The 57,195-nt window shown below is 41.2% G+C and carries 58 protein-coding genes and 2 tRNA genes; 57 read left to right on the forward strand and 3 right to left on the reverse strand.

Translation table 11 applies throughout. From position 1 onward, the window contains the following. The first annotated feature begins 249 nt into the window (after positions 1-249). From ACFX4I_RS21500 to rsmI, 11 genes are all read left to right on the forward strand, one after another. Positions 250-468 (forward strand): sigma factor G inhibitor Gin, encoded by a 219-nt coding sequence (locus tag ACFX4I_RS21500; RefSeq protein WP_230301931.1) that lies wholly within the window; start codon positions 250-252, stop codon positions 466-468. Between the two features lie 239 nt (positions 469-707). Further along, on the forward strand, positions 708-2,162 hold the full coding sequence (locus ACFX4I_RS21505; RefSeq protein WP_377422911.1) for an aminotransferase class I/II-fold pyridoxal phosphate-dependent enzyme: 1,455 nt from the start codon (positions 708-710) through the stop codon (positions 2,160-2,162). Between the two features lie 39 nt (positions 2,163-2,201). Then, positions 2,202-2,843 carry a dTMP kinase gene (gene tmk / locus ACFX4I_RS21510; protein ID WP_377422913.1) on the forward strand — a complete coding sequence of 214 codons (642 nt, stop codon included), beginning with the start codon at positions 2,202-2,204 and terminating at the stop codon, positions 2,841-2,843. A 101-nt stretch (positions 2,844-2,944) separates the two neighbouring features. Next, positions 2,945-3,274, forward strand: a complete 330-nt coding sequence (locus tag ACFX4I_RS21515; protein ID WP_063235895.1) for a cyclic-di-AMP receptor — start codon at positions 2,945-2,947, stop codon at positions 3,272-3,274. A gap of 24 nt (positions 3,275-3,298) precedes the next feature. Continuing rightward, positions 3,299-3,697, forward strand: a complete 399-nt coding sequence (locus ACFX4I_RS21520; RefSeq protein ID WP_377422915.1) for a YaaR family protein — start codon at positions 3,299-3,301, stop codon at positions 3,695-3,697. A 49-nt stretch (positions 3,698-3,746) separates the two neighbouring features. Continuing rightward, complete coding sequence (holB, locus tag ACFX4I_RS21525) at positions 3,747-4,751, forward strand: DNA polymerase III subunit delta' (protein ID WP_377422916.1); 1,005 nt, start codon at positions 3,747-3,749, stop codon at positions 4,749-4,751. 1 nt (position 4,752) lies between these two features. Continuing rightward, positions 4,753-5,583 (forward strand): PSP1 domain-containing protein, encoded by an 831-nt coding sequence (locus ACFX4I_RS21530; protein ID WP_061440314.1) that lies wholly within the window; start codon positions 4,753-4,755, stop codon positions 5,581-5,583. 50 nt (positions 5,584-5,633) lie between these two features. After that, the gene (gene yabA / locus ACFX4I_RS21535) at positions 5,634-5,972 is read left to right on the forward strand and encodes a DNA replication initiation control protein YabA (RefSeq protein ID WP_370662572.1); all 339 of its coding nucleotides are present in this window, start codon (positions 5,634-5,636) and stop codon (positions 5,970-5,972) included. A 173-nt stretch (positions 5,973-6,145) separates the two neighbouring features. Next, the gene (locus ACFX4I_RS21540) at positions 6,146-6,889 is read left to right on the forward strand and encodes a tRNA1(Val) (adenine(37)-N6)-methyltransferase (protein ID WP_230301926.1); all 744 of its coding nucleotides are present in this window, start codon (positions 6,146-6,148) and stop codon (positions 6,887-6,889) included. Beyond that, positions 6,876-7,136, forward strand: coding sequence for a GIY-YIG nuclease family protein (locus ACFX4I_RS21545; RefSeq protein ID WP_076372928.1), 261 nt, complete (start codon positions 6,876-6,878; stop codon positions 7,134-7,136). Before ACFX4I_RS21540 ends, ACFX4I_RS21545 begins: the two co-directional genes overlap by 14 nt. 1 nt (position 7,137) lies before the next feature. Beyond that, complete coding sequence (rsmI, locus tag ACFX4I_RS21550; RefSeq protein ID WP_377422918.1) at positions 7,138-8,019, forward strand: 16S rRNA (cytidine(1402)-2'-O)-methyltransferase; 882 nt, start codon at positions 7,138-7,140, stop codon at positions 8,017-8,019. A 48-nt stretch (positions 8,020-8,067) separates the two neighbouring features. Here the strand turns inward: rsmI and ACFX4I_RS21555 are convergent, their stop codons facing one another. Beyond that, positions 8,068-8,352, reverse strand: coding sequence for a transition state genes transcriptional regulator AbrB (locus ACFX4I_RS21555; RefSeq protein ID WP_048689982.1), 285 nt, complete (start codon positions 8,350-8,352; stop codon positions 8,068-8,070). 631 nt (positions 8,353-8,983) lie between these two features. On the opposite strand from ACFX4I_RS21555, the gene metG reads away from it, so the two are divergent. The 30 genes from metG (at position 8,984) to ACFX4I_RS21705 (ending at position 38,860) form a co-directional block, all read left to right on the forward strand. Continuing rightward, a complete protein-coding gene (gene metG / locus ACFX4I_RS21560) occupies positions 8,984-10,945 on the forward strand; it encodes a methionine--tRNA ligase (RefSeq protein ID WP_230301924.1) in 1,962 nt (653 codons plus the stop codon). A gap of 209 nt (positions 10,946-11,154) precedes the next feature. Beyond that, positions 11,155-11,922 carry a TatD family hydrolase gene (locus ACFX4I_RS21565; RefSeq protein ID WP_230301923.1) on the forward strand — a complete coding sequence of 256 codons (768 nt, stop codon included), beginning with the start codon at positions 11,155-11,157 and terminating at the stop codon, positions 11,920-11,922. A 279-nt stretch (positions 11,923-12,201) separates the two neighbouring features. Next, a complete protein-coding gene (locus ACFX4I_RS21570; RefSeq protein ID WP_230301922.1) occupies positions 12,202-13,356 on the forward strand; it encodes a G5 and 3D domain-containing protein in 1,155 nt (384 codons plus the stop codon). A gap of 250 nt (positions 13,357-13,606) precedes the next feature. After that, complete coding sequence (gene rnmV / locus ACFX4I_RS21575; protein WP_096340998.1) at positions 13,607-14,170, forward strand: ribonuclease M5; 564 nt, start codon at positions 13,607-13,609, stop codon at positions 14,168-14,170. Next, entirely contained in the window at positions 14,163-15,041 is an 879-nt protein-coding gene (gene rsmA / locus ACFX4I_RS21580; RefSeq protein WP_230301920.1) for a 16S rRNA (adenine(1518)-N(6)/adenine(1519)-N(6))-dimethyltransferase RsmA, read from the forward strand. The genes rnmV and rsmA overlap by 8 nt, the downstream gene beginning before the upstream one ends. 201 nt (positions 15,042-15,242) lie before the next feature. Continuing rightward, complete coding sequence (gene yabG / locus ACFX4I_RS21585) at positions 15,243-16,121, forward strand: sporulation peptidase YabG (RefSeq protein ID WP_230301919.1); 879 nt, start codon at positions 15,243-15,245, stop codon at positions 16,119-16,121. A 313-nt stretch (positions 16,122-16,434) separates the two neighbouring features. Continuing rightward, positions 16,435-16,686: a biofilm formation stimulator Veg gene (gene veg, locus ACFX4I_RS21590; protein ID WP_034316343.1), complete on the forward strand. Its 252-nt coding sequence runs from the start codon at positions 16,435-16,437 to the stop codon at positions 16,684-16,686. 150 nt (positions 16,687-16,836) lie between these two features. Then, the gene (locus ACFX4I_RS21595; protein ID WP_034316340.1) at positions 16,837-17,013 is read left to right on the forward strand and encodes a small, acid-soluble spore protein, alpha/beta type; all 177 of its coding nucleotides are present in this window, start codon (positions 16,837-16,839) and stop codon (positions 17,011-17,013) included. 324 nt (positions 17,014-17,337) lie between these two features. After that, the gene (ispE, locus tag ACFX4I_RS21600) at positions 17,338-18,207 is read left to right on the forward strand and encodes a 4-(cytidine 5'-diphospho)-2-C-methyl-D-erythritol kinase (RefSeq protein WP_230301918.1); all 870 of its coding nucleotides are present in this window, start codon (positions 17,338-17,340) and stop codon (positions 18,205-18,207) included. A 61-nt stretch (positions 18,208-18,268) separates the two neighbouring features. Further along, entirely contained in the window at positions 18,269-19,084 is an 816-nt protein-coding gene (gene purR, locus ACFX4I_RS21605; RefSeq protein WP_230301917.1) for a pur operon repressor, read from the forward strand. Positions 19,085-19,103: 19 nt separating this feature from the next. Continuing rightward, entirely contained in the window at positions 19,104-19,478 is a 375-nt protein-coding gene (locus tag ACFX4I_RS21610; RefSeq protein ID WP_053537019.1) for a RidA family protein, read from the forward strand. Positions 19,479-19,671: 193 nt separating this feature from the next. Beyond that, positions 19,672-19,968 (forward strand): septation regulator SpoVG, encoded by a 297-nt coding sequence (spoVG, locus tag ACFX4I_RS21615; RefSeq protein ID WP_034316332.1) that lies wholly within the window; start codon positions 19,672-19,674, stop codon positions 19,966-19,968. Positions 19,969-20,604: 636 nt separating this feature from the next. Further along, entirely contained in the window at positions 20,605-21,978 is a 1,374-nt protein-coding gene (gene glmU / locus ACFX4I_RS21620) for a bifunctional UDP-N-acetylglucosamine diphosphorylase/glucosamine-1-phosphate N-acetyltransferase GlmU (RefSeq protein ID WP_377422921.1), read from the forward strand. Between the two features lie 15 nt (positions 21,979-21,993). Further along, a complete protein-coding gene (locus ACFX4I_RS21625) occupies positions 21,994-22,947 on the forward strand; it encodes a ribose-phosphate diphosphokinase (RefSeq protein WP_057276495.1) in 954 nt (317 codons plus the stop codon). 304 nt (positions 22,948-23,251) lie between these two features. Further along, on the forward strand, positions 23,252-24,232 hold the full coding sequence (locus ACFX4I_RS21630) for a sulfonate ABC transporter substrate-binding protein (RefSeq protein ID WP_377422923.1): 981 nt from the start codon (positions 23,252-23,254) through the stop codon (positions 24,230-24,232). Between the two features lie 13 nt (positions 24,233-24,245). Continuing rightward, positions 24,246-25,418 (forward strand): FMNH2-dependent alkanesulfonate monooxygenase, encoded by a 1,173-nt coding sequence (gene ssuD, locus ACFX4I_RS21635; protein WP_230301915.1) that lies wholly within the window; start codon positions 24,246-24,248, stop codon positions 25,416-25,418. Then, positions 25,381-26,166: an aliphatic sulfonate ABC transporter permease SsuC gene (gene ssuC, locus ACFX4I_RS21640; protein WP_377422924.1), complete on the forward strand. Its 786-nt coding sequence runs from the start codon at positions 25,381-25,383 to the stop codon at positions 26,164-26,166. The genes ssuD and ssuC overlap by 38 nt, the downstream gene beginning before the upstream one ends. A 13-nt stretch (positions 26,167-26,179) precedes the next feature. After that, a complete protein-coding gene (locus ACFX4I_RS21645; protein ID WP_377422926.1) occupies positions 26,180-26,932 on the forward strand; it encodes an ATP-binding cassette domain-containing protein in 753 nt (250 codons plus the stop codon). Between the two features lie 161 nt (positions 26,933-27,093). After that, positions 27,094-27,732 carry a 50S ribosomal protein L25/general stress protein Ctc gene (locus ACFX4I_RS21650; RefSeq protein WP_377422927.1) on the forward strand — a complete coding sequence of 213 codons (639 nt, stop codon included), beginning with the start codon at positions 27,094-27,096 and terminating at the stop codon, positions 27,730-27,732. A gap of 260 nt (positions 27,733-27,992) precedes the next feature. Beyond that, entirely contained in the window at positions 27,993-28,553 is a 561-nt protein-coding gene (gene pth, locus ACFX4I_RS21655; RefSeq protein WP_098372664.1) for an aminoacyl-tRNA hydrolase, read from the forward strand. Between the two features lie 103 nt (positions 28,554-28,656). Further along, entirely contained in the window at positions 28,657-28,887 is a 231-nt protein-coding gene (fin, locus tag ACFX4I_RS21660; RefSeq protein ID WP_034316319.1) for an anti-sigma-F factor Fin, read from the forward strand. 162 nt (positions 28,888-29,049) lie between these two features. Further along, positions 29,050-32,586, forward strand: coding sequence for a transcription-repair coupling factor (mfd, locus tag ACFX4I_RS21665; RefSeq protein ID WP_283932459.1), 3,537 nt, complete (start codon positions 29,050-29,052; stop codon positions 32,584-32,586). A gap of 188 nt (positions 32,587-32,774) precedes the next feature. Continuing rightward, a complete protein-coding gene (gene spoVT / locus ACFX4I_RS21670) occupies positions 32,775-33,311 on the forward strand; it encodes a stage V sporulation protein T (RefSeq protein WP_063235918.1) in 537 nt (178 codons plus the stop codon). Between the two features lie 223 nt (positions 33,312-33,534). Beyond that, positions 33,535-35,157 carry a putative polysaccharide biosynthesis protein gene (locus ACFX4I_RS21675; RefSeq protein WP_230301910.1) on the forward strand — a complete coding sequence of 541 codons (1,623 nt, stop codon included), beginning with the start codon at positions 33,535-33,537 and terminating at the stop codon, positions 35,155-35,157. Beyond that, a complete protein-coding gene (yabN, locus tag ACFX4I_RS21680; RefSeq protein ID WP_283932461.1) occupies positions 35,150-36,622 on the forward strand; it encodes a bifunctional methyltransferase/pyrophosphohydrolase YabN in 1,473 nt (490 codons plus the stop codon). Before ACFX4I_RS21675 ends, yabN begins: the two co-directional genes overlap by 8 nt. 23 nt (positions 36,623-36,645) lie before the next feature. Continuing rightward, on the forward strand, positions 36,646-36,909 hold the full coding sequence (locus ACFX4I_RS21685; RefSeq protein WP_034316386.1) for an RNA-binding S4 domain-containing protein: 264 nt from the start codon (positions 36,646-36,648) through the stop codon (positions 36,907-36,909). 76 nt (positions 36,910-36,985) lie between these two features. Further along, a complete protein-coding gene (yabP, locus tag ACFX4I_RS21690; protein ID WP_034316308.1) occupies positions 36,986-37,294 on the forward strand; it encodes a sporulation protein YabP in 309 nt (102 codons plus the stop codon). Continuing rightward, positions 37,291-37,923, forward strand: a complete 633-nt coding sequence (gene yabQ / locus ACFX4I_RS21695) for a spore cortex biosynthesis protein YabQ (RefSeq protein ID WP_377422931.1) — start codon at positions 37,291-37,293, stop codon at positions 37,921-37,923. The genes yabP and yabQ overlap by 4 nt, the downstream gene beginning before the upstream one ends. Positions 37,924-37,936: 13 nt before the next feature. Next, positions 37,937-38,323 carry an FtsB family cell division protein gene (locus ACFX4I_RS21700; RefSeq protein WP_230301907.1) on the forward strand — a complete coding sequence of 129 codons (387 nt, stop codon included), beginning with the start codon at positions 37,937-37,939 and terminating at the stop codon, positions 38,321-38,323. An 81-nt stretch (positions 38,324-38,404) separates the two neighbouring features. Then, on the forward strand, positions 38,405-38,860 hold the full coding sequence (locus tag ACFX4I_RS21705) for a S1 domain-containing RNA-binding protein (protein WP_133352999.1): 456 nt from the start codon (positions 38,405-38,407) through the stop codon (positions 38,858-38,860). A 166-nt stretch (positions 38,861-39,026) separates the two neighbouring features. Here ACFX4I_RS21705 and ACFX4I_RS21710 read toward each other — a convergent pair. Then, positions 39,027-39,098 (reverse strand) — tRNA-Glu (locus ACFX4I_RS21710). A 20-nt stretch (positions 39,099-39,118) separates the two neighbouring features. After that, positions 39,119-39,192, reverse strand: a tRNA-Met gene (locus ACFX4I_RS21715). 327 nt (positions 39,193-39,519) lie between these two features. On the opposite strand from ACFX4I_RS21715, the gene spoIIE reads away from it, so the two are divergent. From spoIIE to lysS, 16 genes are all read left to right on the forward strand, one after another. Further along, complete coding sequence (gene spoIIE / locus ACFX4I_RS21720) at positions 39,520-41,994, forward strand: stage II sporulation protein E (RefSeq protein WP_377422934.1); 2,475 nt, start codon at positions 39,520-39,522, stop codon at positions 41,992-41,994. A 191-nt stretch (positions 41,995-42,185) separates the two neighbouring features. Further along, on the forward strand, positions 42,186-42,923 hold the full coding sequence (locus tag ACFX4I_RS21725) for a VWA domain-containing protein (RefSeq protein WP_063235926.1): 738 nt from the start codon (positions 42,186-42,188) through the stop codon (positions 42,921-42,923). Next, positions 42,889-43,887, forward strand: coding sequence for a protein kinase domain-containing protein (locus ACFX4I_RS21730; protein WP_377422936.1), 999 nt, complete (start codon positions 42,889-42,891; stop codon positions 43,885-43,887). The genes ACFX4I_RS21725 and ACFX4I_RS21730 overlap by 35 nt, the downstream gene beginning before the upstream one ends. 93 nt (positions 43,888-43,980) lie before the next feature. Continuing rightward, positions 43,981-45,375 (forward strand): tRNA lysidine(34) synthetase TilS, encoded by a 1,395-nt coding sequence (tilS, locus tag ACFX4I_RS21735; protein ID WP_377422938.1) that lies wholly within the window; start codon positions 43,981-43,983, stop codon positions 45,373-45,375. Positions 45,376-45,407: 32 nt separating this feature from the next. Then, positions 45,408-45,947, forward strand: a complete 540-nt coding sequence (hpt, locus tag ACFX4I_RS21740; protein ID WP_076373001.1) for a hypoxanthine phosphoribosyltransferase — start codon at positions 45,408-45,410, stop codon at positions 45,945-45,947. A 117-nt stretch (positions 45,948-46,064) separates the two neighbouring features. Continuing rightward, on the forward strand, positions 46,065-48,125 hold the full coding sequence (ftsH, locus tag ACFX4I_RS21745; protein WP_230301904.1) for an ATP-dependent zinc metalloprotease FtsH: 2,061 nt from the start codon (positions 46,065-46,067) through the stop codon (positions 48,123-48,125). A gap of 164 nt (positions 48,126-48,289) precedes the next feature. Next, the gene (locus ACFX4I_RS21750; RefSeq protein ID WP_063235928.1) at positions 48,290-49,069 is read left to right on the forward strand and encodes a type III pantothenate kinase; all 780 of its coding nucleotides are present in this window, start codon (positions 48,290-48,292) and stop codon (positions 49,067-49,069) included. A 26-nt stretch (positions 49,070-49,095) separates the two neighbouring features. Continuing rightward, positions 49,096-49,977, forward strand: a complete 882-nt coding sequence (gene hslO, locus ACFX4I_RS21755; RefSeq protein ID WP_214794715.1) for an Hsp33 family molecular chaperone HslO — start codon at positions 49,096-49,098, stop codon at positions 49,975-49,977. Between the two features lie 18 nt (positions 49,978-49,995). Beyond that, positions 49,996-50,892, forward strand: coding sequence for a peptidyl-prolyl cis-trans isomerase (locus ACFX4I_RS21760; protein WP_377422941.1), 897 nt, complete (start codon positions 49,996-49,998; stop codon positions 50,890-50,892). A gap of 130 nt (positions 50,893-51,022) precedes the next feature. Further along, the gene (gene cysK, locus ACFX4I_RS21765; RefSeq protein ID WP_230301902.1) at positions 51,023-51,949 is read left to right on the forward strand and encodes a cysteine synthase A; all 927 of its coding nucleotides are present in this window, start codon (positions 51,023-51,025) and stop codon (positions 51,947-51,949) included. A gap of 163 nt (positions 51,950-52,112) precedes the next feature. After that, positions 52,113-52,949: a dihydropteroate synthase gene (gene folP / locus ACFX4I_RS21770; RefSeq protein ID WP_230301901.1), complete on the forward strand. Its 837-nt coding sequence runs from the start codon at positions 52,113-52,115 to the stop codon at positions 52,947-52,949. Position 52,950: 1 nt separating this feature from the next. After that, positions 52,951-53,310, forward strand: coding sequence for a dihydroneopterin aldolase (gene folB, locus ACFX4I_RS21775; RefSeq protein ID WP_230301900.1), 360 nt, complete (start codon positions 52,951-52,953; stop codon positions 53,308-53,310). Between the two features lie 2 nt (positions 53,311-53,312). Continuing rightward, positions 53,313-53,840, forward strand: a complete 528-nt coding sequence (gene folK / locus ACFX4I_RS21780; protein WP_230301899.1) for a 2-amino-4-hydroxy-6-hydroxymethyldihydropteridine diphosphokinase — start codon at positions 53,313-53,315, stop codon at positions 53,838-53,840. Continuing rightward, on the forward strand, positions 53,792-54,004 hold the full coding sequence (locus ACFX4I_RS21785) for a helix-turn-helix domain-containing protein (protein WP_063235935.1): 213 nt from the start codon (positions 53,792-53,794) through the stop codon (positions 54,002-54,004). The genes folK and ACFX4I_RS21785 overlap by 49 nt, the downstream gene beginning before the upstream one ends. A gap of 23 nt (positions 54,005-54,027) precedes the next feature. Then, positions 54,028-55,026, forward strand: a complete 999-nt coding sequence (dusB, locus tag ACFX4I_RS21790) for a tRNA dihydrouridine synthase DusB (RefSeq protein ID WP_377401819.1) — start codon at positions 54,028-54,030, stop codon at positions 55,024-55,026. Positions 55,027-55,214: 188 nt separating this feature from the next. Continuing rightward, a complete protein-coding gene (gene lysS, locus ACFX4I_RS21795; protein WP_377422946.1) occupies positions 55,215-56,714 on the forward strand; it encodes a lysine--tRNA ligase in 1,500 nt (499 codons plus the stop codon). The last annotated feature ends 481 nt before the right edge of the window (positions 56,715-57,195 follow it).

The following is a 57,195-nucleotide window of genomic DNA, read 5'->3' on the forward strand; positions in this document are numbered from 1 at the left end:
TTGGGGGTTTCCCCCTGTGAGAGTAGGACGCCGCCAAGCCATTTAAAAAGATCAGCCATCCGGCTGGTCTTTTTTTTGCATAATACAAAGAAAAATCATTGGATATAAAGCGATTATCAATTATGGAAACTTTTTTAAAGACATACACGTATTGAAATTCTTCATCATACATTGTTAAAAGCATCCCCGGTTCTCTTAAACTATTTAAATTAATGTATGCGAACAATGGTTTTTGGGGAGAATGCAGGTATGGAGGTGGAGATGTTGGGGACAACAAAAACCAAAACAACGGCAGGGGAAACGTGCGCGGTTTGTGAACAAATAAAAGGGATGGGTATACATCTATATACGACTTTTATTTGTGAGGAATGCGAAAGGGATATGATCAGGACGGATACGAACGATCCCAAGTACCAATATTACTTAAAGCAATTAAGAAAAATCACTAATCCTGAAATATTATCATGAAAAAATAGTATGTGGAAAGTTAAAGAGTCAGAGAAAAAGAAATGATGTGTTTCTTTAATCTCTGATTCTTTTTTTGGTACTTTAGAAGAATGCTTGGCAACATGCTCCCATGTTTCTGTATGTTCCCTCCAAACAGACTGTTCGGAGACGCATAATTGCCTTTCAGTCGACCCAATATGAGATAAAATTGAACTTATTTGATAAAATGAAAAAATACTATGATATGAGGGAAGAGAAAAATGAATCAATCACAGACACCGTTGTTCGATGCAATGAGTGCTTTTCATAAAAAAAGTCCAATATCTCTGCATGTCCCAGGGCATAAAAATGGGTGGGTGTTTAATAAAAAGGGCCAAGCCTTATACAACCCGCTACTTGGTATTGATGCCACGGAGATAAGCGGCTTAGATGACCTGCATGCTCCAGAGGGTGCCATTTTAAAGTCCGAACAACTACTCTCTGACCTATATGGGGTAAAGCGGAGTTATTTTTTGGTTAATGGGTCAACCGTAGGCAACATTGCCATGATTCTTTCTACCTGCCGGGAAGGTGATAAGGTCCTTGTCCAAAGAAACTGCCATAAATCAATCTTACATGGATTGATGTTAGCGAATGTACAACCGATTTTTTTACAACCAGTTTATTATGAGAAATGGGGCATAGCTGGCGGTGTAGAATCGAAATTAATTGATGAAGCCTTGAGTGTACATCCAGATGTAAAGGCCATCATTGTTACCTATCCTAATTATTATGGTCTTGGTGAAGACTTGACGGAAATGGTAAGACTCGCACATCAAAAGGGGATTCCTGTGCTGGTGGACGAGGCACATGGCGCTCATTTTCAGTTAGGAAGTCCGTTTCCTAAGCCGGCAATTTTGGCAGGGGCAGATGCCGTTGTCCATTCAGCGCATAAAACACTGCCGGCTATGACGATGGGGTCATTTCTTCATGTGAATTCATCCTTAGTTGATGTCGATCAAGTATCATTCTATTTACAAATGCTTCAGTCGAGCAGTCCATCTTACCCAATTATGGGATCGCTCGACTTGGCCAGGGCCTACTTAGCCGCTTTTACATCAGAAGATAAAATATCCCTTATTGAAAAGATATCAGACTTCAGAGGGGAATTAGGTGCCCTGCAAACAGTAAGGGTGCTGGAGGCGCCGCTAGGCACCTTGGCAGACCCGTTGAAAGTGGTCATTCAATCAACAAATGGTTTAAGCGGGTTTGAGTTACAGCAGCTATGTGAAGCCGAAGGCATTTTTACGGAATTGGCTGATCCTGATAATTTATTAATGATTTTACCCTTATTAAAAATGGGTATCGAATTTCCTTTTCATGCAATCGTTCAAACTATAAAAAGTGCCACTGAAGACAGAACTGGAAAAAAGGAATCAGATCTTGGGGTCCTATGGCCTGATGGAAGGTCAATGGCAGGACTTGAAATGCCATACTCCGCCATGAAGCATAGTAAATCAAAACCTGTCACATTAGGGAAAGCAGTGGGTGAGGTATCTGCAGAGATGGTCATTCCTTATCCGCCGGGCATCCCTTTAATTATGTCCGGGGAAATGATTACTCCTGAGCATATATTCAATCTGAGGAGACTGCTAGAACTGGGATCAAGGTTTCATGGCGGTTCCTCCCTTGCAAACGGAGAATTAATCGTTTATGAAAGCAGGCAGACTGGTTAAAATGATATACTACAAACAAAGAACCTTGGAGGTACATCGATGAAACGTGGTATTTTTATAACAATGGAAGGGCCTGAGGGTGCCGGGAAAACAACAATTACCCAAATGCTTGGCAAGGCTCTGCAACAAGAAGGCTATCAAGTCCTATTAACGCGTGAGCCAGGGGGGGTCCCCATTTCGGAGCAAATTAGGGAAGTGATCCTTAATAAAGATAATACAGCCATGGACTCGAGAACAGAGGCTCTATTATACGCAGCAGCAAGGCGTCAGCATTTAGTGGAAGTGGTCATGCCTGAGTTGGAACGAGGGGGAATTGTCCTCTGTGACCGATTCATAGATAGCTCGTTAGCCTATCAGGGTCATGCAAGGGGTTTGGATATAGAAGAAGTTTATAATATCAATAAATTCGCAATTGGAGATATGATGCCAGATGCCACATTCTTTTTTGATATAGACCCAGAAGAGGGATTGAGACGTATCCAGTCCAATGGGGAACGGGAAGTGAACCGGCTGGATCTTGAAGCCCTCGACTTTCATAAAAAAGTTTGGGGGGGGTATCAATTCATTATAAATAGATGGAAAGACCGTTTCATTATCGTGGATGCAGGCCGGACAATAGATGAGGTCCTTGAGGAAACGAAAGCCAGCTTGCTGAAATTTTTAGCGAAAGCAGGAAACTAAATATATAGGTTTCCATATTATTCAACCAATACTATTCCAGACAAGGACTAGTTGCTATAATGGAGTTAGTAAAAATTCAGAGTAACCGGAGGATGATGAGAATGAAAATGATCATTGCTGTCGTTCAAGACAAGGATAGTCATCGCCTGCTGAATGAATTAGTGGAAAATAATTTCGGAACGACCAAGCTAGCCAGCACTGGCGGTTTTTTAAAATCAGGCAATACGACTTTTATGATTGGCACAGAGGATGAACGTGTTGACAAAGCCATCCAGATCATCAAACAGAATTGTCAGTCACGATCCCAATTAGTATCACCGGTTTCACCGATGGGCGGGAATGCCGAGTCCTATGTACCTTACCCAGTGGAGATTCAAGTAGGCGGTGCGACCATTTTTGTGCTGCCGGTTGAAAACTTTTTACAATTTTAACGGTTAGTTTCAGGGAGGTTCATTATGAAAATCAACCATGATATCCCTATTAAGCTGGATAAATCGCGTCAGGATGCCAAACAGTTTCAAACCGGGAATGGAAGATTTCAACAAATGGTCCAGACACAGGATCAAAAGATGCAAATCCAAACATTAAACCGTTTGATAGGCGATATGGAAGGGGCGGGTCAGCGTTTAGTAAGGTCACGCACTTTTAGGGAATTGGAAAAATATAAAGCATTGGTGAAACGGTTTGTTAAAGAAGCCGTTGAATATGGACTGGAACTGAAGCAATCCACGAGCTGGAACGAATATGGACAAAGCAGGCCGTTGAAAACCGTGGAAACGATAGATGTAAGATTAGTTGAGTTAAGTGAGGTAATTCTTAATAAAGAGAAAAGCTCGCTTGAATTATGGAAATGATAGGCGAGATTAAAGGTCTTCTGATTAATTTATATACTTAAGTGAGTTGATGGTTTTGGATAAAACATGGCAGGATATGAGTCAAATTCAGCCGCAGGTAATGACGATGCTGCAAAATAGCATAACGAAGAACAGGGTGGCTCATGCGTATTTATTTGAGGGGGAAAAAGGGACAGGTAAGCAAGAGATAAGCAATGTCTTTGCCAAAAGCTTACTATGTGAAGCCCCGACAGCAGGTTATGAGCCATGCGAACTTTGTCGGAATTGCAAACGGATTTCAAGTGGGAATCATCCTGATGTCCATTTGATAGAAAGAGACGGTCTCTCAATAAAGAAAGAACAAATTAAGGGGCTTCAAGAAGAATTTTCAAAAAAGAGCGTAGAGGCAGATCGGAAGGTTTATATGATTGCCGATGCTGACAAAATGTCGGTGGGAGCAGCCAACAGTCTATTGAAATTTTTAGAAGAGCCTTCGGCTGATACTGTAGCAATATTGATGACCGAACAGCTTCAGAGGATTCTGCCGACTATATTATCAAGGTGCCAAGTGATTTCGTTCAAGCCATTATCTCCTGAGAATGTGAAACGGAAGCTGATGGAACAGGATGTAGAACCACAGCTGGCTTCGGTTATTGCACACATAACACAGAATGTGGAAGCTGGAATCGGGCTTAGTCATGATGAATGGTTTGTACAAGCTCAAAAAATAGTGGTAAAATTATATGAAGTGTTAAAACTTAATTCCTTGAAGGCATTGCTGTACCTTCAGACGGATTGGTTCACACACTTTAAAGAAAGAGAACAGGTTGACAGAGGTCTTGATTTGTTACTTCTTATATATAAGGATTTATTATACATTCAGTTGGACAAAAAGGACTTTGTTGTGTTCCAAAATAAACTGAAGGAATTTGAAACTCACGCTCTTCATCTTTCCCCAAGACGCCTTGCTGAACATATGGGTTGCATTTTGGAAGCAAAAAGGAAGCTGATGTCCAACACGAATCCACAGCTGTTGATGGAACAGCTTGTGCTGAATTTGCAGGAGGGATCATGATTTGTATGATGTTGTAGGTGTCCGTTTTAAAAAGGCGGGCAAAATATACTACTTCGATCCGGGTGAATTCGCTATTCCTAAGGACGATTTTGTAATAGTGGAGACTGTCCGCGGTGTTGAATTCGGTAAAGTCGTTACAGCCCGAAAACAAGTAGATGAAAACGATGTTGTCCTGCCATTGAAAAAAGTACTTCGGGTCGCTGATGCAAAAGATAAGCTGATTGTAGACGAGAACAAGGCGGCTGCAGAAGAGGCTTACTCTATATGTTGTCAAAAGGTTGTGGAGCATAAGCTGGATATGAAGCTGGTTGATGTGTCATATACTTTCGACAGAAATAAAGTCGTGTTTTATTTTACAGCGGATGGTCGCGTGGATTTCCGTGATTTAGTCAAAGATTTAGCTGCCATATTCAGAACTCGCATAGAACTGCGCCAAATTGGGGTAAGGGATGAGGCAAAGATGCTTGGTGGCATCGGACCTTGTGGCAGAATGCTTTGCTGCTCCACATTTCTTGGAGATTTTGAACCGGTTTCCATCAAAATGGCGAAGGATCAGAATTTATCATTAAACCCTACAAAAATCTCAGGTTTATGCGGTCGATTGATGTGCTGTCTGAAATATGAAAATGATGAGTATGAAAGTGCGAAGGAAATGCTTCCTGATTTAGGTGAAATGATTAATACGCCTGGTGGCAAAGGCAAGGTAGTGGGGCTTAATATTCTAGAACGCGTACTTCAGATTGAACTAATCGAGCAAGAAAGAGTATTAGAGTATACTCTAGATGAGATTCTAAAAGAGGGAGCCGTTTCTATTCAAGCCACAGATTATTAAGGTGGTGGGAGAGCGTGGATAAGAAAGATATTTTTGAGTCGGTGACCAATATGGAAACCCAGATAGGCCAATTATATAAGCAGCTTGGAGAATTGAAGCAGAATTTAGCTGAAATCCTTGAGGAAAATCAGTCGCTCAAGCTGGAGAAAGAGCATTTGCGCCATCGGTTGGGCCTTGTGGAAGTCGAAAGTGCGCCTGCTGCAGTAAAGGTCAAACAAAAAGTGAAAAACCGTACCGCAAGTACGGACAAGGTTATGGATATCGGGGAAGGCTATGATAATTTAGCCCGTATCTATCAAGAAGGCTTTCATATTTGCAATCTGCATTTTGGCAGTTTACGAAAAGAAGGGGATTGCCTGTTCTGTTTATCTTTTTTAAACAAGAAGTGATAAAGGAATAATATAAAAGATGTTTCTTTTACGTGATAGATAGACCGTTTACAATATATAGTGATTCGGGGTCTGACGCATACTATGAGTCAGACCCCTTTTTGTACGATAGTAATGTAGAAGCATGGTCCCTAAACATGCTTTTTCGATACATGATTAGGAGGGTAACAGCAATGGTAGAACTTAAAGGCGATGAGCGCCTGGATTATCTATTGGCTGAGAATTTAAGGATCATCCAGAGCCCAACGGTGTTCTCTTTTTCATTAGATGCCGTGTTATTATCAAGGTTCGTAAATGTACCGATCCAAAAAGGGAAAATCGTAGATCTTTGCTCAGGAAATGGGGTCATACCTTTGCTGCTGAGTACAAGAACGAAAGGGACAATTACCGGTGTTGAAATTCAAGAGCGGTTATATGACATGGCCCAGAGGAGCATGGACTATAATGGCGTATCCTCCCAAATCGAGATGATTCATGGGGATATAAAGGAAATACCAAAACAGATAGGGTATAGCCAATATGATGTCGTTACTTGCAATCCACCCTATTTCCCGACGCCATCTATCGAGGAAATTAACAAAAATGAGCACTTTGCAATTGCCCGACATGAAATAATGTGTAATCTTGAGGACGTCATGCGTGTTTCAAGCCAGTTGCTGCGTCAAGGCGGGAAAGCTGCATTCGTTCATAGACCGGGCCGTCTGATGGATATCCTGCATTTCATGAGGATGTACAGAATTGAACCGAAGCGGCTCCAATTCGTTTATCCTAAAAGTTCAAAAGAAGCGAATACGATTCTTATAGAAGGGATAAAGGACGGCAACCCTGATTTGAAGATTCTTCCTCCGCTTGTTGTATATAATGATCAAAATGAGTATAATCCGGAAATCAGAAGGATTCTATATGGAGAGGAATAAGCATTATTTTTATGTTTTGAAATGCAGGGACGGCAGCTATTATGCCGGGTATACAAATAATTTGCACCGTAGGATTGATGCTCATAATAATGGCAGGGGTGCAAAGTATACACGAGGCCGGACCCCGGTTGAACTGATTTATCATGAAATATTCGAAACACGGACATTGGCCATGCAGGCTGAATATAAATTTAAGCAATTAACAAGAAAACAAAAGCAAAAGTGGATGGCAAAGGAGGATACATGATATGTGGCAGCAAAAGAGTTTTGAAAAAGAAGGATTGGAGCCAGCTCTATATCTGGTTCCTACACCGATAGGAAACCTTGAGGATATGAGTTTCCGGGCTTTAAGAATCTTAAAGGAAGCGGATGTCATTGCTGCTGAGGACACGCGAAATACGAAGAAATTATGCAACTACTTTGAAATTTCGACACCTATCGTCAGTTACCATGAACATAATAAGGAATATAGCGGGAAGCAAATGCTAGAGAGGCTTCGATCTGGAGAGGTCATCGCATTGGTGAGTGATGCTGGCTTGCCGACGATATCCGACCCGGGATATGAACTGGTCAAAGATGCCATTGCCGAACAGTTTAAAGTCATCCCGTTGCCAGGGGCCAATGCTGCATTAACTGCATTGATCGCATCTGGACTGATTCCGCAGCCTTTTTACTTTTATGGCTTTCTACAACGGGGAGCAAAAGAAAAAAAGCAGGAGCTGGAAAAATTAAAAAAAATGGAATCGACTTGGATCGTTTATGAATCGCCACATCGATTGAAAGAAACATTGAAGCATATGCATGAAATTTTAGGTGACCGCCGTATAGTATTATGCCGCGAATTAACCAAGAAATTTGAAGAGTTCATTCGGGGGACTGTGAGTGAAGCATTGACGTGGGCGATGGAATCTGAAATTCGCGGTGAGTTCTGTTTAATAATTGAAGGCGGGCAATGGTCGGAAGATGAACCTGAAGAAGCTTGGTGGATGGCCCTTGACATCGTCGGTCATGTTAATCATTATATAGAAACCAAGCAGTGCACTTCAAAGGATGCAATCAAGCAGGTCGCAAAAGATCGCAATATGCAAAAACGCGATGTATATCAAGCCTATCACATTGATATACAATAATAATAAACATAAAAAAAAACTTCCGAAGACCGGAAGTTTTTTTATCATTTATTTAGAAGCAGTGAAGTTTTGTTGAATTTCTTGAATAAGTAATTCTGCACCTTCACGACTAAGGATCAATTTACCATTAGCAAGTGTAAGGTTGTTATCGGAAACTTCACCTGTAACTTGGCAAGTCATGTTTGGTTTGTATTTTTTCAAGATGATGCGCTCATCATCAACATAGATTTCAAGAGCATCTTTCTCAGCGATACCCAATGTACGACGAAGTTCGATTGGAATAACCACCCGGCCTAACTCATCAACTTTACGAACAATACCTGTAGATTTCATTTAAAAAATTCTCCTCTCAGTTACAATCTAGTACCCTATTTCTATTTTTTTCGCCATTATTCGACAAATTTTTTTATAAATTTATAATACCAGCCATTCCCAAATTCGTCAATGATTTATTTTCATTTTTTTGTAAGAAATAGCATGGATCTTTACGTGTAACAAAAAGGCTTTTAAAGAGAAAAAATCGGTTATATCTTTAAAGGTGAAGAAATAGCAGGATACAAAGAACTACTCACTTCACCACATTTCGACAAAGTATGCATATAAAAAACATACTTCACTATTATATGATTAAATATCATTTAGTTTCAAAACAAAAGTTCTGAATTAAGGATAATTTTCTGAAAAAGTTTACGAATATGTGAGTTGTTGCACAAAAAAAGAAATTTAGGTATATTTTGTTGAGGTAAGAGGTAATGCTGTCATAAGGGAAGTTCACTTCCAGTACCCTTATTGTTAAAATGATATTTACTTATATTTTTTTATTCTATTAACATGATGATTAGATTAGTGATTATTGTCGCGCGGAATTGTATATAGCGTTAAAATAGAGATAATAGCTTAAAATATATTCTTATGGCTTGGCCAGCACTATAGCCGGTTTTTCAAATGATGAGGAGGGAACGAAGTGCAAGATAAATTAAAAACATTCTATATCACGACACCCATATATTATCCGAGTGGTAATTTACATATAGGGCACGCGTATACGACAGTGGCAGGGGATGCCATGGCTCGTTATAAAAGGATGCGTGGCTTCGATGTCATGTATTTAACAGGAACTGATGAACATGGTCAAAAAATCCAGCGTAAAGCGGCTGAGGAAGGAATCACTCCACAGCAATATGTAGATAATATCGTATCAGGGATTAAAGAGCTCTGGGAAAAGCTTGATATTTCATATGATGATTTCATCAGGACGACGGAAGATCGCCATAAAGAGGTCGTAGCCAAGATATTCAAAAGGCTATTGGACCAGGGGGATATATACTTGGACCAATATGAAGGGTGGTATTGTACACCTTGTGAATCTTTCTTCACGGAACGTCAGGTGGAAGAAAGCAATGGAAACTGTCCTGATTGCGGCAGGCCTGTTGAAAAGGTGAAAGAGGAATCTTATTTCTTTAAGATGAGTAAATATGCGGATCGGTTACTGAAGTTTTATGAGGAGAATCCGGATTTCATTCAACCGGAATCGCGCAAAAACGAAATGATCAATAACTTCATCAAGCCTGGATTGGAAGATCTGGCCGTTTCACGTACTACTTTCGATTGGGGAATCAAGGTGCCGGGAGATCCAAAGCATGTTATTTATGTATGGATCGATGCATTGACCAATTATATAACGGCATTAGGGTATGGAACGGATAATGATTCTAAATACTTGAATTATTGGCCTGCCGATGTACATCTGGTCGGAAAGGAAATCGTTCGTTTCCATACAATCTATTGGCCGATCATGTTAATGGCTCTTGACGTGCCGCTTCCAAAGAAAGTCTTTGCCCACGGATGGCTTCTCATGAAAGATGGTAAAATGTCCAAATCAAAAGGTAATGTAGTGGATCCCGTTACATTGATTGATCGTTACGGTTTGGATTCTTTACGCTACTACTTATTGCGTGAAGTACCATTTGGTTCAGATGGAGTATTTACACCGGAAGGGTTTGTGGAACGGATCAATTTTGACCTGGCAAATGATTTAGGGAATTTATTAAATCGAACAGTTGCAATGGTCAATAAGTATTTTGATGGTGTGATTCCAAATTACGAAGGATCCAATGGCGAGTTCGAAAAGGCTTTGCTTGAAATGAACCAAGATACGGTAGGCAAGTATGAGGAAGCAATGGAAAACATGGAATTTTCAGTTGCACTAACATCCATTTGGCAACTCGTGAGCAGAACTAATAAATTCATTGATGAGACCCAGCCATGGACTCTTGCTAAAGATGAATCAAGGAAAGAAGACCTTGCTAGTGTCATGGTTCATTTGGCGGAATCATTACGCAGGACGGCAATCCTTTTGAAACCGTTCTTGACGCAAACACCGGAAAAAATCTTTGCTCAGCTTAGCATCAAAGATGATGTGTTAAAATCCTGGGACAGTTTAGCGGAGTTCGGTCAAATTCCTGCTGAAACAAAAGTCTTGAAGGGGGACCCGATCTTCCCTCGTCTGGATATGGAAGAGGAAGTTTTATATATTAAAGAACAAATGCAGGGTGGTGCCCCCAAGGCCGAGGAAAAAGTGGAAGAGACGATTCCCGAAGTTGATGAAATCACTATTGATGACTTTACAAAAGTGGAGCTTCGTGTTGCTCAGGTCATGGAAGTTGAGCCTGTAAAGAAGGCGGATAAGCTTCTTAAACTTCAGCTTGATTTGGGTTATGAGAAACGCCAAGTCGTATCAGGCATTGCACAGCATTATAAACCCGAGGATTTAGTAGGCAAAAAAGTGATATGTGTAACAAATTTAAAACCTGTTAAACTTCGTGGCGAGCTCTCTCAAGGAATGATTTTGGCGGGAAGCCAGGATGGTGTGCTCTCAGTCGCTACAATAGATTCATCGATTCCAAATGGTTCAAAGGTGAAATAAACAGATGAAAACATAAAGGTGTTTCATATGAAACATTTTTATGTTTTTTTCTTTATGCTTTTGGAAAAAGTAAGGGAATACAGGTTCAGGTTTTGGTTCTGCATTTATTTGTTGGGCATATAGGCTTCTTTGTAATCTTTTTGTTACCTAAATGTGAAACATAAAACTTTCATTTTTTAATAAAATAGTGCTAGAAAGGAAGAAAAATAATGTTATTTGACACACACGTACATGTTAATGCGGAACAATTCAACGAGGATCTCGAAGACGTAATAGATAGAGCTAAGGAAGCAGGAGTCAATAATATGGTAGTCGTTGGTTTTGACCGGCCTACTATTATAAGGGCAATGGAATTAATAGAAGCTTATGATTTCATGTATGCCGCGGTGGGGTGGCATCCTGTGGATGCTATAGATATGACAGAAGATGACTTACAATGGATCGAGGAATTATCCAATCATCCAAAGGTCGTTGCCATAGGTGAGATGGGCCTGGATTATCATTGGGATAAATCACCGAAGGATGTCCAAATGGAGGTGTTCAGGAAGCAAATCCGATTGGCAAAAAAGGTGGGGCTGCCCATTATCATCCATAACCGGGAAGCGACCGCGGATATCGTGAACATACTCAAGGAAGAAGAGGCATCAAGGGTTGGAGGCATCATGCATTGCTTTAGCGGAAGTGCAGAAACGGCTTTGGAATGCATCAATATGAACTTTTATATTTCATTGGGGGGCCCTGTGACCTTCAAAAATGCAAAAAAACCAAAGGAAGTGGCAGCAGCCGTACCTTTAGACCGTTTACTGATAGAGACCGACTGTCCATACTTGGCTCCCCATCCTTATAGAGGGAAGCGGAATGAACCTTCGTATGTGAAGCTTGTTGCTGAACAAATTGCAGAAATCAAACAACTCACATTAGAGGAAGTTTCCCAGGCAACAACAGAAAATGCCAAGAAATTATTCGGCATTAACTGACATATTATTTTACAATATCCCCCGGGGTTCACTAGCTAAAATTGAATTTTTTTAAGGTTTCTACAAATTTCACTCCAACTATAGGCTTATTATGTCGAGAAGTCACCCTTTCCTTTTCAATATGAAATATGCATAATAGGTAGTAATTTCCTGAATGAGAAGTGAATGGGTTGACAGCTTGATAACTAAGTCTATATAATCACCGGGAGGAAGGAGGAGTTTTTCATTCTATTAAAAACTATGAAAAACCTTATTCCCAAACCTTTTGGGAAGAAGAGAATGGCAATTGCCATTTGCAGTGCTATTCTTGTTTCTACAGCATTGGGAATACTTATATATCAAGGAACAAAGGATACAGTAACAATCATGCTAGACGGAAAAAAAGAGGTAGTGCGTACACACGCGGCTACTGTAAATGATATGTTGGAAGATTTAGAGATTACCGTTAAAGCTGCAGACTATGTCCACCCATCAAGAGCCACCAAGGTTGATGATGATTTAGAGGTGGTTTGGAAGCCTGCACAAAAAATCGTCATGGTACAGGATGGTAAGACGAAGGATGTTTGGTCCACCGCCGATACGGTAGACGAACTTTTAAAAGACCAAAATCTTAGTGTGAAGGAACAGGATAAGATCACCCCTTCGAAAAATACGAAGCTGAAAGCGAATATGGAAGTTGCCATAGACAAAGCCTTTTCACTGAAATTAGTGGTAGGTGGAGACGAAAAGCAGGTATGGTCAACTTCGACTACTGTCGCTGACTTTTTAAAGCAACAAGGAGTAAAACTCAATGATTTGGATCGAGTTGAGCCAGAATTAACCGAAAAAGTTGAAGCTGAGAATACGGTAAACGTAGTTCGAATTGAAAAAGTCACCGATGTAGTGGAAGAACCAGTTGACTTTGCTGTCATAACTAAAAAAGATGACTCTTTATCAAAAGGGAAAGAGAAAATTGTCAAAGAAGGAAAAGACGGACTCATTTCCAAGAAATATAAAGTTATTAAAGAAAATGGCAAAGAGGTTAAAAGAGAATTACTTTCAGAAAAAGTAGTTAATAAAAAGCAGGATAAAGTTGTAACGGTCGGAACTCGAACGACGGTTGCCCAGGCATCACGCGGAGTAACTAACGTTAGTTCTTCAAGTGGAAAAGAAATATACGTATCATCAACAGCTTATACTGCCAGTTGTAAGGGCTGTTCCGGTGTCACGTCCACAGGCGTGAATCTAAAGAGTAATCCGGGTGCGAAAATCATCGCTGTCGATCCAAACGTAATTCCTTTGGGCTCGAAAGTATATGTGGATGGTTATGGCTATGCAGTAGCTGCTGACAAAGGCGGAGCAATAAAGGGAAATAGGATTGACGTCTTCTTTTCCTCAAAAAATGATGCCTATCGCTGGGGTGTAAAGAGGGTAAAGATTCGTGTATTGGACTAATAAGGTTTCTCTCGCAGGAGATGAATTCGTCTCCTGTTTTTTGCGTTTTATTTTCTGTTTGTTGAAAAACCCTATGTAAAACTGTTTTAATAAGATAGACGTCTCACTATTCCATAAGATTTCAATATATGCGTGTGAACTTCATAAATGATCTTGACTGGATTCTCTATCCAGAAAATTTTACGGGGGACCGGTTACGTTTATCCAAGAGCTAATCAAAGCGCTTGCGCTTTTCTGTATGGAGGAAACCATGAAAAAGATTAAAGAAATTATTGTTGTAGAAGGAAAAGACGATACGGTAGCGATAAAAAGGGCTGTAAATGCTGATACAATAGAAACTAACGGTTCCGCGGTGAATGAGTCTTGTATTGAGCAGGTGAGGCTTGCACAAAAGACACGTGGAGCCATCATTTTCACAGACCCTGACTTTCCTGGTCAAAAAATCAGGAATATAATTTCTGAACAAGTAAAAGGCTGTAAACACGCCTTTTTAACGAAGAAGGAAGCCCTTCCTAAGTCAGGTAGAGGAATTGGCGTGGAACATGCTTCTCCTGAGGCAATTCGTAATGCTTTAAAGGACGCCCAATTAATGGATGAAGAGGCTTCAGAAGAAATTTCACAGCAGGATTTAATAGATGCGGGTTTAATCGGGGGATCCGGTGCCAAGGAACGAAGGGAAAAACTTGGATCTATTTTAAAAATCGGGTTTACCAATGGTAAACAGTTATATAAGAGACTAAAAATGTTCCAAATATCAACTGAGGCTTTTGAGAAAGCGATGGTACAGATAATTCAGGAGGAAAAAAATGAATAAGGATATTGCAACCCCTGTCAGAACGAAAGAAATATTAAAGAAATATGGATTCTCCTTTAAAAAGAGCTTAGGCCAGAACTTTTTAATCGATACGAATATCTTGAAACGTATTGTCGAACATGCCAATTTGACAGAGGAAAGCGGCGCCATCGAAATTGGGCCGGGAATCGGGGCATTGACGGAACAACTAGCGAAAAGCAGCAAAAAGGTTGCGGCCTTTGAGATTGATCAGCGTCTGCTGCCCATCTTATCGGATACACTGTCTCCCTATAACAATGTAAACATCATTCACGGGGATGTTCTCAAAGCTGATGTCAAGAAGGTCATCGAGGAGGAATTTGCTGGCTTTTCGGACCTGATGGTTGTTGCAAATCTGCCATACTATGTCACGACTCCCATCATTTTAAAGCTATTGTCCGAAGACCTGCCCATTAGAGGCATCGTGTGCATGCTGCAAAAGGAAGTGGCCGATCGAATTGCCGCAAAACCTGGGACAAAGGAATACGGTTCTTTATCCATTGCCATTCAATATTATACCGAAGCCGAAACAGTGATGATAGTACCCAAAACGGTATTCATGCCTCAGCCTAATGTTGATTCAGCTGTAATCCGTCTTACAAGGCGCGTGAAGCCGATCGTCGAGGTCCTGGATGAGGATTTCTTATTCACTGTGACCAGGGCGAGCTTTGCACAGCGTCGGAAAACGATTTTAAATAACTTAACCAGTCAGCTGCCAGATGGTAAATCGAAAAAAGAACTTATACTTGCCGCTCTCGAAGTCGCGGAAGTGGATCCTTCCAGACGGGGGGAAACGCTGAGCATCAAAGAATTCGGCCGCTTAAGTGATGCATTATTGCCGAATTTCAAATAAAGGAAATGTGAAATATTCAAGTCGGAATGGGGTCAATCCCAGCTTCCGGCTTTTTTTATTTTGAAATTGACCAACCATGAGGGAACGTATCCGAAAATGTAATCAATCTCCACCTTTCACCATTCAAGAATGGTTCGCATAACTTAAGAATGAAAATAAACTAGGGCGGGCTGAAAATAAGTCTTCTCATGGGGTGGGGCCATGAATATTCAAATAAACGATATTGTTGGTCGGGTTTCTTATAAATGCGACGTGTTGTTCCGGGTAATCGATATCCGTGATATTGACGGAAGGCGTCAAGCTGTTCTTTATGGGGAAGATATCCGACTTATTGCAGATGCACCATTTCAAGATTTAATGATCATTAATGATAATGAAAGAAATGATCGACAAAGGTCGAATGAGGTACTTCAAGAACAATCTTACCGCTTATTAACACAAGATCTAGAGCTGCAACAACAAAAAAATGGCTATCAATCCAGTAATGGTTATCGGTACAGCGGTGAATACTTTCAGATACCAGGGAGGGTCCTCCATGTTGATGGGGATGCATCTTACTTAAGGAAATGCATGGATCTGTATCAGAAATTCAGTATTCCGGTCAATGGCATCTATTGCAATGAAAAGGAAATGCCCCAAAGAATCGGGGGGCTGTTGGACCATTATCGACCGGACATTCTTGTTGTCACCGGTCATGATGCCTATTCAAAATCAAAAGGACCGATATCCGATATTAATGCCTACCGGCACTCAAAGGATTTTGTACAGACGGTTAGAGAAGCGCGAAGGAGGGTTTCTCATTTAGACCAACTGATTATATTTGCCGGGGCTTGTCAGTCGCATTTTGAATCGCTGATCCAAGCGGGGGCAAATTTTGCAAGTTCTCCTTCCCGTGTTAATATACATGCTCTTGATCCGGTATATATCGTCGGAAAGATAAGCTTTACGCCTTTTTCCGATCATATTCATGTATGGGATGTCCTTCGGAATACATTAACGGGAGAGAAGGGGTTGGGGGGAATTGAGACAAAAGGGGTGTTACGGACCGGGTTGCCTTTCAAGCCATTTCAGGAAGAATGAACGAGCTGCATTTTGAAAGAATGCAGCTTGCTTTTAGTGGGTAAGAATTCGGATATCGTCACAGAAAAACTGGTTTTTTGTTGAGTGATGTCAGTAGGTAATGTTTTAATTACGAAAATTCGGCTTAATAGATAATGAAATAGTTCGTTTACATAATTTTTCATTTCCCAGGATATAATAAAATTGTTCGCGATTTTGCCGAATTTCAGATAAAAATATATTGACTACATTTTTAAGTGCTGATATAATTTATTATTTTGTTTGCGTATATTTGTGAATTGTGATATACTTAACTTAGTGAGGTGGACCGAAAATGCCAAAAACTCTAGCTGATATTAAAACTGCACTTGATTCAAACCTAGGTAAAAGATTGCTCTTAAAAGCAAACGGTGGAAGAAGAAAGACTGTAGAACGATTCGGAACTTTGGCGGAAACTTATCCGGCTGTTTTTGTAATTGAGCTCGACCAAGATGAAAATGCGTTTGAAAGAGTATCTTACAGCTATGCGGATGTTTTAACGGAAACCGTAGAACTAACATTTTTAAACAAACAACAAGAGATGTAACTTAGACGAGGCAGCGAACAACTTTGTTTGCTGCTTTTTGTTTTGTATAGAATACCTGTGAGCTCCAATAAAGGCTTAAAAAGGATGTAATGAAATAGCGTATGATGCAAACACTAGGCATGTGACGGCATGTGAAAGGGGTTGCTTCGCTTGAGCAGGAAAAAAGGGATTATGTCAAATGATCTTAAAGAGGAATTGGCTAAAGAACTTGGATTTTACGATGTTGTCCAGAAAGAAGGTTGGGGAGGAATCCGGGCCAGGGACGCAGGGAACATGGTAAAACTTGCTATCGAAAAAGCACAACGTCAATTGGTGAACAAAGAGTAAGATCAAACACTTAATTGCATCATGCCGTCATGTTGAAAGAAGCCGGACTCTTTATACAATGTATAGCTCCATTCATTTTTGCTTACATTGTAGTTAAGGAGTCTGGTTTTTTTATGTATCGGTGAATGCCATATGGAATATGTAGCAAGTCTTTTGGGATGCAGGAAGCAGCTGCTCTCCAATGTGCCTACATGTGTCTATTCTCCTCTAAGGGCCGATCTTAGCTTCATTACATTGAAATTACGATGAAAAAACCTTTAGAATATAAACAAATATGATAGAATAGGACAAGAACTTTTAAGAACGTTAAAGTAGGTGGACATATTGAAGCTTATGGAAAAAGCCCCGGCCAAAATTAATTTGGCTTTGGATGTGCTTTTCAAACGGCCTGATGGGTATCATGAGGTGGAAATGATCATGACGACAGTCGACCTTGCCGATAGAATTGAACTAAAGGAAATAACGGGAAATCATATTCAAATTCTATCCCATAATCGATTTGTTCCGGATGATCATCGGAATTTAGCTTATCAAGCTGCATTTATTCTAAAGGAACGTTTTGGAATCAATAAAGGTGTTTCCATAACTATAGAGAAAAATATACCTGTAGCCGCAGGACTTGCTGGTGGAAGCAGTGATGCCGCAGCTACCTTGAGAGGCTTAAATAGACTGTGGAAGCTTGGTCTTTCCATGGATGAACTTGCGGAAATAGGAGCTGAAATTGGCTCTGATGTTTCATTTTGTGTATATGGAGGAACGGCATTGGCCAGGGGGCGCGGGGAAAAAATCACGCATCTTCCCGCACCGCCAAAATGCTGGGTCATCTTGGCCAAACCGACGATCGGCGTATCGACAGCAGATATATACAAAAGGCTCCAAACTTCAAAAATGGAGCATCCGGATGTACCTGGAATGATTTCGGCTATTATGGAAAACAATTATCACGATGTATGTGAAGGGTTGGGTAATGTTCTGGAACAAGTGACATTGCAGTTATACCCAGAGGTTGCGAACATTAAAGATCAAATGAAGACATTTGGAGCGGATTCGGTCTTAATGAGCGGAAGTGGCCCGACCGTTTTTGGTTTGGTGGAACATGATTCGCGCATGCAAAGAATTTATAATGGACTTCGCGGATTTTGTGATCAAGTCTATGCGGTCCGTTTACTGGGTGATCGAAACCATCTTGAATAGAAACGTACATTAGTGGTATAGTTGCTATATAATATTCGGAATTCACAAAGGGGGTGTCTCAATGAAATTTCGTCGCAGCGAGAGGCTAGTCGATATGACCAATTATTTATTAGAACATCCAGGGGAACTTGTTTCGCTGACTTATTTTGCTGAAAGATATAGTTCGGCAAAATCCTCGATCAGTGAAGATTTGACAATCATCAAAGATACCTTTGAACAACGCGGGATAGGATCTTTAACAACCGTTCCAGGTGCGGCAGGTGGAGTGAAATATATTGTTTCCATCAAGGAAGAAGAAACCAATGCCTTCATTGACGGATTATGCGCTACGATCGCTAGTCCCGAAAGGTTACTTCCTGGCGGTTATCTATATATGACAGACATATTAGGACATCCGCAAACCGTCAATAAGGTTGGAAGGATAATCGCTTCAATGTATGCCAAGAAAAATGTCTCAGTCATCATGACAATGGCAACCAAAGGGATATCATTAGCATACGCCGTGGCAAATTATTTGAATGTTCCAGTTGTCATTGTAAGCAGGAATAATAAAGTAACGGAAGGTTCTACAGTGAGCATCAATTATGTTTCAGGCTCTTCAAAGAGGATCCAGACTATGGTACTCTCTAAGAGAAGCTTGGTTGAGGGTTCGAATGTTTTAATTGTAGACGATTTCATGAAGGCTGGGGGTACCATTAACGGTATGATCAGTCTATTGGATGAATTTAAGGCAACAGTTGCCGGAATTGCGGTGCTGGTCGAATCCGAACATTCGGAGGAGTGCCTTGTCGAGGACTATGTTTCATTAATCAAGTTGACGCAGGTGGTCGAAAGAGACAAGAAAATCAATGTCAGCCGTGGGAATTATTTTAAATAGGAATAGGGGGAATCATTTAATGAAAACGATACATACTGATGAAGCACCGGCAGCGATCGGACCATATTCACAAGGCGTGATCGTGGATAAGTTATTTTTCAGTTCAGGACAGATCCCACTTACTGCGTCTGGTGAGATGGTGACTGGGGATGTAAAGGAACAAACACACCAGGTCTTTAAAAATCTCCAAGCTGTATTGAAAGAAGCTGGGGCTTCATTGGAAACTGTCATTAAGGCTACGGTATTCATTAAAAGTATGGATGATTTCGGTTCGATTAATGAAATATACGGAGAATATTTTTCTGCTCACAAACCTGCTCGCTCTTGTGTAGAGGTTGCTCGCCTTCCTAAAGATGCACTAGTGGAAATAGAAGTAGTAGCGCTCGTTAAATAAACGGGCGTTTTTTTTTATTTTTTAAGGGAATTCGTACTGGGTAATTTTCCTGTAATGTAAGGGTGATTTTTACTGTTTTTGAAAACTAGGCTGAATTTTCTAAAAAAATTACAGATAATAGAAGGAGTTCACGTTTTTTTGTTGAATATGTACTTTAAGTTTTAACAACAACAAAAAGGGATGGTGAGCTTAAATGGAAGTAACTGACGTAAGATTACGCCGTGTGAATACGGATGGTCGTATGAGAGCTATCGCATCAATTACACTGGATAATGAATTTGTGGTTCATGATATTCGTGTGATCGACGGAAACAATGGTTTATTTGTAGCAATGCCAAGTAAACGAACTCCAGATGGAGAATTCCGGGATATCGCTCATCCAATCAATTCCTCGACACGCGGGAAAATTCAAGAAGCTGTCTTGACAGAATATCATCGATTGGGAGAACTTGAAACTGAATTAGAGGAAGCTGGAGCAGGTGCTTCTTAAAATAACCTTACTTTTAAACTTTAAATTTATAATTCGTGCATCTAGAGCCTACTTCATAAGTAGTGCTCTTTTTTATTTATTCATAAACGGATAAGTTTAGAACCTATTCACATTCGGACATTTGCTTTAATTATCTAAATTGTAAAATTAAGGTGATATCTTCAGGGTTTAAGTACCCATCCTTTTTATTTTTTAAACCTTTTTGTTCATCCTGATATTGAAATTCCTGTAAGCGGGATTTGAGGATACCACTTACTCTAACCATCCAATGAGCGAAGATGAATTGAATCGGTAATCTGTTTTAGGAATGGAAGTTAACAAAGGGTGCAGTACTTCCAGATGGCTTGTACATAGGTCTAGCGCGATCATGGCAATGTTTTGGGATAATGGGGCTTGCTAGTGTTATAAAGGGGAGGAGACATGGTTTCTGTATTATGCCGTTAATGAAAATGACATCGACCATGATTTAAAATAATGCTAAAAGGTCCATTAATAACTTTAGTAAGGCTGTCGGAAATCGAACTTTTTTAAAATAATTGATTGACAATTATATGTACTTTTAATTGTTACCTTGAAAAGAATCACTATTTGAGATAATATTTTTAGTGGATAAAAAGGTGAAAATGGAGGCCTGTTATGAGTAATCGCTATGCAATAATATTGGCCGCTGGGCAAGGTACTAGGATGAAATCTAAGCTTTATAAGGTTTTGCACCCTGTTTGCGGGAAACCAATGGTACAACATGTTATCGATCAAGTCAATCAACTTCAAATAGAAGATATTGTTACAGTAATCGGCCATGGAGCTGAAAAAGTACAAGAACAACTTGGTGATTCATGCAAGTATGCCTTACAAGAACAGCAATTAGGTACGGCACATGCTGTAATGCAAGCGGAAAGCGTTTTATCCGTAAAAAGTGGAACGACTCTTGTTATTTGCGGTGATACGCCTCTGATTAAAGCGGAAACGATGAAAGAGCTTATAACCTTGCATGAGCAAAGTCAGGCGAAAGCAACAATCTTAACAGCATATGCAGATAACCCTGCTGGTTATGGAAGGGTCCTTCGCGGTGAAGGCGGTCTTGTAGAAAAAATCGTCGAGCATAAGGATGCCACTGATGAAGAAAGATATGTTAAGGAAATAAATACCGGTACATATTGCTTCGATAATCAAGCATTATTTAGCGCGCTGAAAAAAGTTTCAAATGAAAATGTCCAGGGAGAATATTACTTACCGGATGTCATTGAAATCTTAAAAGAGGAAGGCGAAGTGGTGACAGCCTTCCAATCCAGTGATTTCGAGGAGACATTGGGTGTAAATGACCGAGTGGCTTTATCGCAGGCGGAGCAAATTTTACGGAAACGCATCAATGAAACGCATATGAGGAATGGTGTAACGATCATCGATCCGCTTACTACGTTCATTGAAGCGGATGTGCAAATCGGACAGGATACAGTCATTAACCCTGGGTCATTCATTAAAGGAAAAAGTATTATCGGGCAGGATTGCTTGATTGGCCCGAATACGGAAATCAGTAATTGTGAAATTGGTGATGGAACGGAAGTCCTCCAATCGGTTGTACACGAAAGCAGTATTGGAAGTTTTGTCAAAATCGGTCCATTCGCACATGTTAGACCTCAATCAGATATTAAGGATTCAGTTAAGATCGGTAATTTTGTCGAAATTAAAAAGACCGTTTTTGGCGAAGGAAGCAAGGCCTCTCACTTGAGTTATATTGGAGATGCAGAGGTCGGGGAGAATGTTAATATAGGCTGCGGATCTATTACCGTGAATTACGACGGGAAAAATAAACATTTGACGAAGATTGAAGACAATGTCTTCATAGGCTGCAATTCTAATCTGGTTGCACCCGTGACAGTAGGAGAAGGGGCATATGTAGCTGCTGGGTCAACCATCACGCAAGATGTACCGCAGGAAGCCCTATCCGTTGCCCGGGCTCGCCAAGTTAACAAAGAAGATTATGTCAAGAATTTGAAATTTAATAAATAACCGACGGAGGTCATCATGTCAAATCAGTATTTAGATCCTAATTTAAAAGTATTCTCTTTAAATTCAAACTTCGATTTAGCTCAGGAAATTGCTGCTGCAATCGGTGTTGAACTTGGAAAATGTAGCGTAACAAGTTTCAGTGACGGTGAAGTTCAGATTAATATTGAAGAAAGTATTCGTGGCTGTGACGTTTACGTAATCCAATCAACAAGCCAACCAGTCAATGAAAATTTAATGGAACTTTTAATTATGATCGATGCTCTTAAACGTGCTTCAGCTAAAACGATCAATATTGTAATGCCATATTACGGTTATGCCCGACAAGATCGTAAAGCGCGTGCGCGTGAACCAATTACAGCTAAACTTGTCGCAAATCTTTTAGAAACGGCTGGTGCCCACCGTGTTATCACATTAGATCTTCACGCACCACAAATTCAAGGTTTCTTCGATATTCTGATCGATCACCTTGTTGCTGTTCCGATTTTAGCTGATTTCTTCAAGGAAAAAGATTTAAGTGATATCGTCATCGTTTCCCCAGATCATGGTGGTGTAACACGTGCCCGTAAAATGGCCGATCGCCTAAAAGCACCGATTGCCATTATCGATAAGCGCCGTCCAAGACCGAACGTGGCTGAAGTCATGAACATCATTGGTAATATTGAAGGGAAGACAGCAATACTGATTGATGACATCATCGATACTGCAGGCACTATTACACTAGCAGCCAATGCCCTTGTGGAGAATGGTGCTAAAGCAGTGTATGCTTGTTGTACACACCCAGTCCTTTCAGGTCCTGCCATCGAAAGGATTCAAAATTCAACGATCAAGGAATTGGTCGTGACTAACTCGATTGCCCTATCTGAAGATAAGAAAATCGATAAAATTACTGGACTTTCTGTAGCACCTTTGATTGCAGAGGCAATTATTCGTGTGCATGAGGAACAATCAGTCAGCACATTATTCGATTGATAACAAAATTAGCCAAAACACGGCGGGCCTTCAGGTTCGCCGTGTTTTGGTTTGGAATTTTCAAAAAACATTAAATTCTTAGTTGACAGATATGAATACTAATAATAAAATGGCTATACAATTTCAATTCATATCCATGGAATGAAAACTTGTACTAACGCAAGTTGGTTAACGCCGATCGGACTACCGAAGGCTCCTTTTCACTTACCATTGAACATTAGGCAACTATTTGCCCATTGTCCTTTTGGTGAAGAAAAGGAGCCTTTTATTTTTATATAAATAGTTTAAGAAGGGTGTGCAGAATATGAAGAAAAAACGAAAGATATGGCTGCTGTCCATCTTCAGCATCTTCATGCTGATAGTGAGTGCTTGCGGGCAGGAAAAGAACAGTTCCACAAGTGCTGATGCAAAAGAATCGGATAAGACCATCCGAATCGGTTATCAAAAATTCGGGACATTAAATATTTTAAAATCAAAGGGAGAGCTGGAAACACATTTAAAGGAAGTGGGTTATACAGTCGATTGGACTGAATTCCCTGCAGGACCTCAGCTGCTTGAAGCCTTGAATGTCGGCAGCATTGATTTTGGGCACACAGGGGAGGCACCGCCGATATTTGCACAAGCAGCCAATGCTCCGCTTGTCTATATTGCTAATCAGCCGGCAAACCCATCAGGAGAGGCCATAGTCGTACAAAAGGATTCACCCATTAAAAATGTGAAAGATTTAAAAGGTAAGAAGGTTGGCTTGAATAAAGGTTCCAATGTTCATTACCTATTGGTCAAAGCGTTAGAGGAAGCAGGTCTTACTCTTGATGACATTCAGCCCGTCTACTTGCCACCGGCTGATGCGAGGGCCGCTTTTGAAGGAAACCAAATCGATGCCTGGGTAATATGGGATCCATTTTTATCAGCGGCGGAATTGGAACTTGAAACGAAAACTCTCCGGGATGGAGAAGGACTGGTGGCGAATCGTGAATTCTTTTTGGCAACTGATTCATTTGCCGAGAACGAAGAGGCTTTGAAGATTATCAAAGAAGAACTGATAAAAGTTGATAAATGGATTGAAGAGAACCCAAGGGATGTTGCTGAGTTTCTATCACCGGAAATTGGAATGAGTGTTGAGGCATTGGAAAAAACATTAAATAGAAAAGAATATGGACTTGAGGAGATTTCCAATGGCGTTTTGGATGATCAACAAAAGATTGCCGATACGTTTTACAATCTTAAATTAATCCCAAGCAAGATTAATATTCTGGATGCTTCTGCAAATCTAAAAAAACATTAAGGGGGAAATGAAAATGAAAGTTTTTTGGTTTTTACCATCACACGGGGAAAGTCGCTATTTAGGATCGACAAAGGGAGGGAGGGCAATCACGCTTCCTTATTTAAAACAAATAGCACAGGCGGTCGATCATTTGGGATTTGAAGGAGCGTTGCTTCCGACGGGACGGTCTTGTGAGGATGCGTGGGTAGTGGGTTCTTCATTGATTTCCGCAACGGAAAGAATGAAATTTCTAGTTGCGGTCCGACCAGGTTTGATGTCGCCAACCTTGGCTGCCAGGATGGCTTCGAGCTTCGACCGGCTGTCGAATGGACGTCTCTTGATCAATGTAGTAACTGGAGGGGACCCGGTCGAACTGGCAGGTGATGGCGTATTTCTGAATCATAAGGAACGATATGGGCAAACAGATGAATTTCTTGATATCTGGAGAAAGCAGATGTCCGGGGACAAGGTGGACTTTGAAGGGGAGCACCTAAAGATTGAAGGCGGGGATATCTTGTTGCCACCTGTACAAAAACCGTACCCACCACTCTATTTCGGAGGTTCATCCGACCCGGCCATCGATATATCAGGAAAGCATATTGATGTGTACTTGACTTGGGGTGAACCTCCGGTGCAAGTGGCTGAAAAAATTGAAAAGGTACGTAAAAAGGCAGCGGAATATGGACGTGAGGTCAGGTTTGGCATACGGATGCATGTCATTGTAAGGGAAACGGAAGAAGAAGCTTGGCAGGCAGCGGATGAGCTCATTAAATATGTGGATGACGAAATGATTGAAAATTCACAAAAGATTTTCGGAAGGTTTGATTCAGTGGGCCAAAAGCGGATGTCGCAACTCCATAACGGAAACAGGGATTCACTTGAAATCAGCCCTAACCTTTGGGCAGGTGTAGGTCTAGTGCGCGGGGGCGCCGGTACGGCACTGGTAGGGAGTGCAGAAAATGTTGCTGCCAGAATGAAGGAATATGAAGAAATCGGAATAGAATCCTTTGTTTTATCTGGATACCCTCATCTTGAAGAAGCGTACAGAGTTGCGGAATTATTATTCCCTTTACTCGCTGTTGAACAGCTGGAAAGTCCCGTTTCAAAAGCTACTAGCCCATTTGGGGAAATACTGGCCAATGACCACTACCCTACAAAAGGAAGTGAAAATGAAGATGCAGAAAAAATTAAGCAAAAAGTTCAATAGGCTTCACCTCATATCTTGGCTTGTACCCATTCTCCTTTTGGTAACTTGGCAGCTGCTGTCTTTATGGGGGATTTTGTCGGATCGGATATTGCCTGCCCCGACTGAAGTGTTTCAAGCAGGTGTCGCTTTATTGGGGACAGGTGAACTTATAGATTATATCGGCATCAGTGCTCAGCGTGCCTTCATCGGCTTTTTAATAGGAGGGATCATTGGTTTTGTACTAGGTTTATTAAATGGATTATCATCCATAGCTGAAACCTTATTCGATACCTCGCTTCAGATGTTGCGTAACATTCCGCATTTAGCTTTAATACCGCTGGTGATTTTATGGTTTGGTATAGAAGAAGAAGCGAAAATCTTCCTTGTCGCTTTAGGGGTTCTTTTTCCTATCTATCTAAATACATTTCATGGAGTGAAATCGGTGGATAAGGGATTGATCGAAGCAGCGAGGGTTTATGGGTTAAGTGGTTTTTCTTTATTCTGGAATGTTATTCTCCCTGCCGCCTTTCCATCCATTTTAGTGGGTATCCGCTTCTCTCTTGGAATCATGTGGGTCACATTAATTGTCGCAGAAACAATATCCGCTAATTCCGGAATTGGATATATGGCTATGAATGCCCGGGAATTCATGAGGATGGATATTGTTGTTCTTAGTATTCTCTTATATGCCTTATTGGGAAAAATATCGGACGTTGCGGCCAAAATAATTGAAAAAAGATGCTTAAAGTGGCATCCATCATACCAATGAGGAGGTCATTAATATGAAAAATGGAAATTTGTTGGAGTTGCAGGGTGTAAGAAAGGATTTCGGGGAGTTTGAAGTATTAAAGGGGATGGACCTCACATTTGAAAAAGGGGAATTCGTAGCCATTGTCGGTAAGAGTGGATGTGGAAAGAGCACCTTGCTTCGTCTTGTGGCAGGACTGGAAAAGCCGACGGGCGGGCAGATACTGGTGAATGGAAAGCCATTGAAAGGATTAAATAAATCTTCACGTACGATGTTTCAGGATGGAAGGCTTTTTCCTTGGAAAAAAAACCTTGAAAATATTGGTATAGGCTTGAAAGGGAATTGGAAACCAAATGCCATGGAATTACTGGAGCAAGTGGGCCTTGCAGATCGAGCAAGTGATTGGCCGTCCGTTTTATCCGGTGGGCAAAAGCAAAGGGTTGCATTAGCGAGGGCATTGGTGAACCAACCTGACATTCTCCTCTTGGATGAGCCGTTAGGGGCATTGGATGCTTTGACGAGAATTGGCATGCAAAGGCTGATTGAAGAACTATGGAGGAAAAGGGAATTTACTGCCTTGCTTGTTACACATGATGTTGAAGAAGCCGTAATGCTAGCCGACCGTGTCATATTGATCGAGGAAGGCAAAGTCGTCATGAATAAGGAAATCAATCTGCCGAGGCCACGGAAAAAGGATAGCATTCAATACTCATCACTAGCAGCACAAATCCTTAACCGAGTGATGCAAGTTGAGGGGGAAATGGAAAAAAAAGCGATTCACGCTTGAATTAGAGAAAAAAGATTTTGCGGCGAATACCTATGTTTACCATATGTTTATCCCCTTCTTGGTCCCTTCTGATTTTACCTTTCATGTTTAATGATTCGCCATTTAGGGAAATGTTAAATATAGAGAAACTTGTAATTCATATTCAGGAAGGCGGAGGATGTATGAGTAATATATTAGCTGCAAAAGAACGTACGGATTCAAAACACTCTAATTTAAGGAATTTGAGGGAAAACGGCGAAATCCCTGCGATAGTATATGGCAATAAAAATGACAGTACGGCCATTTCAGTCAATAATATCGAGCTTCAAAAGACAATCAAGGAAATAGGCCGTAATGGAATCATTTCTTTGGAATTGGAAGGTGCGAGTTATAAAGTCATGCTCTCTGAATATCAAAAGGATCCAATAAAGAACTCCATTTATCATGCAGACTTTTTAATTGTAGATATGTCCGCTCAATTACAAGCGCAAGTTCGCATTAACCTTGTCGGTGTTTGTAAAGGCGTGAAAGACGGCGGGGTCCTACAGCAGTCACTTCATGAAGTCACGGTTACGGCTAAACCTAATGACATTCCTGACTCCATCGATGTTGACGTTACCGAACTTCAGGTAGGGGATACAATCTACATATCCGATATCCAAACGAATAAGCAAGTTACAATCGACAATGATGGTGAAGAAGTTGTTGCATCCGTTTTGGCTCCTCGTCAGGAAGAGGAAATAAGTACAGGTGAACAGCAGGATGGCGGTATCCCTGAAAATGAAGAAGGCAGGGAAACCAAAGCATCACCAGAGTCATGATGCCGGGATTAAACAAGTGAATCGTGATATAATAGGCGTAGCTCTTAACGAGTTACGTCTTTTCAATCTCTGGATGCCATCAATTTAAACCGGACCTTTTTTTGTAATGGATTCCTTTAATTGGGATTTTTCCTAATTAGTTCTCCTGTCGCTTGCAGGCCAGCTTGAAATTAGGGTACTATTTTTCTAAGGTCAATGATCTTGGGGAAACTTCGTCCCAGCGTAACTCCCTAAATAACCGTAATGACGGAGTGTGAATCATGAAAATTATTGTAGGGTTAGGGAACCCAGGTAAACAGTATGAAAAAACCCGGCATAACGTCGGATTTGAAGTAATAGATGAGTTATCCAAAAGATGGTCGATTCCACTTGATCAAGCAAAACATAAGGGAATATATGGTGCAGGAATGGTAAAGGGAGAAAAAGTTTTATTGCTTAAACCATTAACCTACATGAATTTGTCAGGAGAATCCATTTCGGCTGTCATGCATTTCTTTAAGGTGGATATCGCGGATGTGGTCATTATATATGATGACCTGGATTTGCCTCCAGGGAAGCTTCGCCTTCGTCAAAAAGGTAGTGCAGGCGGTCATAATGGGATAAAATCTTCAATTGCCCATTTGGGTACGCAAGAATTCAATCGAATCAGAATAGGCATTGGACGCCCGATTGGCCGAATTCCGGTATCTGATTATGTATTGGGGCGCTTTTCGCCTGAAGAATGGGATCATGTCGGGGCAACGATCGAAAAAAGCGCAGCTTCTTGTGAAGCCTGGATGGAAAAGCCATTTATACAGGTCATGAACGAATATAACCAATAAGCAGAGAGTAGATATAAGTAAAGAATAATATCTTCCTGTTTCGCTGAATAAAACCCCTCTATTTGTACATACTAACACTATTACTAAAATAGGGGGTTACCAAATGGCTCTCCATTATCGATGCCGACATTGCGGAACTAAGCTGGGCTCAATCGAGGCACACTCACTGAGTACGGAGCAGTTAGGTTTTAATCAACTTACCGATGAAGAGCGACAAGAGATGATCGTTTATGATTCTGAAGGGGATATGCATGTAAGGGCGATATGTGAAGATTGCCATGAATCGCTGCAAAGAAACCCTGATTTATATGAAAACGATTATATTATTCATTAGCGGGAGAGGGCTTTGGACAAAATCCAAAGCATTTTTCCGTTTGTCTGGAATACCAGGGCACATAAAATTGCCGTTAATAAAGAGGACGCTTGGTGAAATGGCCAAGTTCAAATAAAAGGATTACAAATGGTTTTTCGCACGTTAAAGAGAGGGGGGAAGAAAATGAATGGATTGCAGAACTTGTTCTCCAAACAAGATGATGTTCATTCGTTAATAGCCGGCATCGATGAAGGGCTTAAGGAGCAGATCGTCTCTGGTCTGACAGGTTCCTCGAGATCACTATTGCTGGCTTCCGTATATGAAAAGACGAATAGGCCGATTTTATTAGTTACCCATAATTTATTGCAAGCACAAAAATTCCATGAGGACTTATCCAGTTTCATTCCCGAGGAAGAATTATATATATATCCAGCCAATGAATTGATTGCGGCTGATTTGAGTGTTGCCAGCCCGGAATTAAGGGCCCAACGTGTAGAGGCATTGAACTTTTGGGCGGAGGGAAAGAAAGGGATTGTCATTGCGCCAATTCCCGGGGTGCGTCGTGTGCTTCCTCCGAAGGATATTTGGAAGAGGCATCAGCTTATCTTTAATTTAGGGGAAGATATCGAGCTTGAACCAACGCTTAATAAGTTCATTGCCATGGGTTATAACCGATCTGAAATGGTTGCTTCTCCAGGTGAATTCAGTATCAGGGGCGGTATAATCGATATTTATCCGATCACTGAACCTAATCCAATACGAATTGAATTATTCGATACCGAAATAGATTCAATAAGAACCTTTTCAAGCGAAGATCAGCGATCCATTGAGAAACTCAAGAAAGTGACGATTGGTCCCGTCAGTGAGGCTTTGCTAGAGACGGAGCATATCGAAAGAATCATAACAAGGCTCGAGAGCGGATTAAGTAAAAGCTTGAAGAAACTTAAAGACGAGAAAACCAAGGAACAGCTGGTACAAACGATCAGTTATGAACTTGAACAGCTGAAAATGGGGAATATACCCGACAAAATCTTTAAATACTTAAGTTTAGCGTATGAAGATCCAGCTAGTTTAATAGATTATTTACCGGTAAATGGTTTGGTTTTCTTGGATGAAATCAGTAGAATCCAGGAAATCAATGATTCTTTGGAAAAGGAAGAGGCTGGGTGGTACACGGATCTTTTAAGTCAGGGACAAATTATCCATGACATCAAATTGGCTCATCCCATGCAGGAATTAATAATGAAATCAAGCAGGCCGTTTGTATACCTTTCATTGTTTTTACGGCATGTACCGCATACGAATCCTCAGAATATCCTGAATTTTGCCAGTAAACAAATGCAAAATTTCCATGGACAGATGAATGTGTTCAAAGCTGAATTGGAACGTTGGAAAAAAGGGAAATATACAGTCGTCATACTTGGACAGGATGAAGAACGGGTAAAAAAGCTGCATTCAGTTTTAGCCGATTATGATATAGAGGCCGCAGAACTGTTTAATGCGGACAGCATTCTTCCAGGTAAAGTACAGATTTTACGCGGCAGTCTAAATAGCGGCTTTGAATTACCTATGCAAAAGTTCAGTATCATTACGGAAACGGAATTGTTTAATAAGAAGTCAAAGAAATCATTACGGAGACAGAAACTATCGAATGCGGAGCGAATCAAGAGTTATTCCGAACTGAAGATTGGTGACTATGTCGTTCATGTTAACCACGGTATCGGTAAATACTTGGGCATTGAAACCCTTACGATAAATGGGGTCCATAAAGATTACCTGAATATTCGTTATCAAGCGGATGACAAATTGTATGTTCCTGTCGACCAAATTGATCTTGTCCAAAAATATGTCGGTTCTGAAGGAAAAGAACCGAAGCTTTATAAGCTAGGCGGAACGGAATGGAAACGTGTCAAAAGTAAGGTTCAATCCTCCGTTGAGAACATTGCCGATGATTTAATCAAGTTATACGCAGAAAGGGAAGCGGCAAAGGGCTATGCCTTTTCACCTGATGGTGATATGCAGAGAGAATTCGAAACATCATTCGCTTATAACGAAACGGAAGATCAATTACGTTCCATAGTCGAAATCAAAAAGGATATGGAACGTGAACGGCCGATGGATCGTTTATTATGCGGCGATGTTGGATATGGGAAGACAGAGGTGGCGATCCGGGCCGCTTTTAAAGCCATAATGGATGGCAAGCAGGTTGCATTTCTTGTTCCGACAACAATCCTCGCCCAGCAGCATTATGAGACATTAAGGGAGCGTTTTCAGGATTATCCCATTTCGATTGGTCTTATGAGCCGTTTCCGGACTAAAAAACAGCAAACGGAGACGATTAAAGGATTGAAGGCCGGCACGGTGGATATTGTCGTTGGCACGCATAGGATTTTATCCAAAGATATCGTGTACCGCGATTTGGGATTGCTTATCATTGATGAAGAACAGCGCTTTGGCGTTACACATAAGGAAAAGATCAAACGGTTAAAAACTAATGTGGATGTACTGACTTTGACTGCGACGCCGATTCCGAGGACCCTTCATATGTCCATGTTGGGCGTGAGGGACCTGTCCGTAATCGAAACACCGCCTGAGAACCGGTTCCCGATCCAAACTTATGTCATGGAGTATAATGGCTCGTTGGTAACGGAAGCCATAGAACGGGAATTGGCCAGGGGTGGTCAGGTTTATTTCCTTTACAATCGGGTAGAGGATATAGCAAGAAAAGCAGAAGAAATTTCCATGCTGGTGCCCGATGCCCGTGTCACCTTTGCTCATGGGCAAATGACAGAGCAAGAACTTGAAGCCGTCATGTTCGGCTTTTTAGAAGGCGAATATGATGTTTTGGTAAGTACAACCATTATAGAGACGGGTGTTGATATCCCGAATGTCAATACGCTCATAGTGAATGAAGCGGATAGAATGGGACTTTCACAGCTCTATCAGCTGCGTGGCCGTGTAGGGCGATCCAACCGGGTGGCATATGCATTCTTCACTTATAGGAAAGATAAAGTGTTGACGGAAGTGGCAGAAAAACGTCTTCAATCCATTAAGGAATTTACAGAATTGGGTTCAGGGTTCAAAATCGCGATGCGTGATTTATCCATCAGGGGAGCTGGAAACATACTAGGGGCTCAACAACATGGCTTCATCGATTCAGTTGGTTTTGATCTGTATTCACAAATGTTGAAAGAAGCTGTAGATGCGAAACGTAATGACCAACCAGCTGAAGAAAAGAACACCCTGGAAATTGACGTTGAAGTGGATGCTTATATTCCTGATGCCTACATAATGGATGGACATCAGAAAATAGAAATGTATAAAAGGTTCAGAGGGATTGCTTCGCTTGAAGAAGTGGAAGAATTACAGGATGAAATGATCGATCGTTTCGGAGAATATCCAGAAGAAGTTTCCTATTTATTCATGATTGCCGAAATGAAGGTATATGCTGAAAAGGCCGGAATTGAAAGCATTAAACAATTAAAGCAGGAAATCAGCATTCTCCTTAGGGAAAAGGTCAGCAGCGATGTGGATGGACAAAAGGTGTTCGAGCTGGGATCGAAGTATGGCCGTATGGTTGGCTTCGGCATGGACGGCAATCGAATGAAGCTGGTCCTGCACATAAAAGGTGTAGAACAAAGCAAATGGCTTAATATCTTATTTGAGATGGCCAAGGGTTTACAGTATGTAAAAAAAGAGACGCAAGCCACTAAAAACTAAAATTGGATGATTGTCCTCTTGAAGAAATTTTTTTAGGTACCATGGTAAAAAATTGCAACAAGAAGAAAAATTTTTTCAAAGTGCATAGAACTTACCATTAGAAAAATACTAAGTACAATAGCTGGTGATGATTTTGCTACAAAATGAGGATTTATCAAATCAATTAGATGAAAGTGAGGCAACATTAGATGAAAGCAACTGGTATCGTTCGCCGAATTGATGATTTAGGAAGAGTCGTCATCCCGAAAGAAATCCGCAGGACCCTCCGTATTCGTGAGGGAGATCCACTGGAAATATTTGTGGATAGAGATGGAGAAGTCATCCTAAAGAAATACTCACCTATCAGTGAATTAGGCGATTTTGCAAGGGAATATGCAGAAGCACTTTATGATAGCCTTGGAAACCCAGTTATGATTTGTGACAGGGATACTTACATTGCAGTGGCAGGCGGCTCCAAAAAAGAATACTTAAATAAAAGCGTTAGTGAACTAGTGGAAAAAATCATGGAAGAAAGAAATCCTGTCCTGGAGTCTCCAAACGGACAAATTTCATTCGTTGATTCCAATGATGAAGAGGTCCAATCTTATACTGCAGCTCCGATCATTGCGAGTGGCGACCCGATTGGTGCCGTCTTGATTTTCTCTAAAGATAGTACCATTGGCGAAGTGGAACAGAAATCGGTTGAAACAGCAGCAAGTTTCCTAGCTAGACAAATGGAACAGTAACCTTGGACATGCCATTATAATTTTTAAGGTGGAAAGGGCAGCAATCGCGCTGTCCTTTTTGCTCTTTCTAAAAGGCTAACCGGATGGGGACACACATAAAGAGGCGGAGAATATTCTTCGAGGTGAATATGGAAACTAATTAACAGTATGGCCTGGAATTGAAAAATAACCATTGGAATTATGCTATAATAACTACCACATATGAGTGAAAAGGGGAAAAAGAATGGCTGAAAAGCCTTATCAAACATCAAATGAACTTTTTCGTGGTGCGCTGATTTTGAGCGCAGCAGCGATTATCGTAAAAGTATTGAGCGCGGCCTATCGCATACCATATCAGAACATTGCGGGTGACATCGGGTTTTATATCTATCAACAGGTTTATCCCTTTTACGGTGTTGCTTTTACATTATCTACACTCGGCTTTCCGGTAGTCATATCCAAACTTATTGCAGAACGGGAGTCTTCCAAAAATAACTTTGCGGTCAAGGACATTTTAATGACTTCATTCGTCGTCTTAAGTTCGATAGGAGTCATGATGTTTGCTGCACTATTCCTTGGAGCTGATTGGATTGCAGGATGGATGAAGGATCCGCATTTAGCCGGTCTGCTGAGAATCGTTGCCTATTCCTATTTATTAATGCCGATTTCATCTGTTTTAAGAGGCTATTTTCAAGGAATAAATGACATGCTGCCGACGGCAAGTTCGCAGGTCGCTGAACAATGCATCCGTGTGTTGACGATTCTCGTTCTTTCCACAATATTCGTGTATCAGGGCTATTCTCATTATGTGGTCGGCAAGGGGGCGGTCCTCGGTTCGATAACCGGCGGCATTACTGGCCTGGTACTGCTTATTGCTTTCGTTATTTTAAGAGAAGAATGGAAGCTTTTTTTACGAATGAGAATAAAACCGGTAAATTTCATCAAAATTTCCAAAGTCCTGATTTTCCAAGGGTTGGCCTTTTGCATAACTGGCTTGATCCTTATCTTGTTTCAGTTTGTCGATTCACTGCACCTGTATTCCCTACTGAGGGAAACGGGAATGGGGGAAAGGGAAGCCAAAGAATGGAAAGGGGTATATGACCGAGGACAGCCGTTGCTTCAGCTAGGTACGGTCGTGGCTAATTCTTTTGCATTGGTGCTTGTACCTGTAATATCCGGATTCGTTCAGAGGAAAAGTGAACATGAATTATTGAATAAGATCAAATTGGCGCTTCGTGTAAGTGCGACGATAGGACTCGCTGCCGCGATTGGGCTGGTGGTGACGATGAAGCCTGTCAATCATATGCTGTTCACGGATGCCAAAGGGACGATTACTTTAGCAATTTTCTCTTTATCGATTTTATTCACATCCCTCATAATGGCAGAAGCGGCAGTGATTCAAAGTTTAGGCCATTCGTTCGTGCCGATGATCATCACGATTGTGGGGGTGGGCAGCAAGTGGGCTTTGGACCTTGTTCTAGTGCCCCATTACAAGATCGCGGGAGCAGCCTCAGCAACAGTGCTTGCGTTTATGATCATGGCTGTATTATTTTATGTGGTATTGAGAGTACATATTAAAAAGACATTAATTGAAAAGAAGCACGTGTTAATAATCTTGAAGAGTACAGTTTACATGGGTACGGCGGTTGTTTTATTCAATAGTTTATTCGAATTGATGTTTTCATGCGAGAGCCGGTTGTTAGCTACGATCCAAGCTTTGATCGGTGTAGGGATCGGTGCAGCCGTTTTTGTGATGACGGCCATTCGTGCAGGCTTATTTGGTGAAGAAGAACTTTCACTTATACCTGCAGGTTCGAAGCTTAAACGATTTATAATAACGAATAGGAGTATGCGAAATCATGAATGAGATTACGATAATAGGCCTTGGTGCAGGGGATTTAGATCAGCTTCCTCTAGGGATTTATAAAAAATTGATACAAACAGAACAATGTTTCGTCAGAACGATCGATCATCCGGTAATCGGGGATTTGAAAAGGGAAGGAATAAATTTCACGGCATTTGACGGGATATATGAAAAGCACGACCGATTTGAAGCTGTATATGAAGAAATTGCCGGAACATTATTACAAGAGGCTTCAAACCGTTCCATTCTATACGCAGTTCCGGGGCATCCCATGGTTGCGGAAAAAACGGTGCAGCTTTTGCTCGAAAAGGGTCCGGCTCTTGGAATAGCCATTAAGCTGGAAGGCGGGCAAAGTTTCCTTGATCCCTTGTTTCAGGCTGTTAGAATCGATCCGATTGAAGGGTTTCAGCTATTGGATGGAACAGATCTTTCACCAGATGATTTGCACATTGCCCAGCATATGATAATCGGGCAGGTGTATGACGCATTCAGTGCATCCAATGTGAAGCTGACCTTAATGGAAAAGCTACCGGATGACTACGAGGTATATATCGTTACAGCGGCAGGAAGCAGTCAGGAAAAAGTGACAAAATGCGCTCTCTTCGAACTCGACCGTCAGATGGAGTTAAGTAACTTGACGAGTGTTTATGTCCCGCCTGTTAGCGAAGAAGCTTTACGATATAGGGAGTTTTCTAAGCTGCGGCAGGTCATTGCAGAACTTAGAGGTCCTGACGGATGTCCTTGGGATAAGAAACAAACTCATGAAAGCTTGAAGAAATATCTAATAGAAGAAGCATATGAGCTGATTGATTCCATCGATGAAGAGGACGATGAGGGCATGATTGGTGAACTTGGGGATGTGCTGCTTCAGGTGATGCTTCATTCACAAATCGGTGAAGATGAGGGGATGTTCACGATAGATGATGTGATTGAGGGCATTACGGCAAAAATGATTCGACGCCACCCTCATGTATTCGGAGATGTTGAAGTGAACGGCGAGGAAGATGTATTAGTGAACTGGCAGAAAATCAAAGAAGATGAAAAAGGGAGCGAAACAAAAGCTCCGCAATCCATACTGGATGGTATTGAGAAATCGCTGCCAAACTTACTTCGGGCAGAAGAGTATCAAAAAAGGGCTGCGAAGGTTGGATTTGATTGGGATAAGGTTTCCGAAGCCTGGAAAAAGGTCAGGGAAGAAGTGCAGGAATTGGAAGAGGAAGTATTAAGCCCGAACAGGGATGTCGAAAGAATAAAATCAGAGCTCGGCGACCTCTTTTTTGCGCTTGTCAACATTTCACGTTATTATGACATACAAGCGGAAGAAGCCGTCTACAAAGCAAACCAGAAATTCCACCAGCGTTTTACATATATAGAAGAGTGCATTCAAAGGGCAGACAAAAAATTTGAGGATTATACATTGGAAGAACTGGATTCATACTGGGATGAAGCAAAAGCTAAAGGACTTTAATTAAGGGAGAGATTTGAATGTCGATGAGATTGGATAAATTCCTAAAAGTTTCAAGGTTGATCAAGCGCCGCACACTTGCGAAGGAGGTTGCGGATAAAGGGAGAATCACGATTAACGGACAGCAGGCCAAAGCAAGTTCGAATGTGAAAGATGGCGATGAGTTGACTGTAAGGTTCGGTCAAAAGCTTGTTACGGTACGTGTCGATAAAATTCAAGAAACGACGAAAAAAGAAGCGGCTGCAGATATGTATACCATCGTAAAGGAAGAAAAGCTAGCGGAGGAGTAAGGACAGGCTTGGTTCTAATTCCACTCTTACGGACATACACTTGTACAAAATCAGTGGTACTGTGAGGGATGAAAAAATGAGCCAATATATTGATCCGAATGCTGGTTACACAAAGGGAACTACCCAAGAGCATGATGTAACGATGAAAGGCCGCCGTTTACTTGATATTACCGGTGTCAAACAAGTTGAAAGTTTTGATAATGAAGAATTTCTGCTCGAAACGTCAATGGGTTTCTTATCTATCCGGGGCCAAAACTTGCAAATGAAGAATTTAGACGTTGATAAAGGCATCGTTTCCATTAAGGGAAAGATTTTCGACCTTGTTTATTTAGATGAGCAATCAGGGGAGAAAGCTAAAGGCTTCTTTGGCAAATTGTTCAAATGACCTTAACGATCCAATTTTATACGTTGCTTGCGATGATAGGCATGGGCAGTGGCTTTGGAGCTGCCCTGGATACGTATAGCCGGTTCCTGAATCGTTCAGAAAGGAAAAGGTGGATTGTATTCATCCATGACTTCCTTTTCTGGATCATTCAGGGTCTCCTTATTTTTTATGTTTTGTTTCTAGTGAATGAGGGGGAGTTTCGCCTCTATTTATTTTTGGCCTTATTATGCGGTTTTTCAGCTTATCAAGCACTTTTCAAAGGTTTCTATCAACGTTTATTAGAGTTTTTGATAATACTTGTGATAAAGTTGGCGAGATTTATAGCGGATTCGGTTCACATGCTGATATTTCTACCGATAAAATGGGTATTAGTATCTGTATTGGCCATCATCATCGGGATAGGTAAGTTCGTTTTGGCATTATTAAAATGGGCGGGAAAAATACTTCTCTTTATTTTGGCTATATTCTGGAGACCATTAAAATGGATTCTGGCTTATATATGGAATTTATTGCCGGTTTTTGTTACGAAAAACGTCGGGAAGTTTTATAATAAAGGAAAAGGGATTTTATTGAAAATAAAGAATTCTATATTTAGAACGCTAAATGGATGGAGAAATAAAAAGAAATGAGGAGCGATAAAAAATGAGTAGCCTGCGTAAAAGGAAAGTGGCAAAAATGGAAAATCCCTACGTCGCTCAACAAGAGAAAAAAGTACAAACCGTAGTAAAAAAGAAGCGTGGTCTAATGCGTAGATTAACCCTTTACTCAGTTTTCGCCGCTGTCTTTTTGATTTTTGCCGTTTCCACCCTCATAACGCAAAATGTTGCACTGGATGAGAAAGTTAAACAAAAGGAAGAATTGAAGGGAAAGTTAGCTGAATTGAAAAAAGACGAGACCCTTCTTAATGAAGAAATCGTAAAGCTTAATGACGACGATTATATAGCGAAAATAGCCAGACGGGATTATTTTTTATCTGAAAAAGGTGAAATCATTTTTACCCTTCCAAAAGGAAAGGAAGATAGTGACTAATATTGACACTGTTTTTTTACTTTCGTTATAATATAGTGTGAAGAGATTTTTTTAACATTTCTAAGGAGGAACATTTTTTTTATGTCAATCGAAGTAGGCAGCAAGTTACAAGGTAAAGTAACAGGCATAACTAATTTTGGTGCATTTGTAGAGCTACCTCAAGGTTCAACCGGTCTTGTTCATATCAGTGAAGTGGCTGATAACTATGTCAAGGATATCAATGAACATTTAAAAGTGGGCGATACAGTTGAGGTGAAAGTCATCAACGTTAAAGATGGCAAGATTGGCTTGTCCATAAAAAAAGCGATAGACCGTCCTGAAGGTGAGCAAAAACCTGCATACACACCACGTCCGCGCCAAGGAAGAGGGAATGACAGCCGTTCCAAAGACTTCCGCTCGAAAGGTAATGGTTTCCAGCCTAAAGAAAACTTTGAGCAAAAAATGGCTAAATTCTTAAAAGATAGCGAAGACCGCTTAACGACCCTTAAACGTAGCACCGAAACGAAACGGGGAGGTCGAGGAGGACGACGCGGATAAAACTGCTGCTGAAAATAATAGTTTAGCAACTTTTCCTGTGAAATTATTCATAGTGTAGATAAAGGCAAGCTTGCTGGCTTGTCTTCTTTTAATTATCAACGACATAAAAAAGAGCCTCTGTACACTTATATCGATATAAGTGTACAGAGGCTCTTTTGATATATGATGACCCGTACGGGATTCGAACCCGTGTTACCGCCGTGAAAGGGCGGTGTCTTAACCGCTTGACCAACGGGCCGTGATTTTCATGAAAAAAGATAGCGGCAGAGGGGATCGAACCCCCGACCTCACGGGTATGAACCGTACGCTCTAGCCAGCTGAGCTACGCCGCCATAATGGTAAGTGCTACTGAAGCACAAGTTATATCTTACAGTCGTGAAGAAAAAATGTCAACAAAAAAATTAAAGTTTGTCGGTTTCCATTTCCTGAATATTTATTCGTGTTATTTTCCGCAAAAATAACCTAAAAACTTTGCTTTTCTTCAAAAAAAAAAGAACACCCGTTTCCGTATTGAAAAAAAAGGAACAAAAACCTGTATACAAATGATTGTTCAAGAAGAATTTCGTCGAACGTTTTTCTTATCCGCTTATAAAATTCTGACAAAAAAATAGACAAGCCCTCTATATAATAAAAACCACTAATACGAATGGGGTGTTGAAATGGAAAAAGTAGAAAGACCTATGATGGAACCTCTTGGAGATGTTCAATTAAAAGAAGCGAAGGCAGGGGCCATCAATTGGATCCACCAACTGCAAATGAAGTCGGAAGACATATTCATAAAAAAAGGTATCTCTTTAGCGATTATCGGTTTTTTATTAGGACGGGCGTTGATTCTTTCGCAGCTTGCACCATTTGGACTTCCGTTTTTCGCAGCCGTTTTTCTCATGAGGCGTGATAGGGCTCCACTGGCTTTATTCGGATTGATTGCAGGCGGGCTGACCGTTCACTATTCGAATAGTTTAGTCATCTTTGCATCGGCGTTCCTGCTCCTGTTATTTCATAAGATCAAGAAGCCCGCCGTGGAAGGACAATTCAAGACAATGTCGATGTACGTCTTTGCTTCACTATTCCTGGTCAACCTGGCCGAGCAATATCTGGTATTTCGAACGATTCAGCTGTACGACTTGATGATGATAGGGGTAGAGGCGGGACTCGCAATGATTTTAACCTTAATCTTCATACAATCCATCCCGATGCTGACCATTCGGACAAAGTCCCAATCATTAAAGACGGAGGAAATCGTCAGCATCATCATCCTGCTGGCTTCGGTGATGACCGGAACCATCGGCTGGATGATATACGATTTATCACTCGACCATATATTCTCGCGATACTTGGTCCTCCTCTTCGGGCTGGCGGGAGGGGCCGCCATAGGCTCCACTGTAGGTGTAGTTACTGGATTGATATTCAGCTTGGCAAGTATTGCAAGTCTTTATCAAATGAGCCTTCTCGCATTTTCAGGGCTCCTGGGAGGTTTGTTGAAGGAGGGAAGGAAGATAGGGGTTGCTAGCGGCCTCTTGATTGCTACATTACTGATAGGTTTATATGGTGAGGGCACCAATAATATTATGGTGACCCTTTATGAATCACTTATAGCTGTGGCCCTATTTATATTGACACCGTCATCCATAATTAACAAAATAGCGAAACATATACCGGGAACAGTCGAGAATTCTGATGAACAGCAGCAGTATGCCCGAAAAGTGAGGGATGTCACCGCTCAAAGGGTGGAGCAATTCTCACATGTATTTGAGGCGCTCTCAAATAGCTTTTCCCAAGTGGATGAAAGGGGGAGATTGGAGGAAGATGAGAAAGAATTCGACTACTTCTTAAGTAATGTAACGGAAAAGACGTGTCAGCTTTGTTTTAAGAAGGAACAATGCTGGTCCAAGAACTTTAATACAACCTATGACGGCATGCAGGAAATTATGCTTCAATTAAGTGAAAATAATGGTCAGCTCCCCCAAAAAACTTCGAAAGAATGGGGGAAATATTGTAGCCGCGGGCCTCAGGTCATTGGGGCGATAGCACAGGAACTTACTTATTTTGAAGCTAACCAAAAATTAAAAAGGCAGGTGAAGGAAAGTCGGAAACTAGTGGCGGATCAACTGAGGGGCGTTTCGGCAGTAATGGATGATTTTGCGAAAGAAATTCAAAGGGAAAGGAAGAATCATCATGTACATGAAGAATCCATTTTGGAAGCCATCCAGGATTTTGGCCTGCACATAGGTCATGTTGAAATATACAGTCTAGAACAAGGAAATGTTGATATAGAGATGAGTGTCCCATACTGCCAGGGCAGAGGGGAATGTGAAAAGTTGATTGCACCCATGCTTTCTGACATTTTAGGGGAAACGATAGTCGTTCATTCAGAAGAGTGTGCAACATATCCAAACGGGCAATGTGAGGTGATATTTAGGTCAGCAAAAAAATTCACGGTCGAAACGGGTGTGGCTCATGCTGCCAAGGGGGGAGGGCTTGTATCAGGAGATAGTTATACGACCATGGAAATCGGCTGCGGCAAATTCGCGATAGCCATCAGTGATGGGATGGGAAATGGGGAAAGGGCCCATTTTGAAAGTACAGAGACATTGAAGCTGCTACAAAAATTTTTACAATCGGGAATAGAAGAAAAAATAGCCATTAAATCCGTAAACTCCGTATTATCTCTACGCACTACCGATGAAATATTTTCGACTCTTGATTTGGCAATGATTGATCTTCAGGACGCAAGGGCTAAGTTTTTAAAAATCTGTTCGATACCGAGTTTCATTAAAAGGGGGGATAGGATAATAAAAATTGAATCAAGTAACCTTCCTATGGGAATCATCCAGGATTTCGATGTTGATGTTGTATCAGAAGAGCTGAAGGCAGGGGACATATTAATCATGATGAGTGATGGAGTGTTCGATGGCCCCTCGCATGTCGAAAATATCGAGTTCTGGCTTAAACGAAAAATCAAGGAAATGGAAACGGACGATCCGCAGGAAATCTCTGATTTAATATTGGAAGAGGTCATCCGAACTAAAGGGATCATAGATGATGACATGACAGTGGTTACATCGAAAATTAAGCATAACACACCGAAATGGGCATCCATTCCCGTTTCTCCAAAACGAAAAAAGGCACAGTAGGGGCCGTTTATATAAATAAAATAAATAAAACCAAAATGAGGTGGAGAAATGGAAGACGGATAAATGGTAAAGGGTTGAACTCTTTTCAATCACTATACTCCATGATGTGACTTGATGCGATGTCTTCGGCGTATAATTTCCCTTTTTTTAGTCAATTATGGTAACAAATTGATAGGAAGGGAGAGCAAAACATGAAAGCAGGAACATTAAGACAGATTTTGCTTATAACCGACGGATGTTCAAATCATGGTGAGGAACCGTCTGCCATGGCTGAATTAGCAAGGGAGCAAGGCATAACCATCAATGTCATAGGTGTCATGGAAAATGATGTGATAGATGAAAAGGGGCTTAAGGAAATTGAGAAGATTGCTGGTTCTGGAGGTGGCGTAAGTCAAATAGTCTATGCTCAGCAGTTGTCCCAAACCGTCCAAATGGTGACCCAAAAGGCAATGACTCAAACTATACAGGGAGTTATCAATCGTGAACTTCAACAAATACTTGGAGATTCAAAAACGATGGAGGATCTTCCGCCTGATAAACGAGGAGAAGTGATGGAGGTGGTCGATGAGCTTGGGGAAACAAGCAAGCTCGAAGTACTGATTCTTGTTGATACAAGTGCAAGCATGAAACATAAACTGCCTACAGTAAAAGATTCCTTATTAGATCTTTCCCTTAGTATGAATGCAAGAATGGGTGACAGCCGTTTTTCCGTATTCGTATTTCCTGGGAAAAGAAATGATGTTGAAAAGTTGCTGGATTGGACCCCGAACCTTGAAGCCTTGACGGCAACTTTTCCTAAGCTTAGCACAGGGGGACTCACTCCGACAGGTCCAGCCATTCGTGAAGCTTTGACATATTTCAATAAAAAACGTTCATTGAGGGGATTGTTATCACATGATGATGAACAATACTTTGAGGAATCAATGTAAGCTCCTGCCTGGCAGTTTGGTCATTGGAAAATGGAATAAAAATCAGTACAAAATAATTAAGGAATTGGGGTGTGGTGCGAACGGGATTGTCTATTTGGTTGAAAGCGGAAATCGTCATTATGCTTTAAAGCTCAGTGATAATGGGACGTCCATTATTTCGGAGATGAATATCCTAAAATCCTTTTCAAAGGTCCAGGGGTCTACCCTTGGACCTTCCTTTTTGGAAGCGGATGATTTCATGAAAACAGGAAAGCAGCTCCCTTTTTATGTCATGGAATATATCCACGGACACGATTTTTTGCGTTTCATCGATAAAAAAGGGTCATCATGGATTGGAGTCTTAATGCTTCAGCTTTTAACCAGCTTGTCTGCCTTGCATACCAATGGATGGGTGTTCGGGGATTTAAAACCTGAAAATTTGATCGTGACTTCACCAGCCTATAAGGTACGGTGCGTGGATGTTGGCGGAACCACCTTAATCGGGCGATCTGTTAAAGAATTTACTGAGTTCTTTGACAGGGGATACTGGGGACTTGGATCAAGAAAGGCCGATCCGCAATATGACCTGTTCGCTTTGGCGATGATTATAATCAATTCTGCCTATCCTGGACGTTTCCACAAGAAAGGGGAGGGGTATAGGCAGCTTAACGACCTGATTAAGCAGAAAAAGGAATTGAATCCGTATAGGAAGATGCTGGATAAAGCTCTCCACGGGCAGTATGATTCAGCCCTCCAAATGCGGGAGGATTTGGTCATGGTTCTAAGTAAGCAAAATCATTCAAAGAAAAAGGGCCCAACTCAGGCAGCGGCGGGTCAGCCGCAAACAATACAACCTGCAACGAGACAAGCAAGAAGGTCCCAAAACCATTCAAAAAAGAAAAGTGGCGGATTTTTTGAAACTTTTTTGCTGGTTGCCATCATATCGATGCTCTATGTTCTATACATATATGAACAGTTGTTATGATATAGTTATTAGGTGAATGCCATGGAATAGTTGAAACCATTTCATGATTGAATCGTATAAAACTAATGCCTGTTCATAAAGAAGGAAGATTGTATGTTAAAGGAAAAAGTTCTAAGCACCATTTATAGAAACGAATTGATTAAGGAACACTCGAAGTTGCTAATAGGCGTCTCCGGAGGACCGGACTCATTGGTTCTTCTCCATATCCTTAAGGAAATTCAACCTCTTTTTCATTACGAGATAATCGTTGCAAGTGTTGACCATATGTTTCGAGGTGAAGAATCCTATGAGGATTACAAATATGTCGAGCATATATGTGAACGGTGGGGCATTACATTCGAGGGGAAAAGGATCGATGTTCCTGCCCGGATGGAGCAGACGGGGGAAAGTTCACAAATAACGTCAAGAAAGTTGCGTTTTGCTTTCTATGAAGAAATGATGGATAAGCATCAAGCCTCCACGCTTGTCCTGGGGCATCATGGAGATGATCAAATAGAAACGATGCTCATGCGTTTAACAAGAGGGGCGACAGGCAAGGCAAGAGCAGGTATTCCTATAAGGAGACGGTTCCATACCGGGAATCTGATCAGGCCTTTTCTTGAGATCACGAAAAGCGAAATAATCGAATATGCGGGCCGTCATAATATTGAACCAAGGTTTGATCCGAGCAATGAAACGGATGTCTATGCAAGAAATCGTTTTAGACATGAAGTCCTTCCATTTTTAAAGAAAGAAAATAGAAAGGTTCATGAGCATTTTCAACGATTCAGTGAAGAGCTTTATGAAGATGAAGAGTTTTTTTTGAACATGGTTTCAAGCAAAATGTCCGAGGTTTGGATCCAACAGGATAAAGATCAAGCGGTTATTCAGATTGATAAGGTTCTCGCGATGCCTAAACCTTTACAAAGAAGGGCGATTCAACTAATATTAAACTATCTTTATTTGGAGAGACCTTCATCGCTTTCGGCATTACATATTGACCAACTTTTAGTTTTGTTTTTGAATCCTCAACCATCTGCAGAATTGCATCTTCCGGAGGGCCTTATTGCGGAAAAATCATATCAAACTTGCACTTTTAGATTTTTTCGGCAAAAAAGCCTTGAATATTCCCTTAAATTACAAATTCCCGGTGAGACTATTCTTCCGAATGGATATAAGATTAAAGCGCACTATATAAAAGAAGAAATTCCGGTACTTAGAGGAAATCATTCTTTTATTCTTCCCGAATCAGCTGTTCAGTTTCCTCTTACAGTCCGAACCAGGAATGAAGGCGAACGGATGGCCGTCAAGGGATTGGGTGGAACTAAAAAGTTAAAGGATATTTTTATCAATGAAAAGATCCCGATGCTAGAAAGAAATGTGTGGCCGGTCATCATCGATCAAACGGGAACGGCCATTTGGCTACCTGGTTTAAAGAAATCGAATATTGAGCCGGATATAATTTCTGATGAAAAATCTTTAATCTACTTAGAATATAAAAAAGCTTAATTCTTCTTGGGGGGCAATTAATTACAATGACCATGCAAAACGACATTGAAAAGGTTTTAATATCGGAGGAAGAACTTCAAAAAAAAATCAGGGAATTGGGTGCGCAGCTTGAAGCTGATTACCAAGGTAAGTTCCCGTTGGCCATCGGAGTGCTGAAAGGCGCCATGCCATTTATGTCAGATCTACTGAAACGTGTGGATACACATCTTGAAATGGACTTTATGGATGTTTCAAGCTATGGTAACTCCACTGTATCTTCCGGTGAAGTGAAAATAATCAAAGATCTTGATACATCGGTTGAAGGCCGGGATATTTTAATCATCGAAGATATCATCGACAGCGGTTTGACTCTTAGCTATCTTGCGGAACTTTTCCGTTATCGAAAAGCAAAATCAATTAAAATCGTTACCTTATTGGATAAACCAACAGGCAGGAAAGCGGATATCACTCCGGATTATGCCGGGTTCATCGTTCCGGATGCATTTGTTGTCGGATATGGTCTTGATTTTGCGGAAAAGTATCGTAATCTCCCGTATATTGGCATATTGAAGCCTGAAATTTACTCGAATTAATCGTAACTGTTTGAAAGAGAAGACCAGATAAAAACAGCGGTGTTAAATTATTGTAATTCATTAATTTTGTATGATAGTATTTACTATAGTTTGTTTACCCGTGGGAGGAGGTAAGGGATGAATCGGATCTTCCGTAATACCATATTTTATTTACTGATCTTTTTGGTCATCATTGGGATTGTAAGCATTTTTAATAATAACAATGAACCAACGGAGAAAATGACCCAAGATGAATTCTATAAGCATTTGGAGAATGGGGATGTTACTGCACTGACGATGCAGCCCGAAAGCAGTGTATTTGAAATCACAGGAAAGCTCAAAGGTTATGAGGAAAACAAATTCTTTGTGACGTACGTGCCTTTCAGTGAATATTCTCAAAGTAGAATCAATGATGCCGTAACCAAGTTGGGTAAGGACATCATCACTGTTGAACCTCCAGAAAAAACAAGTGGCTGGGTGACATTTTTCACTTCCATCATTCCATTTGTAATCATTTTTATCCTCTTCTTCTTTTTACTTAACCAAGCTCAGGGCGGCGGTGGTGGCCGCGTCATGAACTTCGGGAAAAGTAAGGCGAAATTGTATAATGATGATAAGAAAAAAGTACGCTTCAATGATGTTGCCGGAGCGGACGAAGAAAAGCAGGAACTTGTCGAGGTTGTTGAATTCTTGAAAGATCCTCGCAAATATGCCGAGCTTGGAGCCCGTATTCCTAAAGGGGTACTTTTAGTTGGGCCTCCTGGTACAGGTAAAACTTTACTTGCACGAGCAGTAGCTGGTGAAGCCGGAACTCCTTTCTTCTCAATCAGTGGTTCTGATTTTGTTGAAATGTTTGTGGGAGTCGGTGCATCCCGTGTTCGTGATTTGTTTGAGAATGCTAAGAAGAATGCACCATGTATCATCTTTATCGATGAAATTGATGCAGTCGGACGTCAACGTGGCGCAGGTCTTGGTGGCGGTCACGATGAACGTGAACAGACATTGAACCAACTACTGGTGGAAATGGATGGTTTCGGTGGTAATGAAGGAATCATAATCATCGCTGCGACTAACCGTGCTGATGTATTGGATCCAGCTTTATTGCGTCCAGGACGTTTTGACCGTCAAATAACGGTAGGCCGCCCTGATGTTAAGGGCCGTGAAGAAGTTCTGAAAGTGCATGCACGTAATAAACCATTAGCAGAAACAGTCGATTTGAAAGCGATCGCTCAGCGTACTCCAGGATTTTCTGGTGCAGATCTTGAAAACTTACTGAATGAAGCAGCGCTTGTAGCTGCCCGTCAAGATAAGAAGAAGATCGACATGTCCGATTTGGATGAAGCTTCGGATCGCGTTATCGCTGGACCTGCCAAGAAAAACCGTGTCATTTCCAAAAAGGAAAGAAATATCGTAGCGTGGCATGAAGCAGGCCATACCATTATTGGATTGGTTCTGGATGATGCCGAAGTCGTTCATAAAGTTACGATCGTCCCTCGTGGTCAAGCTGGCGGTTATGCAGTTATGCTGCCGAAAGAAGATCGTTTCTTCATGACTGAACCTGAGCTTAAAGATAAAATCGTAGGGCTATTGGGTGGCCGCGTAGCCGAAGAAGTTACATTCGGAGAAGTGAGTACCGGTGCGCATAACGACTTCCAACGTGCAACGGGCATAGCTCGGAGCATGGTTATGGAATATGGCATGAGTAAACTCGGACCACTTCAATTCGGTAATTCACAAGGTCAAGTCTTCCTAGGCCGAGATTTTAACAATGATCAAAACTATTCGGATGCAATAGCATATGAAATTGATCTTGAAATTCAACGTATCATCAGGGAAGCTTACGAAAGATGTAAGACGATTCTTACTGAAAATCGTGAAAAACTTGATTTGGTTGCAAAAACCTTGCTTGAAGTGGAAACGCTTGATGCTGAACAAATCAAAAGTTTATTCCAAAATGGTAAATTGCCAGAACGGGATTATACAGCCCTTAATGGGAATTTAACCACTGATGAGAATGTCAAGGTGAACATCAATACGAAGAAGGAAGAAAAAGAGGCCCTATTAGATCCATTGGATAAGAGAGGACCTGAGGACCTTGAAATAACGGAGGAAGGATTGAATACTCCTCCAATCAAAGAAGGTGCGCCTCAAGATCAGCCGCTTTCCTTCCCGAACGAAGATGACAATAAAAAGTCTTAAGTTGACTGAATTCAAAAGGGTATTTCCGCCTCGGAAATACCCTTTTCTTAACTCTTGAATTAATTATGATGTTTCTGGGATACCTTTCGAAAAGTGCGACTAATAGCGTGGTAAATAACAGTGTGGTATGATGTTGGAGAATAATTTACCGGAGTGATGAAACGATGATTTTTGTATTGGATGTTGGGAATACGAATACTGTATTAGGCGTATACGATGAAGATATTTTAAAATATCATTGGCGAATTGAGACTAACCGTCACAAGACAGAAGATGAGTATGGAATGGTCATAAAGTCTTTGCTGCAACATGAAGGTCTTTCGTTTGATCAATTTGATGGAATCATCATTTCTTCGGTAGTTCCGCCAATTATGTTTGCGCTTGAACGAATGTGCAAAAAATACTTTGGTATTAAACCGCTAATAGTTGGACCTGGAATAAAAACTGGATTGAATATTAAATACGAGAATCCGCGTGAGGTGGGTGCCGACCGAATTGTTAATGCGGTTGCGGGCATTCAGGAATATGGAAGCCCTCTCATTATCGTGGACTTTGGCACGGCAACTACATATTGCTATATAAATGAGGATAAACAATACATGGGCGGAGCCATTGCTCCGGGTATAAATATTTCTACTGAAGCACTTTATTCAAAGGCAGCCAAACTTCCAAGAATAGAAATCAGCCGGCCAGAAGGGATTATTGGGAAAAATACGGTGTCCGCCATGCAGGCTGGTATTTTGTATGGGTATGTTGGACAGGTAGAAGGAATCGTTAATCGAATTAAGGCGCAAAGTAATCTAGAACCAACGGTAATAGCGACGGGTGGATTGGCTACCTTAATTGCCAATGAGTCTACTGTGATTGACGTAGTGGAGCCATTTTTGACCTTGAAGGGGTTGCAGTTGATTTATAAACGTAATCGTGAGCAAGTGAAGAAGTAACACAAAGCATGAAAGGAGCAAAATAAATGAAGGATTATCTAATAAAGGCGTTAGGTTATGAGGGACAGGTTCGGGCATATGCTGTTTCAACAACAGACACGGTAGGAGAAGCTCAGCGGCGCCATTATACATGGCCTACTGCATCAGCTGCCCTTGGACGGGCGATGACGGCAGGCGTTATGATGGGCGGAATGTTAAAAGGTGAAGAAAAGCTGACGATTAAAATCGAGGGCGGTGGACCGATTGGTTCCATCCTGGTCGACAGCAATGCAAAGGGAGAAGTCCGCGGATATGTCACTCACCCGCAAACCCACTTTGATTTGAATGAGCAAGGAAAGCTTGATGTAAGGAAAGCGGTGGGTACCGATGGATTGTTGACTGTTGTCAAAGATATCGGTCTTCGTGATTACTTTTCAGGTCAGGTACCGCTTGTATCGGGAGAATTAGGTGAAGATTTCACATATTACTTTGTTACTTCCGAACAGGTGCCTTCATCTGTGGGGGTTGGGGTCCTGGTTAATCCGGATAATTCAATCCTTGCAGCGGGTGGATTCATCATCCAGTTGATGCCGGGTACATCCGAAGATACGATTTCAAAAATCGAAAATCGACTAAGCACGATAACTCCTGTTTCTAAGATGATTCAAAGCGGCATGACTCCTGAAGAAATCCTAACCGAAATTTTAGGTGAGGGCAATGTGAATATACTAGAAAAAATGGATGTCCAATTCTCCTGTCAATGTTCTAAGGAAAGAATTGCAAATGCATTGATTAGCCTAGGGCAAGCTGAGATTCGGGATATCATTGATACAGATGGACAAGCGGAAGCACATTGTCATTTTTGTAATCAGACCTACCAATTCTCGAAGGAAGAACTCGAGGAACTAGAAGCGGAAACCAAAAAATAATATACGGGGGATAAGGGTTTGCCAAAACAAAAGCTTCGGGCGATTATTGCTGCCCTTGCCTTGTTGAACCTATTGACTATCATTATCTTTGTCATAAAACCACTAATCATTTCAAAATCCGTCATCGGGGAAGAAACGGCCGCAAAGGTTGGATCCAAGGATATTTCCCGGGACGCATGGATTAATGAGCTCGAAAAAAGATATGGGGAAGATGTACTTGAGGAAATGGTCGATAAAGAGGTCGTGAAACAGGCAGCTGAAAAATACAAAGTGAAAATTTCGGATGAAGAGCTTGATCGGGAACTTAAAATGATGAAAACGATGTATGGGACTGCCGGTCAGAACCTTAATAAAAGTAACGATCAACTGAGGCAGGAAATTCAGTCGAGTCTCCTCCTCGAGAAGCTCCTCACCAAGGACGTTTCGGTCTCCGAAACGGCAATGCGGAATCATTATGATAATAATAAGGATATCTACAGAATCCCTACTGCTTTCCATATTTCCCATATTACCTCGTCTACAAAAAAGCAAGCGGACCAAATCGTACGTGAACTGGAGAAAGGCGTATCCTTTGATGTCTTAGCGATGGAAAAGTCCCTTGATGAATTCACTGCCAATCAAGGAGGCGACATGGGTTATATATCACAGGATAGCGAGCAAGTCTCCAAGGAATACATTACCGCTGCCGAGAATTTGAAGGTAAAAAAGTGGAGTGATCCGATTCAAACGAATGAAGGCTGGGCCATTATCTATCTGCATGAAAGAATAGAGGGCAAGCAGTATGAATATGATGAAGTTAAAGACAAGATTCACCGCCAAATAGCTCTTGAACAGATTCAGGCACCGGTCTCAGGGAAAGTTTTCTGGGATGAATTTGATGTAGAATGGTTTTATGGATTGAAAGAAAAAAAGTAGGTCAATGGTTGTGTGAGAAAATTTAGAATATAGTATATAATCATTGACAATGAACTATAAAAACTGGTAACTTTAAATAAATAAAACCAATAAACATACTCGGTATTTGAAATGATAGGGAGTGGAGAAAATGGCACGTATAGCTAATTCTGTAATCGATTTAATTGGACAAACACCTATTGTGAAGTTAAACAAGCTTCAAAATGAAAACAGTGCAGATATCTATCTGAAACTTGAGTATTTTAACCCAGGCAGTAGTGTAAAAGACCGTATCGCCCTTGCGATGATCGAAGCGGCAGAAAAAACTGGTACCCTTAAGCCAGGTGATACGATCATTGAACCTACAAGCGGAAATACTGGAATAGGACTTGCGATGGTAGCTGCGGCAAAGGGCTATAAATCAATTCTCGTTATGCCGGAGACGATGAGTTTGGAACGCCGTAACTTGCTTCGTGCTTATGGCGCGGAATTAGTTCTTACTCCTGGACCTGAAGGAATGAAGGGTGCAATCGCAAAGGCGACTGAGCTGTCTAAAGAAAAAGGTTACTTCATTCCACAGCAATTCGAGAATGTAGCCAACCCTGAAGTTCATCGGAATACTACAGGACCTGAAATCGTTGAAGCCTTTGGTGATGAAGGTCTGGACGCATTCGTTGCCGGAATCGGTACTGGCGGAACCATAACAGGTGCTGGTGAAGTGCTGCGTGAAAAATACCCTGACATTAAGATTTACGCTGTTGAGCCTGCGGACTCTCCGGTATTATCGGGTGGGACTCCAGGACCTCATAAAATCCAAGGAATCGGTGCAGGCTTCGTCCCGAGTATTTTGAATACAGATCTCTATGACGAAATCATTCAAGTCAATACAGAGGAATCGTTTGATTATGCCCGCCGTGCAGCAAAAGAGGAAGGAATCCTTGGTGGAATTTCTTCTGGTGGCGCAATTGCAGCTGCCATTAAAGTGGCTGACAAACTGGGAAAAGGCAAAAAGGTACTTGCTATCATACCAAGTAATGGTGAACGCTACTTAAGTACGCCATTATATAACTTTGAGTAAGACAAGACACTAAAAATTAGAAGCGAAGTTCCTTAGGGGCTTTGCTTTTCTTTTTGTAGTAAAGTCTGCAGAAGCATTCCATATCTTCATGGAACTTGCGCTATGCCTATGTAAATGGGTAAACTCGTATATATAGATTTCTTTAGGCGAAGGAGAACGTTGGATGTCATTAGCTGGAGCGTCAAAAATAAAATGCGGTTCATTTGATTTGGATTACAGCAATAAAACCTTAATTATGGGGATTTTGAATGTTACGCCAGACTCCTTTTCGGATGGCGGGAAATATAATCGGATAGATGCCGCTTTGAAGCATGCCGAACGGATGGTAAACGACGGAGCGGATATATTGGATGTAGGCGGAGAGTCCACCCGTCCTAACTATGAGAGGATAACGGATGAAGAGGAAATAGAGAGAGTCGCCCCGATTATTGAAGCCATATCCCGTAATATTGAAGTACCAATATCGGTCGATACGTATAAATCAAGAGTAGCCGAAGCGGCTGTAAAAGCGGGAGCACATATATTAAATGACATTTGGGGAGGTAAGGCCGATTCCTTGATGTCAAAGGTTGCTGCGGAATATAAGGTGCCGATTATCTTGATGCATAACAGGGATAATATGAGTTATGGACATTTTGTTCGTGATGTACTTCAGGATTTATTCGAAAGCATCATGTTGGTAAAGGATTCGGGAGTCAAGGATGAAAACATCATTCTCGATCCGGGAATTGGCTTTGCGAAAGATTTAAAGTTAAATTTGGAAATGATGAGGAATCTTGATAAGCTTGTATCATTAGGATATCCCGTACTGCTAGCCACATCAAGAAAGTCCATGATTGGACATGTTCTGGACCTGCCGCCTGATGAGCGGATGGAAGGAACAGCCGCCACGATCTGCCATGGCATTCAACAAGGCTGTCAAATGGTTCGTGTACATGATGTGAAGGAAATGGCACGGACTGCAAAGATGATGGATGCTCTATTAGGAAAAGGTGAATGAAATGGATAAGATATATGTGAATAAAATGGAGTTTTACGGTTATCATGGAGTTTTTCCGGAAGAAACGAAGCTTGGTCAGCGGTTTAAAGTGGATTTGATCGTCCAGACTGATTTAGCCAAGGCTGGGAAGAGTGACAACCTTGAAGACTCAATCAACTATGGTGAGTTATATGAAGTGTGTAAAAGTGTTGTTGAGGGAGAACCTTTTAAGTTAGTGGAAGCTGTTGCTGAAAAAATTGCTTCTGAATTACTTAATGAATATTCTTCCATCGAGACGTGCACCGTGAAGGTTTATAAACCAGATCCTCCAATAGCAGGTCACTATGATTCAGTTGCTATAGAGATTGTAAGGGGACGCTGATTGTGGTAAATATTGCTTACCTTTCAATAGGGTCGAACTTAGGCGATCGCCTTGAAACATTCCAAAGGGCTTTCCGATTATTGTCTGAAAATCCGCATATCAAGTTGGTGGCCTGCTCTTCTTTATATGAAACAGACCCGATAGGATATGAAGATCAGGACTGTTTTTTAAATGCTGTCCTTAAAGTGAAAACCGATTTAGAACCCGAAAAATTACTTCATGCTTGTATGAAAATCGAACAAGAATTAGGGAGAAAAAGGGAAATCAGGTGGGGCCCTCGTACTTTAGACCTTGACATTTTGTTATATAATCATGAAAATATTGAGACAGAGATTCTTTCAGTCCCGCACCCTCGTATGCACGAGAGGGCTTTTGTTATCGTGCCATTAATGGAAGTGGATCCTGATATATCACTTCCGCAAATGCATGCACCTTTGAGCGACCTGCTTGAACAGATTTCGGATAAAGAAGGAGTTCGATTATGGAAGGTGAAAAATGGGGAAGGCGTATTCGCGCTTTTCGAAAGTTAAAGGGTTATACCCAGGAAGGGTTTGCGAAAGAAATAGGCGTTTCCGTTTCCTTGTTGGGAGAAGTCGAACGAGGGAACCGCAACCCTTCAGAAGCATTTTTACTGGAAGTGGCAGAAATTCTTCATGTTTCCATTGAGGAGCTTCAGCCACCTGAGGATAAATGAAAGAATGTTATAGGAGGCACACCGTGTTAAAAATAGGCAATATAGAAATGAAGAATCCGGTAGTGCTAGCACCGATGGCGGGAGTCTGTAACTCGGCATTCCGCTTGACCGTCAAGGAATTTGGTGCTGGCCTTGTTTGTGCGGAGATGGTCAGTGACAAGGGAATCGTTCTTCAAAATGCTAGAACGATGAATATGCTTTATATAGATGAAAGAGAAAAGCCGTTAAGTTTGCAAATCTTTGGCGGAGAAAAGAAATCTTTGGTCGAAGCAGCACAATTTGTAGATAAAAACACAAATGCTGACATCATTGATATCAACATGGGCTGTCCAGTCCCTAAAATCACTAAATGTGATGCGGGTGCAAAGTGGCTCCTCGATCCAAACAAAATTTATGAGATGGTTTCAGCGGTGGTTGATGCTGTTGAAAAGCCGGTAACGGTGAAAATGCGCATAGGCTGGGATGATGAGCACGTTTTTGCGATTCAAAATGCCCAGGCTGTTGAACGCGCAGGCGGTAAAGCTGTTTCTATGCATGGCAGAACACGAGTTCAAATGTATGAAGGAAAAGCTAACTGGGACATCATCCGTGAAGTGAAGAAATCAATTAATATTCCCCTTATCGGAAACGGTGATGTGGAAACTCCACAGGATGCGGAAAGAATGCTGAAGGAAACGGGTGTTGATGGAGTCATGATCGGCCGTGCAGCTCTAGGTAACCCGTGGATGATTTACCGGACTGTGAAATATCTGGAAACCGGTCAACTGATGGATGAACCTTCCGTTCGTGAAAAAATGGACGTTTGCGTGCTTCATATGGATCGTCTAATTGCATTGAAAAATGAAAATGTCGCTGTTCGTGAAATGCGTAAGCATGCTTCTTGGTATTTAAAAGGTGTTAAAGGGAATGCTAAGGCTCGCAAAGGGATTAATTATTGTGAAACAAGGGAAGATGTTGTTAGCCTTCTATATGGACTTGTTGATGATATTGAAGCGAAGCAACAAAATATCCAAATGGTCTGATGTTTGACATTACCTTCCTATTTTCCTATAATACGCTTATCTTAAACTGCCAGTAATCCTGGCAGTTTTTATATGTACATAAACAATGTTTTAAGATAAAAAGCTGTTGAATTCCTTTACTTTATGTAAGAATAAATATGTATGCAAAAGAATTTCTGATTAATTATATAAGGCATTTACTAATAAAGATGGAGATGATTTTCGTGAGTCATGAAGAATTGAATGACCAACTGCAGGTAAGACGCGATAAAATGCAGGCCATGATGGATAATGGACAAGACCCTTTCGGGAGCAGATTCGAGCGCACACATAACACTCAGGAGATAGTCAGTGCTTATGGTGAATTAGAAAAAGAAGATCTTGAAGAAAAAGAAATTGAAGTTACGATCGCTGGCCGTGTCATGACGAAGCGTGGAAAAGGGAAAGCGGGATTTGCCCATATCCAGGATATTAGCGGTCAAATCCAAATCTACGTCCGTTTAGATAACATAGGAGAAGATTCTTACCAAATTTTCAACCAAACGGATCTTGGAGATATCGTAGGGGTAACTGGCGTTATTTTCAAAACGAAAGTCGGGGAACTTTCCATTAAAGCTAAAGACTATGTGTTCCTTGCTAAAGCGCTTCGCCCGTTGCCTGATAAATTTCATGGCCTAAAGGATGTTGAAGAGCGTTACCGGAAGCGTTATGTCGATTTAATTACAAATGAGGAAAGTAAAAACACCTTGATCATGCGCAGTCGTATTGTACAAGCCATGAGACGGTATTTGGACGATCATGGATACCTTGAAGTGGAAACGCCTCTACTGCACTCTGTTGCTGGTGGAGCTGCAGCACGCCCTTTCCTTACTCACCATAATGCCTTGGATATGCCTTTGAATTTAAGGATTGCCATCGAACTTCATCTAAAACGCTTAATAGTCGGCGGATTGGAGAAAGTTTATGAAATTGGCCGGGTTTTCAGAAATGAAGGAGTATCCACAAGACACAATCCTGAATTCACATTGATCGAATTATATGAGGCATATGCGGATTACCAAGATATCATGAGTTTAACGGAAAACCTGATTGCCCATATCGCTCAAGAAGTTCTGGGGACGACTACCATCCAGTATGGGGAGTATGAGATAGAGTTAAAGCCGGAATGGAAACGACTTCACATGGTTGATGCTGTAAAAGAATATACTGGTGTGGACTTCTGGACTCAAATGAGTAAAGAAGAAGCCCAGCAGCTTGCTAAGGAAAATGGGATTGAAGTTAAGGAATCCATGGAGTTCGGCCATATCGTAAATGAATTCTTTGAACAGAAGGTAGAAGATAAGTTGATTCAACCTACATTCATCTATGGCCATCCAGTGGAAATCTCTCCTTTAGCAAAGAAAAATCCGGAAGATTCCCGTTTCACAGATCGTTTTGAGTTATTCATTGTAGGTAGAGAGCATGCAAATGCCTTCACGGAACTAAACGACCCTATTGATCAACGTCAACGCTTTGAAGCTCAATTAAAAGAGCGAGAGCAAGGTAATGATGAAGCTCATGAAATGGATGAAGATTTCTTGGAGGCGTTAGAATATGGAATGCCGCCAACTGGCGGACTTGGAATTGGTGTTGACCGTTTGGTTATGCTATTGACCAATTCTCCGTCTATACGTGACGTCCTGTTATTCCCGTTAATGAGACATCGCTAATATAAGCAAAATGAATATTGATTGCAGGCCGAATTCGGATGGCTGGGATCATTGGGCGTAGCTCATGATCCTGGTATGTCCCATTCGGCTTTTGTTTTTTTATTATAATTTCATGTCTTTTAATAGAAAGGATTCTAGGGCTTGAAATAAAAACAACGTTATCCCAAAAAAACTTTTAAAAAAGTATTGCGCGGTTAACGTAATGGTGTTATATTTATATCTGTCGTTACGAACGAGTTGCAAACAGATTACAAACTTTTAAAAAGTTTTAAAAAAGTTGTTGACTTGCAGTAATGAAAATGTTATTATAAATAAGCTGTTCCGAAAGATATTGCTCTTTGAAAACTGAACAAAACAAAGCGCCAACGTTAAATTTTAAGTGAGCACACACTATCAAAAAAGCAAAATGAGCAAGTCAAACATTTCTTCGGAGAGTTTGATCCTGGCTCAGGACGAACGCTGGCGGCGTGCCTAATACATG

The organism is Peribacillus sp. YIM B13472, from assembly GCF_042788005.1.
GTDB classification, from domain to species: domain Bacteria; phylum Bacillota; class Bacilli; order Bacillales; family DSM-1321; genus Peribacillus; species Peribacillus simplex_E.

What these genes read in the sequence shown, in the direction of transcription:
- ACFX4I_RS21500 (WP_230301931.1), top strand. Translation starts at nt 250, where the DNA reads ATGGAGGTGGAGATGTTGGGGACAACAAAAACCAAAACAACGGCAGGG.
- ACFX4I_RS21505 (WP_377422911.1), top strand. Translation starts at nt 708, where the DNA reads ATGAATCAATCACAGACACCGTTGTTCGATGCAATGAGTGCTTTTCAT.
- tmk (WP_377422913.1), top strand. Translation starts at nt 2,202, where the DNA reads ATGAAACGTGGTATTTTTATAACAATGGAAGGGCCTGAGGGTGCCGGG.
- ACFX4I_RS21515 (WP_063235895.1), top strand. Translation starts at nt 2,945, where the DNA reads ATGAAAATGATCATTGCTGTCGTTCAAGACAAGGATAGTCATCGCCTG.
- ACFX4I_RS21520 (WP_377422915.1), top strand. Translation starts at nt 3,299, where the DNA reads ATGAAAATCAACCATGATATCCCTATTAAGCTGGATAAATCGCGTCAG.
- holB (WP_377422916.1), top strand. Translation starts at nt 3,747, where the DNA reads ATGGTTTTGGATAAAACATGGCAGGATATGAGTCAAATTCAGCCGCAG.
- yabA (WP_370662572.1), top strand. Translation starts at nt 5,634, where the DNA reads ATGGAAACCCAGATAGGCCAATTATATAAGCAGCTTGGAGAATTGAAG.
- ACFX4I_RS21540 (WP_230301926.1), top strand. Translation starts at nt 6,146, where the DNA reads ATGGTAGAACTTAAAGGCGATGAGCGCCTGGATTATCTATTGGCTGAG.
- ACFX4I_RS21545 (WP_076372928.1), top strand. Translation starts at nt 6,876, where the DNA reads ATGGAGAGGAATAAGCATTATTTTTATGTTTTGAAATGCAGGGACGGC.
- rsmI (WP_377422918.1), top strand. Translation starts at nt 7,138, where the DNA reads ATGTGGCAGCAAAAGAGTTTTGAAAAAGAAGGATTGGAGCCAGCTCTA.
- ACFX4I_RS21555 (WP_048689982.1), bottom strand. Translation starts at nt 8,352, where the DNA reads ATGAAATCTACAGGTATTGTTCGTAAAGTTGATGAGTTAGGCCGGGTG.
- ACFX4I_RS21565 (WP_230301923.1), top strand. Translation starts at nt 11,155, where the DNA reads ATGTTATTTGACACACACGTACATGTTAATGCGGAACAATTCAACGAG.
- ACFX4I_RS21570 (WP_230301922.1), top strand. Translation starts at nt 12,202, where the DNA reads ATGGCAATTGCCATTTGCAGTGCTATTCTTGTTTCTACAGCATTGGGA.
- rnmV (WP_096340998.1), top strand. Translation starts at nt 13,607, where the DNA reads ATGAAAAAGATTAAAGAAATTATTGTTGTAGAAGGAAAAGACGATACG.
- rsmA (WP_230301920.1), top strand. Translation starts at nt 14,163, where the DNA reads ATGAATAAGGATATTGCAACCCCTGTCAGAACGAAAGAAATATTAAAG.
- yabG (WP_230301919.1), top strand. Translation starts at nt 15,243, where the DNA reads ATGAATATTCAAATAAACGATATTGTTGGTCGGGTTTCTTATAAATGC.
- veg (WP_034316343.1), top strand. Translation starts at nt 16,435, where the DNA reads ATGCCAAAAACTCTAGCTGATATTAAAACTGCACTTGATTCAAACCTA.
- purR (WP_230301917.1), top strand. Translation starts at nt 18,269, where the DNA reads ATGAAATTTCGTCGCAGCGAGAGGCTAGTCGATATGACCAATTATTTA.
- ACFX4I_RS21610 (WP_053537019.1), top strand. Translation starts at nt 19,104, where the DNA reads ATGAAAACGATACATACTGATGAAGCACCGGCAGCGATCGGACCATAT.
- spoVG (WP_034316332.1), top strand. Translation starts at nt 19,672, where the DNA reads ATGGAAGTAACTGACGTAAGATTACGCCGTGTGAATACGGATGGTCGT.
- glmU (WP_377422921.1), top strand. Translation starts at nt 20,605, where the DNA reads ATGAGTAATCGCTATGCAATAATATTGGCCGCTGGGCAAGGTACTAGG.
- ACFX4I_RS21625 (WP_057276495.1), top strand. Translation starts at nt 21,994, where the DNA reads ATGTCAAATCAGTATTTAGATCCTAATTTAAAAGTATTCTCTTTAAAT.
- ACFX4I_RS21630 (WP_377422923.1), top strand. Translation starts at nt 23,252, where the DNA reads ATGAAGAAAAAACGAAAGATATGGCTGCTGTCCATCTTCAGCATCTTC.
- ssuD (WP_230301915.1), top strand. Translation starts at nt 24,246, where the DNA reads ATGAAAGTTTTTTGGTTTTTACCATCACACGGGGAAAGTCGCTATTTA.
- ssuC (WP_377422924.1), top strand. Translation starts at nt 25,381, where the DNA reads ATGAAGATGCAGAAAAAATTAAGCAAAAAGTTCAATAGGCTTCACCTC.
- ACFX4I_RS21645 (WP_377422926.1), top strand. Translation starts at nt 26,180, where the DNA reads ATGAAAAATGGAAATTTGTTGGAGTTGCAGGGTGTAAGAAAGGATTTC.
- ACFX4I_RS21650 (WP_377422927.1), top strand. Translation starts at nt 27,094, where the DNA reads ATGAGTAATATATTAGCTGCAAAAGAACGTACGGATTCAAAACACTCT.
- pth (WP_098372664.1), top strand. Translation starts at nt 27,993, where the DNA reads ATGAAAATTATTGTAGGGTTAGGGAACCCAGGTAAACAGTATGAAAAA.
- fin (WP_034316319.1), top strand. Translation starts at nt 28,657, where the DNA reads ATGGCTCTCCATTATCGATGCCGACATTGCGGAACTAAGCTGGGCTCA.
- mfd (WP_283932459.1), top strand. Translation starts at nt 29,050, where the DNA reads ATGAATGGATTGCAGAACTTGTTCTCCAAACAAGATGATGTTCATTCG.
- spoVT (WP_063235918.1), top strand. Translation starts at nt 32,775, where the DNA reads ATGAAAGCAACTGGTATCGTTCGCCGAATTGATGATTTAGGAAGAGTC.
- ACFX4I_RS21675 (WP_230301910.1), top strand. Translation starts at nt 33,535, where the DNA reads ATGGCTGAAAAGCCTTATCAAACATCAAATGAACTTTTTCGTGGTGCG.
- yabN (WP_283932461.1), top strand. Translation starts at nt 35,150, where the DNA reads ATGAATGAGATTACGATAATAGGCCTTGGTGCAGGGGATTTAGATCAG.
- ACFX4I_RS21685 (WP_034316386.1), top strand. Translation starts at nt 36,646, where the DNA reads ATGAGATTGGATAAATTCCTAAAAGTTTCAAGGTTGATCAAGCGCCGC.
- yabP (WP_034316308.1), top strand. Translation starts at nt 36,986, where the DNA reads ATGAGCCAATATATTGATCCGAATGCTGGTTACACAAAGGGAACTACC.
- yabQ (WP_377422931.1), top strand. Translation starts at nt 37,291, where the DNA reads ATGACCTTAACGATCCAATTTTATACGTTGCTTGCGATGATAGGCATG.
- ACFX4I_RS21700 (WP_230301907.1), top strand. Translation starts at nt 37,937, where the DNA reads ATGAGTAGCCTGCGTAAAAGGAAAGTGGCAAAAATGGAAAATCCCTAC.
- ACFX4I_RS21705 (WP_133352999.1), top strand. Translation starts at nt 38,405, where the DNA reads ATGTCAATCGAAGTAGGCAGCAAGTTACAAGGTAAAGTAACAGGCATA.
- spoIIE (WP_377422934.1), top strand. Translation starts at nt 39,520, where the DNA reads ATGGAAAAAGTAGAAAGACCTATGATGGAACCTCTTGGAGATGTTCAA.
- ACFX4I_RS21725 (WP_063235926.1), top strand. Translation starts at nt 42,186, where the DNA reads ATGAAAGCAGGAACATTAAGACAGATTTTGCTTATAACCGACGGATGT.
- ACFX4I_RS21730 (WP_377422936.1), top strand. Translation starts at nt 42,889, where the DNA reads ATGATGATGAACAATACTTTGAGGAATCAATGTAAGCTCCTGCCTGGC.
- tilS (WP_377422938.1), top strand. Translation starts at nt 43,981, where the DNA reads ATGTTAAAGGAAAAAGTTCTAAGCACCATTTATAGAAACGAATTGATT.
- hpt (WP_076373001.1), top strand. Translation starts at nt 45,408, where the DNA reads ATGCAAAACGACATTGAAAAGGTTTTAATATCGGAGGAAGAACTTCAA.
- ftsH (WP_230301904.1), top strand. Translation starts at nt 46,065, where the DNA reads ATGAATCGGATCTTCCGTAATACCATATTTTATTTACTGATCTTTTTG.
- ACFX4I_RS21750 (WP_063235928.1), top strand. Translation starts at nt 48,290, where the DNA reads ATGATTTTTGTATTGGATGTTGGGAATACGAATACTGTATTAGGCGTA.
- hslO (WP_214794715.1), top strand. Translation starts at nt 49,096, where the DNA reads ATGAAGGATTATCTAATAAAGGCGTTAGGTTATGAGGGACAGGTTCGG.
- cysK (WP_230301902.1), top strand. Translation starts at nt 51,023, where the DNA reads ATGGCACGTATAGCTAATTCTGTAATCGATTTAATTGGACAAACACCT.
- folP (WP_230301901.1), top strand. Translation starts at nt 52,113, where the DNA reads ATGTCATTAGCTGGAGCGTCAAAAATAAAATGCGGTTCATTTGATTTG.
- folB (WP_230301900.1), top strand. Translation starts at nt 52,951, where the DNA reads ATGGATAAGATATATGTGAATAAAATGGAGTTTTACGGTTATCATGGA.
- ACFX4I_RS21785 (WP_063235935.1), top strand. Translation starts at nt 53,792, where the DNA reads ATGGAAGGTGAAAAATGGGGAAGGCGTATTCGCGCTTTTCGAAAGTTA.
- lysS (WP_377422946.1), top strand. Translation starts at nt 55,215, where the DNA reads ATGGAGATGATTTTCGTGAGTCATGAAGAATTGAATGACCAACTGCAG.